Origin of the sequence: Pseudomonas sp. zfem004 (genome assembly GCF_032621715.1) — a bacterium.
GTDB classification, from domain to species: Bacteria; Pseudomonadota; Gammaproteobacteria; order Pseudomonadales; family Pseudomonadaceae; genus Aquipseudomonas; species Aquipseudomonas sichuanensis.
The window spans coordinates 55205-112875 of the sequence record NZ_JAVYJF010000015.1 but is presented as its reverse complement, the minus strand read 5'-3'; the positions used below and the strand labels follow the sequence as shown (position 1 = coordinate 112875).

Sequence of the window (57671 nt, the reverse complement as noted above, 5' to 3'; positions counted from 1 at the left end):
TCGGTGTCGTCGATCCACTGGAAGATGTCGACGATCTCCTCCCAGAAGGCGGCATTCATCGCGTTGATCTTGTCCGGGCGGTTGATTTGCACGTGGGCGATGTTGTCGGTCAGTTCAACCTTGAACGCGGTGTATTCGGTCACGGACGGCACTCCTGTGGGAAAAGGGTTCACGCGCAGGATCTTAGCGCACCCACAAGGCCGCACATGTGCCAAAAGCGGGACTGCACGCCTTGCACCTCGGGGCCCGATGCGGCACCGTGCGCCACTGTAGAATCAAAAGGATACAAATTCATGTCGCAATCCCTGCCCAGCGCCCTCGCCCACAGCTTCCTGGGCCAGTCGCCGCGCTGGTACAAGGCGGTCATCTGCCTGTTCCTGCTGCTCAACCCGCTGCTGCTGGCAACCCTCGGCCCGGTGGTCACGGGGTGGGCGCTGGTGCTGCAGTTCATCTTCACCCTGGGCATGGCGCTCAAGTGCTACCCGCTGATGCCCGGCGGCCTGCTGCTGGTCGAAGCGCTGCTGCTGCGCATGGCCACGCCCGAGGCGCTGTATGAAGAGCTGCAGCACAACTTTCCGGTGATCCTGCTGCTGATGTTCATGGTCGCCGGCATCCACTTCATGAAAGAGCTGCTGCTGTACCTGTTCTCCAGGATCCTGCTGGGGGTGCGCAGCAAGGCCGCGCTGGCCCTGCTGTTCTGCGTGCTGTCGGCGTTCCTCTCGGCGTTTCTCGACGCGCTGACCGTGACCGCGGTGATCATCAGTGCCGCCGTGGGTTTCTACGCGGTCTACCACCGGGTCGCCTCCGGCACCAACCCCCGCGAAGAGTCGTCACTGGACAGCGACCAGCAGGTCGAACAGCTGCACCGCGACGACCTCGACCAGTTCCGCGCCTTCCTGCGCAGCCTGCTGATGCATGGCGCGGTGGGCACCGCGCTGGGCGGCGTGTGCACCCTGGTGGGCGAGCCGCAGAACCTGTTGATCGGCCATGAGATGGGCTGGCACTTCGCCGACTTCTTCCTCAAGGTCGCGCCGGTGTCGATGCCGGTACTGGCCGCAGGCCTGGTCACCTGCGTGCTGCTGGAGAAGCTGCGCCTGTTCGGCTACGGCACGCTGATGCCCGAGCGCGTGCGCCAGGTACTGGCCGCCTACGCCGCCGAAGACGACGCCGCACGCACCCCGGCGCAACGCATCGCCCTGGTGGTGCAGGGGCTGGCGGCGCTGATCCTGATCGTCTGCCTGGGCCTGCACATCGCCGAGGTGGGGCTGATCGGCCTGCTGGTGATCGTGCTGATCACTGCGTTCACCGGCATCACCGACGAGCACCGCCTGGGCCGTGCGTTCCAGGACGCCATGCCGTTCACCGCGCTGCTGGTGGTGTTCTTCGCGGTGGTGGCGGTGATCCACCAGCAGCAGCTGTTCAGCCCGCTGATCGCCTGGGTGCTGGCGCTGCCGACCGAGCAGCAGCCGGGCATGCTGTACCTGGCCAACGGCCTGCTCTCGGCCATCAGCGACAACGTGTTCGTCGCCACCATCTACATCACCGAGGTCAAGCAGGCGTTCGTCAGCGGCGCCATGAGCCGCGAGCACTTCGAGACCCTGGCCGTGGCGATCAATACCGGCACCAACTTGCCCAGCGTGGCGACGCCCAATGGCCAGGCGGCGTTCCTGTTCCTGCTGACTTCAGCGATCGCGCCGCTGATTCGCCTGTCCTACGGGCGCATGGTGTGGATGGCGCTGCCCTACACCGTGGTCATGGGTGGGCTGGGGTGGTGGGCGGTGACGTACTGGTTGTAAACATCCCCGTCCACACCAGCTTCAATCGCCGGCTTGCCGGCGATTGAAGCCACCAACGCGTCGCCGATGTTCTATCGTTCCTGTCGATTTCAGCCCGCCCCGTTCGACTACCCCTCGAACAGCCACCTGAAGAGGAACACCCCATGCGCAAGCTTATCGTCGCCGCCTTCATCACCCTCGACGGCGTCATGCAGGCCCCCGGCGGCCCGCAGGAAGATACCAGCGGCGGCTTCACCCACGGCGGCTGGATCCCGCCGCTGGCCGACGAAGCCTTCGGCCAGGCCATGCAGACGCTGTTCAGCCAGCCGTTCGAGCTGCTGCTGGGGCGGCGCACCTACGACATCTTCGCCGGGTACTGGCCGCACGTTGAGCACCAATCGGACGATAGCTCGCTGGCCGACCTGTTCAATCGCGTGCCCAAGCACGTTGCCACCCACCATCCCGGCTCGCTCGACTGGCACAACAGCCATGGCTTGGGCGCGGATGTGGCCGGCGCGGTTCGCGCGCTCAAGCAACGGGACGGCGACGTACTCCTGACCCAGGGCAGCGGCGAACTGGTGCGCCAGCTGCTGGCCGCCGGCCTGGTGGATGAGCTGAGGCTGCTGATCCACCCGCTGCTGCTCGGTCGTGGCAAGCGACTGTTCGGTGATGACGCGCAAGCGGCCGCCTTCGAGCTGGTGGAATCGGCCACTACGCCCAAGGGCGTGCTGCTTGCCCACTACGTGCGCAGTGGCGAAGTCCGTACCGGCTCGTTCTGAGGGCGGTCGTCAGCCAAGCAGGCGGGCAATGGCACTGGCAAAGCCTTGTGGGTCTTCGAGCATCATCAGGTGGCCCACGCCCGCCAGCTCGGTATAGCTTGCCGCCGCCCGCTCGGCCCAGTGGGGTACGTCCCAGCCGGCGCGTGAGTGCCCGCCGGCCAGCAGGTGCACCGGCGTTGCGCTGAACACCGCCTGCAGCTGCTGCGGGTAGCGGGCCGCGCCAGTGACCGCGACCACCGAAGCGGCCATGGCCTGCAAGGTGGCTGCCGGCTGATGGGCCAGCCAGCGCTGTGCCAGGGCCAGCCGCCGTGGATCGGGCGCGACCCCGGCACGTGCCAGCCAAGCGCCAGGATCGGCCCGATAGCCTGCCAGCAGCTCTTCGACCGCCTCGCGCTCCATGCGCGCCACCGAGGCCGACCAGAACGCATCGTTCAAGGTGAAGTTGCCTTCGACACTGGTCACGCTGGCAACCTGATGCGGGTAGCGGTGAGCGAACATCAGCGCCACCACCCCGCCCACCGAATGTCCGACCAGGTGTGCCCGCGCCACGTTGCGCGCCTGCAACTGGCGGTGCAGGTGCTCGACCTGGGCGGGAATATCGATCAGTTTCGGCGCGGTGTCCTGCAACGTGCCATAGCCGAGCAGGTCGGGGGCGATCACCCGGGTAGGCAGGGTGTCGTGTAGTGCGGGATGATCCAGGCAGCCGATCAGGCCGTTGATCAGGACTACCGGCGTATCCTTTTGCATCGCATGCCTCGCGGCCAACCGTGGGGAGTCCGCAGCATGAGCCTGCCGCCCGGGGATCGCCAGCAGCGGCTGATTGCGCCGGCCCACTGCGTGGTTTGCCTGGGTGCTGTTGCAATTGCCGCGTATCGTCTACAGCCGTGCCTGCCTCCAGGCCTGGCTACTCCCACGTTCCCTGCGTGCCCATGCGCAAGGCCTTGGCGCCGGTATAAGATCGGGACCCCACTGTCGGAGACATACCCTCATGCTGCCCACCGCCTCTTCCCTGCACAGTGCTCGCCGCGCCAGGCTGCAGGTGCTGCGCGGCCGCGTTGGCCTGGGGCTGGTGGCCGGGCTGTCGGTGCTGGCGGGCATGACCGACGCCATCGGCCTGCTGGCGCTGGGTGATTTCGTTTCGTTCATGAGCGGCAATACCACGCGCCTGGCGGTGGCCATCAGCCAGGCCGACCTGGCGTTGGTGCTGCGCCTGGCCTTGGCGATCTTCAGTTTCGTGCTGGGCAATGCCCTGGGGGTGCTGCTGGCCCGGCACTTTCGCCGGCGGGCCTCACCCTTGTTGCTGGTGGTTGCCGCCCTGCTTGCCTTTGCCGCCGCCTGGCCGCTGGCAACGAGCTTCCCGGCGCTGGCCGCGGCGATCCTGGCCATGGGCATGCTCAATGCCGTGGTCGAGCAGGTGAATGGCCTGCCGATCGGTCTGACCTATGTCACCGGCGCGCTTTCGCGGTTTGGCCGCGGGCTGGGGCGCTGGTTGCTGGGCGAGCGGCGGCATGGCTGGCGGGTGCAGTTGGTGCCCTGGAGCGGGATGTTGCTGGGCGCAGCCATCGGCGCCTGGCTGGAGCAACGGCTGGGGTTGCTGGCGTTGTTCGCAAGCTGTGGCCTGGCCTGTGTGCTGGCCTTGGTGAGCCGGTTTATTCCACGGGCGTGGCAGTTGGGGTACATGCCGCGTTGAGGGGGTAGTCGGGGGTGACATGACTTGGGATTGCATGTGGGCTGCCAGGTGCATGAGAGGAGACTGGGTGAAGGCCACCAGGTGCATGGCGATAGATCTGCAGCGCCCTCAAGATCGAGCGCCGCCCGCGCGGCGCTCGATCTCATAGGCGCTGCAAAAACACCGCCCAGCACCTGGTGGCCATCACCCGATCTTTATTACCCAAATCCGATGAGGGGCCAGAAGCCTCTGCGCGAAACACAAATACACCCAAACGAATAGCCACCCACGAAATGAAATATTTTTCCGAATATTTCATCTTTACACTTGCTTTACATTTGCGAACCATTACCATTCGCCACCTCAAACAACAACGAGTCGTATTCCTATGGCGAAAAAGTCTGTTGCTCCAGTATCCCTGTCGATGCTGGGCCTGCTGGTCATCCCTGCTGTCCATGCGCAGACCAAGGACCCGCTGGCCCTGCCGGCCACCTCGGTGACCAGCGCCTACGAGCAGCAGAGCTACAAGGCCAGCGAGAGCAAGAGCGCGCTGAAGATCGACGCACCGCTGCGCGATATCCCGCAGACCGTCAACGTGGTGCCCGAAAGCGTGATCAAGGACCAGGGCGCCCAGTCCATGGAAGACGTGCTCAAGAACGTGCCCGGCGTCGGCCTGTCGAACGGCGACGGCCAGCGCGACCAGGTGACCATTCGCGGCTTCAGCGCCATCGGCGACATGTACGTCGACGGCATTCGCGACGATGCCCTGTACTTTCGCGACCTCTCCAACGTCGAGCGCGTCGAAGTGATCAAGGGCCCTGCCGCCGTGCTCTACGGCCGTGGCTCGTCCGGTGGTCTGATCAACAGCATCAGCAAGAAACCGGGCCTGGCGCCGAAGCAGGAAGTGGGCATGACCCTCGACACCGAGGGCAAACGCCGCACCCAGTTCGACAGCGGCTGGGCCGCCCCCGAGGGCAACCAGGCCTACCGCGTCACCGGTGCCTTCGAAGACAGCGACACTTTCCGCGACGACGGCTACATCGACCGCAAGGCCATCGCTCCATCGGCCTGGTTCAAGCTGTCCGACGACCTGGAGCTGAACCTCGGCGCCACCTACCTGTACGACAAGCGCCTGATCGACTTCGGCATCCCGGCCGTGGGTGACCGCCCGGCCAACGTCGACCGCGACAAGCGCTTCGGCTCGGGCAACGCCTCGCAGGACTATGCCCGCAGCGAGGTGTTCTCGTTCACCGCCAGCCTCGACTACCGCATCAACGACGACTTCACCCTGACCAACACCAGCCGTTACTACCGCTACGACCTGGACCGCAACAACACCCTGGCCGACAGCAGCCCAACCCGCTTCGTCACCGCGCCCAACGGTGAACTGCTGGTCAAGCTCAACCGCGGCAACGTGGCGCGCGATGAAAGCGGTGTGTTCAACCAGACCGAGCTCAAGCAGCAGGCGCAACTGGCCGGCATGCAGCACAACCTGCTGTACGGCGTGGAGGTCGGCTTCCAGGACAAGTACCAGCGCGTCTACAGCCAGAACAACGTGGCCCGCGTGCCTGTGTACCGCGACGCCTTGGTGGGCGTGCCGGACCACGCCGCCAACCTGTCGTCCAACGGCACCAACTACCAGCAGACCAGCGGTTTCTACGTGCAGGACCTGATCGAGCTGACCTCGCAGTGGAAAGCCCTGCTGGGTGTGCGCTACGACATCTTCGGCCAGGAGTACAACGACGCCCGTGTGCAGAACGTCGACCTCGACCGCACCGACAAGACCTGGAGCCCACGTGCGGGCCTGGTGTTCCAGCCTGACCAGATCCAGTCCTACTATGTGTCGGTCAGCCGCAGCTACCAGCCTTCGGGCGAAGTGTTCGCGGTCGCCCCGAGCAACGCGGGCCTGGAGCCGGAAGAGACCACCAACTATGAAGTGGGCGCCAAGTGGGACCTCCTCGACAGCCGCCTGTCGCTGACCGCTGCGGTGTTCCGCCTCGAACGCACCAACATGAAGACCGCCGACCCGGCCAACCCCAACCTGACCATCCTGGCCGGTGAACAGCGCACCGACGGCTTCGAGGCGACCCTCAGCGGCCAGCTCAGCGACAAATGGCAGGTGTATGCCGGCTACGCCTACCTGGACGCCGAGATCACCAAGTCCAACAGCAAGACCAACGGCGTGGCCAACGAAGGCCAGGTGCCCACCCTGACGCCACGCAACAGTGCCAATGTCTGGCTGGTGCGCACCCTCACCCCCGAGTGGCGCGTAGCCGCCGGCGCCAACTACGTCGACGACCGCTACACCGCGCTGGACAACAAGGTGGTGATGCCCGCCTACACCACCTTCGACGCCGCCTTGCTGTACAGCGTGCAGCACTGGGATGCGGCCTTGCGCCTGAAGAACGCCTTCGACCGCGACTACTATGCCTCGGCCCACGGCTCGGTCGACCTGGCCACCCCGGGCGCGCCGCGTACCCTCGAAGCCAGCGTGAACTACAAGTTCTGACCGCCTGTTTGCCGCCTCGATAGTCACTATCGAGCGCGGCAATTTCTCCTCATCGGGCGTGCGCCCTAAGCTCGCTCCATCGATCCACCGATCATGGAAAGCGCCCGATGAACACCCCTCGCCTATTACTCGCCGCCCTGGCCATCGCCGTACTGAGCGGTTGTGCCAACCACCCCGAACTGCGCCCATTCACCGCCGGCGAAGCGCGCCAACTGCAGCTCGAAGCGTTGCAGCGCCAAGGGCTTAGCCAGGAGCAATACGAACAACGCAGGCTGGCCGTGCTGCGTGCGGACCAGCAGCAAACGGTGACAGAAACGGCCACCCTCCCCACCTCGACACGCGGTTAACAACGCCGACCGATCCGGTTATCCTCGCAGCCCTCTGCCATTGCCAAGGACTGGACGATGCCACCACTCACCCCCGAGCGCGTGATCGCGCTGGCGCTGGAAAACCCGATCAACCGTATTCTGCTCGAGCGCCTGCCAGCACTCGAGCTGCCCGAAGCGATGCTCACCGCCGGCTGCCTGTTCCAGGCCCTGTGGAACCACCGCGCAGGCCGCGAGCCGGGCTGGGGCGTGAAGGACTACGACATCATCTACTTCGACCAGGACCTCTCCTGGGAGGCAGAGGACCGGGTGATCCAGGCCGTCCAGGCGCTGGGCGCCGACCTCGGCGTCACCCTGGAAGCGCGCAACCAGGCCCGGGTGCACCTGTGGTACCCCGAGCGGTTCGGCGTGCCCTATCCGCGCCTGACCAAGGTCACCGACGGCATCGACCGCTACCTGGTCAGCTCGACCTGCCTGGGCCTGGGCATCGCCAATGGCGAGCTGTACAGCACCCATGGTCTCGACGACCTGCAGCATGACCTGCTGCGCAGCAATCCGCTCAACCACCAGCCTGAATTGTTCCGCGCCAAGGCCGAGAGCTACCGGGCGCGCTGGCCGTGGCTACGCGTGGTGGGCTGAACCAGGGGCCGAGTGCGGCTAGTCGCCAGCCGCCGCCCGCGGCATCAGTTCATACGGGTGCTTCCACCCCGGCATCGCCATGATCCGCGCCTTCCACGCCTCGATATGCGCGAACTGCTTCAGGTCGATCCCGGTGTCCTCGGGCATGAATACATACCCCGCCAGCGACAGGTCTGCGATGGTCAGCCGGCCACCGACCATGAACGGCGTCTGCGCCAGGTGCGCATCGACGATGCGGTACGCCGCCGTGGCCCGCTCGCGCAGAAAGCGCGTGACATCGGTCTCAGCGGATTTTTTCAGGCAGAAGATGAACCGCAGCGACGCGTAGTAAGAAGTGAACTTGTGGTTGTCGAACAGCATCCAGCGCCAGATCTCGCGCCGCTCGGCCTCATCCCGCGGGCCGAACTGACCGGTGCGTTCGGCCAGGTATTCGAGGATCAGCGCCGACTGGGTGAGCGTTTCACCGGCATGCTCCAGCACCGGGACTTCGCCCTGTTCGTTGACCTGGTCGCGCCAGGCCTGGCCGCGGGTCTGGCCGTTGAAGAAGTCGACGAACACCGCCTGCCAGGGCTGGCCGGTGAGCTCGAGCATCAAGGCGACCTTGTAGGCGTTGCCGGACTCGGCGAAGCAGTGGAGCTTGTAGTCGGACATGGATCTTCAGCTTCCTTTGAAGGATCGGAGGGCCATTCGCGGGTAAACCCGCCACAGGCATCCCACACAGCCTGCAGGAGCGGGTTCACGTGCAAAGAAGCCCAGCAGACCACGCACAGCCATTCGGGGTCAATGGCGGTAAGGAACTGACAATTCTACTAGTTGCACCTTGAATCGATACCCCTCAACGTAACATCAAAAACAGTTGGAGGAGTCAATATCATGGCGCAACAAGAAAATAAATTATTCTATCAAGCCCAGAATCTCCATCACGTTATCTCCATAAATGAGAAGTACTCTCTCTTCGGATTCAATGGAAGTCCTTTGGCAGAACGTACCACAACCCAAACACTGCTACTGGGAATTGAGCGACAAGGCACCATCCTAAGTACAATCCCAGGCCACGCGCTAGCTTACACTCCTTATGGACGGCGAAATGTGTATTCAACAACGCAGCCAATATTGGGATTTAACGGTGAACTCATACAAAAAATTGGTGATTACTATCTACTAGGTCGCGGTTATCGAAGCTACAACCCGACACTCATGAGATTCCAATCACCTGACAGCCAGAGCCCATTCAAACGAGGCGGCATCAATAGTTATGCATACTGTGCCGGTGACTCGATCAACTTCATCGACCCGAGCGGGCATGGGAAAGTCAAAACCATCAGCATCAACCCTTCTACCCCTGTAAATCGGGTGACACTGGAACACAACAAACAAATAAAAAAAACCACCGGATCAATAAACAAACAAAGAAACTCATTAGTCACAAAGCTTTATAATCCTGACGACCACCTCGACTCCGACGTCCAGATGATAGCCCGCGAAATCAACGCGCATAAAAAAACAGTGTCAGAACTTTTAAAATATCCAGACACCGAAGATCGAAATGCCTTGATAGACATTACCAACGCGGGGACTGTCATCCTCGCAAAGGCCCGCGGTTTCCCACCAGCGGGAGCGATAGACACTCATGGGCACTCACATTATATGCAACACATACAATCCCTTATTGAGTTTCTCGAAAAAGCTGCCGAAGATCAGTCCCCTTCGTCGCCTGCTGAATCGAACTTGTCAATCCGCAATCCCGATAACAGCAGCCTTCCATAGTAAAATCACACCCTCATGACCGGGCAGAGCACCGCCCTGCCCGGTCAATCCAAACCTCACGCATGTAATCCGAAACGGCCAGCCGCACCACCTCGACACGTTGTTGACACCTTGGATGGCTCGCCTAGTCGGCACCAACCTCCACCGGCTTCCAACTACTGTCCGGATCAAAGCGTTTCATCGCCTTGGCCACTTGCTCGCCTTCCGGCCCCAGGTCCTTTTCGAACACCTCGCCGTCGTGGCTGATCATGAAACTCATCACCCCGCTGTCGTCGTAACGGGCCGGCCAGGCGACCAGGGCGAAGCCACGGCTCATGCGATCGCCGATCAGGTAGTCGTAGGCGCCGCCCGGCGCCGAGGGGCCCTGGGCTTCGAGGATGCGAAAGTGATAGCCGTACCAGTCCTCACCCGCCTGCTCCTGGCCGAACAACGGACCCAACGGGCTGATCTGGCCATCGCCGTCATCGGCCCAATACAGGCCATCGTGCTGGCCCGGGGTGCTGAAGATGCGCCGGGCGTACTCCAGTGCGCCGTTGCCGTTGCGGTCCAGGCTTGCGTACTCCATCTGCGCGTCGTGGTAGGCCAGCATCGACTGCAGCACCGCCAGTTCGTTGCGCCCGATTCGCCGGGCGCGGATCTCGGCACTGCCGGCCTTGAGGTCGAAATGCCAGCCGTTGGCGCTTTGCACCAAGGGGATGGGCAAGGTCCAGTGGGCGTCACCCACTGCCAGCAGCGCGCGGTGCTCGTCGGTTCGTTCTATACGGTGCGCTTTAGCGTATTGCGCAAGGAACGTGTCGACATCCCGGTGCTGCACACCGCCACGGGGTATGTAGGTGCGCCAGTCCTCGCCGAGCAATTGGCCGAAGCGCGCTTCGTCCGGTGGCTGGGTGCCCAGTGCACTGACGAAGGCTTCGACGGCCTGCTCCGGGGTGGCGAAGTGTTCCTGCGCTGCCGTAAGGCCTGGCCAGGCCAGGCAGGCCGCGAGCCATAACAACCTTGTGCTGGGCATGTTCATCGGCGGCCCCCTCCATGAAAACGCCCGCCCCCGCCGCTGGGGCGGGATACCTGTTGCCCTGCTGCCCGCTGGCCGCCGCCACGCTGGGCGAAGGCCTGGCTGGTACGCCCTCGGTCAGCCTGCTGGGTGCTGCGCGACGGTGAACGTACACCGTCGAAGGCATTGTTGCGGGCAGCACCAGCGCCCTGGCGTTGCGCCAATTGCTGGCGGGCCTGGCCTTGCCCTTGACGCTGCTGGGCAACCGGACTGGTCCTGGGCGCATCCTGGCGCCGCTCGGCCAGACGGCTGTCATTGCGCTGGGCCTGGGCTTCGCGCACCCGGTCGCGGGCCTGCACATTGCTGGTGGCGGGCCGCTCGATGCCGTGGCGGTCCAGCGAATTCAGCGCGTTCTGCCGTTCCCTGGCACGCTGCGCATCGTCGCCGCGGTAGGCGGCACGGTCGCGCGCGCCATCCAGCTGGCGGCCGTATTGCTCACGGTTGCGGGCATCGCGGTAAGGCACGCCGTCACGGTGCACCGGGTTGTGCTGCCACTTATTGTTGATGGTGTTGATCTGGTTGTTGACGTTGAGGCTGTTGTAGCGATTGACGTCGATATCGACGTCATGGTGATTCCAGTCGCAGTCGCCCCACAACGACGCCACGATCGCCACCCCGGTGCCGAACGCCAGCCCGGCAACCAGCGCCTGGCCCGGGTAGTAGGCCGGCGGCGGTGGATAGTAGGCCGGCGGCGAGGCTGGGTAGGCCCAGGTGCCGTAGGTGGTCGTCGGGTTGTAGCTAGGCACGTAGACCATCTGCGGGTCGGCGGGCTGGATGATGATGGTCTGGTTGCTGGCCGGGGCGCTCTGGCTGGCCGCAGGCGTGCTGGCCGGCGCGGCCTGCACGGTGACGTTCTGGTACTGGTTGCTCTGCAGGTTGCCGGCGGCCTTGGCCTGCTGGCGCAGGCGCTGTACGCCGTTCATCAGGTCGTCCGGCTGGGCCAGGAAGGCATCGCCCAGGCGCTGCACCCAGACCGGGTCCTGGCCCAGCGTGGCAAGCACCTGGGGGAAGGCCACCAGCGCCTGCACGCTGGGGTCCCAGGGCTGGCTGGCCACCTGCTTGACCGCGTCATCGCCCTTGGCGTCCGGGTGGGCTTTCGACCAGGTGACCGCTTCGGCCACCTCGCCTGGGTAGGTGCTGGCCATCAGCACCTGCGCCAACAACGGGTCGGGGTAAAGGGCAATGGGGGCCAGCATCTGGTCCAGCTGCTCCTGGGTGAACACCGCCTGCTTGGCGGCGGCGGGCTCGGGCACCGCCGGGCCAGGGGCCGCCGTCTCGGCGAACGAAGGGGCACCATGCAACGCCAGCATCACGGCCAGGACGCAGGATAATCGAGTGCGCATTCACACCTCCCAGGTGGGTCATACCGCTCGAAATGGGTAAGTCGAAGCCCGGGAGGTGAACGCTTGAACCGCCAGCGACTGCTTTCAGCTTCGGTGCTGAGTGGCAAGGGTAGCAGAGGGATGCGATGTTAAAAGGCGTGCTATTTGGCCTGGCGGGCTATCCGTGACCCTCGCCTTGCGCGCACCTGTTCGTCGCTACGTCCACTTCTTGATTCCACGGTAGTAGCGCATAGCCATATGACACCAGACGCATTAGCATGCTGCGCTCGTAGAACGACAAGCACAGCAGAGGGATCCGTGAGCATAAGGGTTGTGACAGAAAAGGAATTGCAGGGCCATATCGAGTCCATCCTCGCCAGCTCGATTCTGCACAAAGGTACTGACGGCTGGATGAAGGAACTCGAGGGGTTCCTCGCCCAGGTCCGCAAGCGAGACCCTGTTGATCTGCTCGATGCGAAATTCCTGCACAAGCTGTGGAATGACAACCCAGTGACCAGTACTGGCAACGGCCATGTACGAATCGAACCGGCGTTGCAGGATAAGTCATTCGTCCTGTGGTTCGCCGCCGCTGCGGCTGAAAGCTTGCCCGATGATCCCGTGCAAGTGGAATCTCAGTTGATCAAGCTTTATGAAGACTTGGTGAGCAGGCTGCGCAAGCTGTGCGACCGTATGCCCTGGTTGAAGCTCAACCGCGTACTTTGCGCGCTGCATCCTGAGCACTTCACCACGCTGTCCGACCTTGGGCGGCTCAAGACACTGCACCTCAAGCTCGGCGGCAACCGCCACGACCATCCCGTGCAAATGCACAGGGCCATTCGCGCCAAGACCGATCGAGCCTTGAACGCCTGCACGAACCAGGCATCGCTGGTGACGCAGGTATGCGTGCCTTGGCTGCTGTATGAACGCCTGGATACGAGCACCACCACCGAGGGCAACGTTGCGCAACCCGCCAACGACGACGGGCTTACCCCCCTGCCCGCTCTTGTGCGACGCAAAGGGCTGACGTCCCTCGCCGGCGGCCTGCAGACCCTGCTGGCCCTGCTACCGGAGCTCGATGAGGGCGTGACCCGGGAGGAGTTCGCCGATCTGCTCAGGCAGCACAATCCCAACTTGGCCGACAACAGCATCGGGACCATGATCAATGTGATCTCCCGAGAGTTCGACCTGTGCAAGCGCGACGGCGACAGCTACCAACTGACGGCACGCGGCAGGAACCTGCGGGAGAGCCAGGACCCGGACGAGTTTGCCGACCACTTGTTGACCCGCGTGCTGGGTACCGACCATCTGCTCAAAGCCTTGGCAGCCGGCCCAAAACGCAAGGTGCAACTGATCGACTTGCTGCAATCGGTGAATCCTGGCTGGACCACAAGTTTCACACCCTCGTCGATCATCGGTTGGTTCATTTCGCTGGGGCTGATTGCCCCGACCGCTGGCAAGCTTCTGCAGTTGACCGAGCGCGGCCAGCGCTGGGCAAGCATGATCGACTGGACACCGGAAAACCTGGCGGGGGAAACGCAGGAAGACGGCGATACGCCAGAATCGTTGCGTGACCGGGCAGAGCTACCTACTGCGGCGCACATGAAAGATCGTCTCGACCAGCTTTTCGGCGACCAGCTCGCGCTGGACGAAAAGTTGGTCAGCGAACTTCATGCAGGCTTGTGGAGCCACCCCGTGCGGCACTTCGCTGTGCTTTCGGGCATATCCGGATCTGGCAAGACGCAATTGGCGCTCAAGTACGCCCAGGCACTCTGTCAGGTTGAACCACACGAGACGCACAGGATACGGATGATCCCGGTTCAGCCAGGCTGGTACGACCCCAGCCCATTGCTGGGCTACGTGAGCCCGATTCAGGAATCCACCTACCTGAGCACCCCCTTCCTGGAACTGCTGTTGCAGGCCGCAGACAACCCGGATATCCCCTTCGTGGCCATCCTCGACGAGATGAACCTGTCCCATCCAGAGCAGTACATGGCGCCGATTCTCTCGGCGATGGAGACCCAGGGTCTAATCGAGCTCCATCAGCTCGGTGATACCGTCGACCAGATTCCGATGCAGGTTCGCTATCCCGCAAACCTGGCCATCATCGGAACCTTGAACATGGATGAAACCACCCACGGGCTGTCGGACAAGGTACTCGACCGGGCATACACCCTGGAGTTCTGGGACATCGATGTCGAACGTTTCCCTGGCTGGTCAACCGCCTCGCTGCCCGAAAGCGTGCGCCAACGGACCCGCACATTGCTGAGCCAGCTGGTTGAGGCGCTGGAACCGGTACGGCTGCATTTTGGCTGGCGCACGATCAACGATGTACTGAACTACCTGACGTTCCGCAACGTCAGCGATGCCGACCTCGGTGCACTGGATGACGTCATCTACGCCAGGGTGCTGCCCAAGCTGCGTGGCGAGCATTCGCCCCGGTTCGAGAAAGCGCTTGCACGGGTTCATGACGTGCTGCTCGATCATGGCCTCACGCGCTGTGGAGCAAAGGTCCGTGCCTTGCACGAAGACCTCGTGGAAACCGGCTCCGCACGCTTCTGGCGCTGAATCATGCTGACCATTCGCAGGCGCGTGAGAAATGCAGCGCAGACGCAGGTCGTCGCACAGATTGGCCAAGTACTGGGCGGGCTCGAGGAAGACGCCCGGTATGAGCTCAAACCAGACCAGGACGGTTGCCTTCTGTATGTGGATGACGAGGAGCTATTGTCGGCACGCGGCTGGTTCCGCTGGACACCCGAGCTTTACGCCGGGCGCGTGCGCGTGGAAGTCCTGCGACCGACGGGGTCGGTCGATGAATATTTCCTGCAGGTTGGTTCGGCGACATCCAAGGCCGACAACCTGCCATTCGAAGAAATGATCGCGCAGGTGCGGGCACTCTACCCTCGCCAACTGGGCGGTATCAGTGCGGCTACCTTGGCGTTCGGCAGCGATGGCCAACCGGGGCAGTTTGCGGACCTGGTGCTGCTGGCCCGCTTGCGTCAGCATGGCCATGCCTTCCTGGAAGCCGTCGAACAGGTCGCCCGCATCCCGCATGCCAAGCTGCAGGCCAAACGTGGCAAGCTGCCGCTCTCGCAAGTCCGTCGTCTGCACCCTGTGGCTCTGCGAGACCCCAAACTCTCGACACTCCTGCGAAATCCTGCGCTCGCCGCCAAACACACCAACATGCCGGTCACAGCCTGGACGTCTGGTGCGAGCGTCGACACGCAGGCCAATCGCGCATTGCTTGCCCTGCTCAAAAGGCTCAGGACCGCCATCAGCGCTCTTTGCGTCAAAGTGAGGGCAAATGCACTCCAAGGCACCAGGAAGCAACAGGAGCAACGCGCTCAGCGTCGACTCGCGCTTCTCGATGCTCTCGACGCCCGTGTGTCCCAAGTACTGCGTCAGCATCCGTTCCCTGCCGTTACATCGGGGGCCAGCAGCGCGTGCGGCGTTGCCCAGATCGCGGCCCAGCCGCTATATGGCAAGGCCCACCGCCTTGGAACACAAGCGTTGGCGCTTGGCGTCGAAGGCCATCAGCTATCGGACCAACTGCATGCGAACCACTCCTGGGGCATCTATGAGATGTGGTGCTTCGTCCAGGTACTGCACACCCTCCAGCGCTGTACCGGAAACAAACTCAAGCCCGCTGCCCCGATCACGGTGGAGGCAGATTTCTGCTGGCGTGCCGAGCTGGCCTCCGGCCACAGTCTTGAACTGCTCTATCAAGGGGTGTTCCCCAAAGCTCAACCGAGCCATGGGTACGAGGGTTTCAGTATCAGCCGGAAACGAATTCCCGATATTCTGATCGTCGAGCGCATGGGACAGACCGTGCGCTCACTGATCCTGGACGCGAAGTGGCGTAGCGGCGAGCATTGCGAGCTGGAGGCCATGGAGTCCGCACACCTCTACCATGACAGCCTGCGCATTGCCGGTGCTCCTCCGGACTGCTGTCTGCTGATGCTCCCTGGGCCACTTGCCAACCACAGCCTGGGGCAGGACGACTTCATTGCCCGCCACCGTGTCGGTGCGATGGCGCAAATGCATCCGCAGGGTGCAGGCATTGATGTCCTGCAGAAGAGAATCGAACACTGGCTATTGCGGCCACCTGAAAGTCCGGGCCCGTCGTCATCGGCAGAAGCGTAGCTCCACACTGACCGCTCACTCATACTTGCGGCGCGTAACGGCGCCACCTGAGCAAACCCGGCTAGGCGTGCCCCGGCCCACCTGCCGCATCCTGTGCCTGCCCGTGACCCCAGGAGCCCGCACCGATGTCTCGCCCCTCGCCCAACTGCCCCTACGATCAACGCTTCGCCGCCGTGCTCGCGCATATCGAGGGCAACCTCGACGGCGACCTGTCGCTGGAGCGCCTAAGCCAGGTGGCGAACTTCTCGGTGCATCACTTTCATCGCCAGTTCAGCGCCTATGTCGGTGTACCGGTGGCGCGCTACGTGCAACTGATGCGTCTGCGCCGTGCCGGCCATGCGCTGGCCGCCGACCCGGCGCTGGCGGTGCTGCAGGTGGCGCTGGATGCCGGTTTCGACAGCCCCGAGGCATTCGCCCGTGCCTTCCGGCGTGACTTCGCACTGTCGCCGAGCGCCTTTCGCCGGGCGCCGGACTGGCGCGCCTGGAACACGGCATTTCGCATTCCCCACTTTGCCAGGAGCATCAGCATGCAAGTCCGTATCGTCGATTTCACGCAAACCCGCGTGGCCGCCCTGGAACACCTTGGCCCACCCGCGCAACTGCCGGCCAATGTGGACCGCTTCATCCAATGGCGCACCCAAAGCAATGAGTCGCCGGTGGCCACCCGGCGCACCTTCGGCATTCCCTTCAACAATCCCGACACTACCGCACCAGAGGACTTCCGCTTCGCCATCTGCGGCGAGGTCGAAGCCGAAGTGGCCGCCAATCCATTCGGTGTGCGAACGCTGGTCATTCCCGGCGGGCGTTGCGCCGTGGTACGGCATGTGGGCTCACCGGACCACATCGGCGAGACCATCTACCCGCTCTACCGCGACTGGCTGCCGACCAGCGGCGAAGAGCTGCGCGACCACCCGCTGTTCTTCCACTACCTGAGCGTGTACCCGCAGACGCCGCAGGCGCAGTGGCAGACAGACATCTACCTGCCGTTGGTCTAGTGTCCTGTCTCGGAAATAAGCTGTTCACTTTTGGCGGCGTCTTGGGCGCCCGGCCGGCGTTGCCACTCCTCGCCATAGCCCTGCTATGACTCGTCGCGGCGCCTTGGCCGAACACCCAAGCCACTCGCCAAAAGAGAACGTATTTCCGAGACAGGACACTAGCGTCGGCTCAACGCCAGCCGTGCCGCGAACAGTACGAACACCAGGCCGGTGCAGCGGTCCATCCAGCGGATCACCCGTTCGCGGCGCAGCACCTCGGCCAGCGGCCGGGTGGCGGCGATCAGGCCGGTCGCCCAGAGCAGCCCCAGCAGCACATGGATACCGACCAGGCCGAAAGTCCAGGCCACCAATGGCTGGCCCTGGGGAATGAACTGGGGCAGGAAGGACACATAGAAGATGCCGACCTTGGGGTTGAGCAGGTTGCCCAGCATGCCCTTGACGAACCAGTTGCCGGTGGCCGGCGCCTGCTCGCCAGCCGGTGCCATCGACTGGCGCGGGCGCAGCAGCATGTTCACCCCCAGCCAGGCCAGGTAGGCGGCGCCGCAGTACTTGAGCAGGTTGTAGGCCAGCTCCGATACCGCAATCAGCGCGCCCAGGCCGAAGGCCACCGCCGCGCCCCACAGCAGACAGCCGGCATTGATGCCCAGCGCGGCGCGCAGTGACTGCTGGCGGCTTTCCACGGCGGCGGTACGCAGGATCAGCGCGGTGTCCAGGCCGGGCGTCAGGGTCAGCAAGGTGGCGGCCAGGGTGAAGGCGATCAGGTTGTCGGCGAAGGGCATGGCGCAAGACTCGGCGGGGCAATGCGAGCACGTTAGCAGATGGCCGCGACGCCTTCACCACACGCCTTGCAAAGCTGTTAGCCTTGCCCTGTTCAGGTCACCACGGACAGCCCATGGCCAACCACAAGATCGAGATCCGTCGGCGCAACATCGACAAGATCCTCCAGGCCGCCGAGCAGGTGTTCGCCGCCAAAGGCTACGGCGCCACTTCGATGGGCGACATCGCCGAGCAGGCGCAGCTGCCGCGCTCCAATCTGCACTACTACTTCAGCACCAAGGACGAGCTGTACCGCGCGGTACTGCAGGACCTGCTGGATGTGTGGAAGCAGGACGCGCTGTGTTTCGAGCGTTTCGACGACCCACGCGTGGTGCTGACCAGCTACATCCGCGCCAAGATGGGCCATTCGCGCTCACGGCCGCTGGGCTCGAAGATCTGGGCCGAAGAGATCCTGCACGGCGCGCCGGTGCTCGGCCCGACCCTGGACGACACCCTGGTGCCCTGGGCGCAGCTCAAGGAAGCCAAGATCCGTGGGTGGGTGGAAGACCGACGGATCCTGCCGGTAGAGCCGTCGGCGCTGCTGTACATGATCTGGGCGGCGACCCAGCACTATGCCGACTTCGGGTATCAGGTGACCTTGCTCAACGACGGTGTCCCGCTGACCGACCCGGCCTTCGAAAGCGCAGTACAGACCGTGACCAGCGTCATCCTGCGCGGTATCGGGCTGGAGCCCTGAGCACGGCGCTCAGCCACTGGCCGCCGGGCCTTGCAGGAATGCCAGCAGGTGTTCGTTGAACAAGGCCGGCGCCTCTTCCATCACGAAATGCCCGCACCCTGGCAGGATCACGCCACGCACCGTCTGCGCATGCCCCTGCAGGGTCTGCAACGGCGCATCGCCGGTGGCGTGCTCGGCACCGATCGCCAGCACCGGCATGCGCAACGGGCGGGCAGCACGCTCGCGGTTCTGCCGGATGGTTTCGGGAATCGCCCGATAGTAGGCAAACCCACCGCGCATCCCACCCGGTGACGAATAGGCGCGAATATAGACATCGGACGCCACGGCATGGCGCTGGATGGCCCAGCGATCGAACATGAAGTTCAAGTAACCCTCCTCACGCCCGGCAATCAGGAACTCCGGCAGGTCGCGGACCTGGTTGAACAGGAAATGCCAGAGGAAAATGTTGTCCTGCGGCTCGACGAAGATCGGCGGCGCCGCAGCCAGGCCTGGTATCACCGCTTCGGCCACCGCCAGCGAGCGCACCGCTTGCGGCTGATCGCTGGCCAGGGCGTAGGCCACCCACATGCCCACATCGTGGCCGACCAGGTGATAGCGCTCATGCCCCAGCTGCGCCATGAGCGCATGCAACAGGCGAGCGACGTTGCCGGTGTCGTAGCCCTGCTCGGGCCGGTCCGAGTCACCCAGACCGGGCGGGTCGACGGCAATGGCCTTGAAGCCTCGCGCGGCCAGCGCAGGGAGCACATGGCGCCAGGCATACCAGGTCTGTGGCCAGCCGGGCACCAGCAGCACGGGCTCGCCCTCCCCCGCCACGGCGCAATGGATGCGCAGCCCCTCCACCTGCACATAGACATGGGCGAACGCGTCGTCCCGGGTTGCGTTGACTGCGTTCATGCCCGTGCTACCGCTACGTTGCCGGCCGCGGCGATCCCCAGCATGCGCTGGATCTGCCCAGGGTCGACCGGTGCTCCGGCAAAGTCGTCGAAGACCTGCCCGGTGACCTGGATGATGTGCCGGTCGATGAACTCGACGCCCTCCCGGGCCCCGACCTCCTGGTCCTTGAGGCAGCACTCCCACTCAAGGGTGGCCCAGCCATCGAAGTCGTACTGCGCCAGCTTGGAAAAGATCGCCTTGAAGTCGACCTGCCCATCGCCCAGCGAGCGGAAGCGCCCGGCGCGCTCGGCCCAGTCGCTGTAGCCGCCATAGACACCTTGCCGACCGCTCGGATTGAACTCGGCATCCTTGACGTGAAACATGCGGATGAATGGGTGGTACAGGTCCAGATACGCCAGGTAGTCGAGCTGCTGGAGCACGAAATGGCTGGGGTCAAACAGGATACGGCAGCGCTCGTGCTCGCCCACCAGCCCAAAGAAGCGCTCGAAGCTGGTGCCGTCGTGCAGGTCCTCGGCCGGGTGGATCTCGAAGCACAGGTTCACGCCCTGCTCGTCGCACACATCGAGAATCGGCCGCCAGCGCCGCGCCAGCTCTTCGAAGGCAGCCTCCACCAGGCCCTTCGGGCGCTGCGGGAAGGGGAACAGATAAGGCCAGGCCAAGGCACCGGAAAACGTCCCCATGTCGGCCAGGCCCAGATTACGGCTGGCGCGGGCTGCCAGCTTCATGCGTTCGATGGCCCAGTCCGTGCGGGCCTCCGGGCGCCCGGCCAGCGAAGCAGGCGCGAACGCGTCGCACAGGGGGTCATAGGCCGGGTGTACCGCCACCAACTGGCCGAACATATGGGTGGTCAGTTCGCTGATCTGCAGGCCGTGTTCTGCCAGCTGCCCCTTGATCTCGTCGCAGTACCCCGTGCTCTGCGCGGCCAGGGCCACATCGAACAGGCGCGCATCCCAGGCCGGCACCTGGAGGGCCTTGAAACCCAGCTGCGCGGCCCAACCGGCGATGCTGTCCAGCGAATCGAACGGTGGCTTGTCGCTGCTGAACTGCGCCAGGTGCAGGCTTGGGCCTTTGAGCGTCTTCATGGATTCCTTCCTATTGTTTGTCGATCAGCAAACAATAGGCGCCATCGACGCTGTCCGTCAACCGCGAATTGGCTAGAATGCCCGTTTGACGCATTCGGACAGACAGGCAATGGCAGGACGACCTCGGGAATTCGACAAGCAACAGGCACTGCGCAAGGCGCTGCGGTTGTTCTGGGAACACGGTTACGAAGGCACCTCGATGGCGGCGCTGGTCGCCGGGCTGGGCATCGCCTCGGCGCGGATCTACGCGGCCTTCGGCAGCAAGCAGCAACTGTTCGAAGAGGCCGTGGCACTGTACGAATCGGCCGAAGGCGGTTTTGCCGACCGCGCCCTGGCCCTGGCGGATATCCACCAGGCGCTGGAGCAGATGCTCGAGGACGCCATCACTACCTATACCCGTGCCGACGAGCCCAAAGGCTGCCTGGTGGTCAGCGCGGCCAGCGGCGTTGGCCCGGACAACGTCGCGGTGCAGCAGTGGTTGGCGGATCACCGACGCCAGCGCAGCGAATCGATCATTGCCCGGCTAGACCGTGCCCGCGAGCAGGGCCAGTTGCCGCCCGACACTGATGTGCAGGCCCTGGGGCATTTCTACGCCACCTTTCTGCATGGCATCTCGGTGCAGGCACGCGATGGCGTACCCGAGGCGGCCCTGCGCGGTGCCTGCCACTGCGCCTTGGCATTGCTGCCGCGATAGCCTTGCTCAGCGGCCCAGATGCTCACAGAGGAAGTCGATGAACACCCGGGTCTTGTGCGGCAGGTAACTGCCGTTGGGGTACACCACGCTGATCGGCTGCGCAGGCAGGCTGTACTGCGGCAACACCCGCTGCAGATCACCACTGGCCAGGTCCTGCTCCACCAACCACGCCGGCAGCACGGCCACCCCCAACGATGCGCGGGCCATGGCGCGAATGGCATGGCTGGCGTTGGACTGGAAGGCGGCAGTGCCGGTGATGCTCAGGCTGTCGCCCTCCCCGGCCTGCAAGGTCCAGCTGGTCGGGTTGTGCAGGTTGCTGTTGGCGATCCAAGGCAGGTTGGCCAGATCCGCCGGCTGCTCGATGCCATGCCGGGCGATGAACGCAGGTGCTGCCACCAGCAGGATGTCGTAATCGGCCAGCTTGCGGCTGCGCAGGTTCGAATCCACCAAGGTGCCGAGGCGCACCACCAGATCGAGCCGTTGCGCAATCAGGTCACTCAATGACGAGTCGATGTCGTAGCTGATCGACAGCCCTGGGTAGCGCTCGGCGAACAGCGGGATCAACGGCAGGATGAAGCGCTCGCCATACTCGCCGGTGGTGCTGATGCGCAGTGTGCCGGCCACCCCGTTGTGCCGCTGCATGACGCTGTCGAAGGCGCTCTCGACATCACCGACGATCACCTTGAAGTCGTCGTAGAACGCCTGGCCGGTTTCAGTCGGCGCAATGGCGCGGGTGGTGCGTACCAGCAAGGTCACCGCCAGCGCCTGTTCCAGTGCCTTGACGTGCTGGCTGGCCATCGCCTTGCTGATCCCGAGAAAGTCCGCAGCCTTGGTGAACGAGCCGAAATCGACCACCGCCAAGAACGTCTGCACCCGGTTGAGCTGGGTGTGGAGGGCCGTGCGCAGCATTGTTCATTTCCATCAAACAGAGTTTCAAGGGTAACGGCATCGACCGGGTCAGTCCAAGCCGCTTAGGCTGCGCGCTGCAAAGGAGTGGCAATGACCTATCGATACCGCGTGGCGACTGTTTTCCTGTTGGGCTTCTTCATCGACTGCATCAACATCTTCATGCCGGCCGTGGCAATGCCACGGATCGCAGCCACCTTCGCCATCGACAACGCCAACAGCGCCTGGGTGGGCAACGCCTACATCCTCGGGCTGGCCCTGGTGATGCCGGTCAGTACCTGGCTGGCGGCGCAATGGGGCGCCAGGCAGCTGCTGAGCGCCAGCATGCTCGGGTTCGCCGTGGCGGCGTGGGGCTGCGGGCAGGCCGACGGCTTTGCCGGGCTGATCGCCGGGCGCTTGCTCCAGGGCATGGCTGGCGGGCTGCTGATCCCGGTAGGCCAGGCGCTGACCTTCAACCTGTTCCAGGGGCCGGAGCGCGCCCGGGTATCTACCCTGGTGATGGCCGTGGCACTGATTGCGCCTGCGCTGTCGCCGAGCCTGGGCGGGCTGATGGTTGACCGTGGCAGCTGGCCCTGGGTGTTTCACGCCAATATTCCGCTGGCGCTGTTGGCGGCCGGGCTGGCCTGGCTGTGGATCCGCGACGTACCCGGCACGGCGCAGGCACGGCCAGACTTCCTCGGCCTGCTGCTGATCAGCGCCGCCCTCGCCGCCCTGTTGCTGGGGATGTCGCTGTACGGCGCCGGCCATGGCCTGGCCTGGGCTTTGCCGTGCCTGGCCCTGGGCGCGCTGTGTGCCTTGCTGTATCGCCGGCATTACCGCCGCACGAACAGCGCCATCCTCGAACTGGATTTGCTCGACAGTGCCCGGCTGAAGGTTTCCATGTGGATCTACCAGGCCATCCCCGGGATCTTCACCGGGGTCAATCTGCTGAACATTTTCTATCTGCAAGACACCCTCGCGCTGAGCGCCCAGGCCACCGGGCTGTTCATGCTGGTGTACGCCGCCGGCGCCTTCGCCGCCATGCTGATGGTGGGCCGGGCCTACAACCGCGCCGGGGCAAGGCGCCTGTTCCTGCTGGGGATGCTGCTGCACAGCCTGGGCATCGCCATGCTGGTGCTGGTCGACAGCGCACGGGACGGCCACCTGCTGATCCTCGCCTACGCCTTGATGGGCATCGGTGGCGGCATCGGTGCCAACACCGCGCAGACCACGGCATTGCTCGATTTCACCGGCCAGCAGACCCAGCAGGCCAGCGTGCTGTGGAACCTCAATCGGCAGATGGCCTTCAGCCTTGGCGCGGCGCTGCTGTTGATGGTCTTCAACCTGCTGCTCGATCAATTGGGCAGCACCCTCGCCTACCACCTGAGCTTCGCCCTGGCGGCGCTGCTCGGGCTGACGCCGCTTGCGCGGCTGCACACATTACCCCAGGAGAACCCCCACCATGCCTGACACCGCGATTGCCCGTGCCGAGCACAGCATCCATCACGTACATGAGCTGATCCAGATGGTCTTCAGCCGCCCCGCCGCCGAAACCCAAGCGGCACTGGGCGGGTTGATGGCGGTGTTCGCCGAGGATTTCAGCATGGTCGGCATCGCGGGGACGCTGTTCCATCGCCAGCAGGTCGAGCAGTTGTTCAGGCGCATCGCCGGGACGCGGCCGGGGCTTGAGATCGAAATCGACGAGGTGCAGGTCGTGTGGCTAGCAGGAATGAACATGGCGGTGCGCTACAAGGAGGTCCAGCGTCTGCAGGGCGTGACGCAGGCCCGCTGGGCGCTGGCGATACTCGTATGCAGTGAGCTCGGGGTGGTGTGGAGGTGTTTGCAGGAGACGGTGGTGGGTGCGAGCTGAGGCCCACCAGGCATGGCTAATTATGCCTGTGAGGTTACCGCTGCCCGCCTTGGTGCATGCCTCAAGTCAGGTGAGGCGCCAGTGGTGCCCACCTCAATACCGCGTCGCACCAACAAGGCGGACAGCGATGAAACAACAGGAGTAATTGGCCCGAAACAGATGTGGGAGCTGCGGTTCGCCGCTGCGACTTGCCAGCTCCCACAGTTTGTTTCGGGCCAGTTACTCCTTCAAGGTCATCATTGCCCGCCTTGGTGCATGGCGTCAGACATGTGAGAGCCCCTGTTCAACCCACCTCACGATAGGGATTGCGCGGATCCTGGGTCCAGTTCATGTACGGCTTGCCGGTGTCCTGTGCCTGCATGTCGATGCAGTTTTCCACCGGGCAAGTGATCTGGCACAGGTTGCAGCCCACGCACTCTTCCTCGATCACGCTGTAGGCATGGGTGCCGTCAGCCTTGAGCGTGCTGGCGATGGCCTGGTGCGAGGTGTCTTCGCAGGCGATATGGCAGCGCCCGCAGCCGATGCAGGCAGCCTGGTCGATATGTGCCACCGACTTGTAGTTGATGTCCAGGTACTTCCAGTCGGTGGTATGCCCCACCGCCTGGCCACGGAAAGCGTCCAGGTTGCGGTGGCCATGCTGGTCCATCCAGCGTGCCAGGCCGTCCTGCATGTCCTCGACGATGCGAAAACCATGCAGCATCGCCGCCGTGCACACCTGCACCGCGCCACTGCCCAGGGCCATGAACTCGGCGGCATCGCGCCAGTTGCCGATGCCGCCGATACCGCAGATCGGCAGGCCCCGCGTCTCGGGGTCGCGGGCGATCTCGGCGACCATGTTCAGGGCGATGGGTTTGACCGCCGAACCGCAATAGCCACCGTGAGTACTCTGATCGCCCACGATCGGGTGGGCCACCATGCGGTCGAGGTCGACGCTGGTGATCGAGTTGATGGTGTTGATCAGCGACACCGCGTCCGCCCCGCCGCGATGGGCCGCCCGCGCTGCCTGGCGAATGTCGGTGATGTTGGGGGTGAGCTTGACGATCACCGGCAGCGAGCAATGGATCTTGCACCAACGGGTAACCTGCTCGACGTACTCGGGCACCTGGCCGACCGCAGCGCCCATGCCGCGTTCGGGCATGCCGTGGGGGCAGCCGAAATTGAGTTCGATGCCGTCGGCGCCGGTGGCCTCCACCAGCGGCAGGATGAATTTCCAGGACTCCTCGACGCACGGCACCATCAGCGACACCACCAGCGCCCGGTCGGGCCAGTCCTTCTTCACCTGGGTGATTTCACGCAGGTTGATCTCCAGCGAACGGTCGGTGATCAGCTCGATGTTGTTGATGCCCTGCACCACGCGGTTGGCGCCATAGTGCGCCGAGTAGCGCGACGACACGTTGACCGCTGCCGGGTCCTCACCCAAGGTTTTCCACACCACCCCGCCCCAGCCCGCCTCGAAGGCGCGGACCACGTTGTAGGCCTTGTCGGTGGGTGGCGCCGAGGCCAGCCAGAAGGGGTTGGGCGCCTTGATGCCGGCGAACACGATGGACAAGTCGGCCATTTATGCAGCCTCCACGTTGAGCATGAGTTGGGCATGGATGGCTTCGGCGGCCAGCTTGCCGTGCTGCACGGCCTGGACGGTGAGGTCCTGGCCCAGGGCGGTGCAGTCGCCGCCGGCATAGATGCCCGGCAGGCTGGTCTGCATGTGCTCATCGACGCGGATGCGCTCGCCGTCGCGGGCCAGTTGCGCGGCCAGCGGGTCGCTGAGGCTGGCGTCGTCGAAACCTTGGCCGATGGCCTTGAAGATCGCATCGGCGGCCAGTTCGAAGGTCTCGCCGGTGTCGGCGAGGCGGCCATCGACCAGCTGGGTACGCACGAAGCGCATGCCGCGCACTCGGCCTGAGTCATCGAGCAACACGGCATCCGGCCGTGCCCAGGTGTGCAGGCGCACCTGGTTGTGTTTGGCGATTTCCTGTTCGTGGTCGGTGGCGCTCATGTCGGCCTCGCCTCGGCGGTACACCAGGTTGACGTCGCGCGCGCCCAGGCGGCTCATCTGCACCGCCATGTCGATGGCGGTGTTGCCAGCGCCGATCACCAGGCAGCGGTCGGCCAGCGGCAGCTGGCTGAGGTCGTCGGCCTGGCGCAGTTCGCGGATGTATTCGGTGGCGGCCAGCAGGCCGGGGGCGTCTTCATCCGCCAGGCCCAGCTGACGCACGGCATCCAGCCCCAGGCCGAGGAACACGGCATGGTACTGGCCGTGCAGCTCGGTCAACGACAGGTTGCTGCCCAGCCGTTGGCCATGGCGGATCTCGATGCCACCGATGCCCAGCAGAAACTCCACTTCACGCTGGGCGTAGTCGTCCACCAGCTTGTAGCGGGCGATGCCGTATTCGTTGAGGCCGCCGGCTTTGTCCCGCGCTTCGAATATCACCACGTCGTGGCCGTGCATGGCCAGGCGATGGGCGCAGGACAGCCCGGCCGGGCCGCCACCCACCACGGCGATGCGCTTGCCGGTGGCCGGTGCGCGCTGGAACGGGTGAGCGCTGAAGTGCGCATTGTCCAGGGCATAGCGCTGCAGTTGGCCGATCAGCACCGGCGCACATTCCTGGGCGTTGTTGCGCACACAGGCCTGCTGGCAGAGGATCTCGGTGGGGCACACCCGGGCGCAACTGCCGCCGAGGATGTTGGCCGAGAGGATGCGCTCGGCAGCGCCTTGCAGGTTCTCGTCACTGATGCGGTGGATGAACGAGGGGATGTCGATTTCGCTGGGGCAGGCGTTGACGCACGGCGCGTCGTAGCAGTACAGGCAGCGTGCGCTTTCGACGGCGGCCTGGCGGGCGGTGAGCGGGGGCGCAAGGTCGCTGAAGGCCTCGGCCAGCTGGTCGGCGCCGGCCCGAGGGCGCGGCAAGTGGTTCAGGGCGTCGATCACGGTTGTAGCCTCTCTCGTTTTTATTGGAGGCGGCGGTGGTCAGGTGCCGCGTCCGTTTTGGGGATGGCAGTCAACAGGGGCTGACGTGGGAGCGGATTTTCATAGACCAGCGTGGGAGCGGGCTTGCCCCGCGATCACCGGCCAAGCCGGTGCCACACACTGCGATGCTCGCTTCGCGGGGCAAGCCCGCTCCCACGGGATCAGCGCTGAACTGGCGTCGGTTTGTGCCGCTCGGCACGCCGCTCCAGCACCTCGAACACCGACGGGTACGCCGGCCGTTCCACATAGCGCCCTGCCCCAGGCTCGGCACGCAGGTCGCCGTCGGCCCACAGCACGTTGCCCTGGCTGATGGTGTGGCTGGGGACGCCGCGCACGGTGCGGCCTTCGAAGATGTTGAAATCAACGCGCTGATGGTGGGTCTGGGCGCTGATGGTGCGCGTGCCCTGCGGGTCCCACAGCACCAGGTCGGCGTCGGCGCCGACGCGGATGGCGCCCTTGCGCGGGAACAGGTTGAAGATCTTCGCGGTGTTGGTGGAGGTCAGCGCGACGAACTCGTGCATCGACAGGCGCCCGCTGTTCACCCCGGCATCCCACAGCACCGCCATGCGGTCCTCGATGCCTGCGGTGCCATTGGGGATACGGCTGAAGTCGTCGCGGCCCATGGCTTTCTGCTCGGCGCAGAAGCAGCAGTGGTCGGTGGCGGTGGTGTGCAGGTTGCCCGACTGCAGGCCCCCCCACAGTGCGTCCTGGTGCTCGCGCGGGCGGAACGGCGGGCTCATCACGTAGCCGGCGGCGGTGGCCCAGTCCGGGTCGCGGTACACGCTGTCGTCCAGCAGCAGGTGGCCGGGCAGCACCTCGCCGTACACCGGCTGGCCCTTGGCCCGGGCATAGGTGATCTCATCCAGCGCCTCGCGGCTGGACACGTGCACCAGGTACAGCGGCGTGCCGAGGGTTTCGGCAATGCGGATGGCGCGGCTGGCAGCCTCCCCTTCAACCTGCGAGGGTCGCGACAGTGGGTGCGCCTCGGGCCCGCTCAGCCCTTGTGCCAACAGCTTGCGTTGCAGGTGATAGACCAACTCGCCGTTTTCGGCATGCACGGTGGGCACCGCCCCCAGTTGCAGACAGCGCTCGAAGCTGGCCACCAGGGTATCGTCGGCGGCCATGATCGCGTTCTTGTAGGCCATGAAGTGCTTGAAGCTGTTGACCCCATGTTGGGCCACCAGCTCGCCCATCTCTTCGGCGACTTGCTCGCTCCACCAGGTGATGGCGACGTGGAAGCCATAGTCGGACGCACTTTTCTGCGCCCAGCCACGCCAGGTGTGGAAGGCTTCGAGCAGCGACTGCTGCGGGTTGGGGATGACGAAATCGATGATCGAGGTGGTGCCGCCGGCCAGGCCCGCGGCGGTGCCGCTGAAAAAGTCCTCGCTGGCCACGGTGCCCATGAACGGCAATTGCATGTGGGTGTGCGGGTCGATGCCGCCGGGCATCAGGTACTGGCCGCTGCCGTCGAGCACCTGGCAATCGGTGGGCGCTTCGAGGTTTTCACCGATGGCGCGGATCACGCCGTCGGCACACAACACATCAGCGCGGTAGCTTTCTTCATGGGTAACCACGGTGGCGCCACGGATCAACAGGGACATGCCGTCTTCCTCGCAGGCTGACCGGTCTTTGTGGCCGGTTCTTGGAATTTTCATGGGCCAGTGCCTGCGGGTTTCGATCAATCCTGTCAGGCCTGACAAGAATCGAGGCTAGTTGCGGTTCTGACATTCATCAAGAAAAAATATATGCAAATACTAAAAATTTTATCTTGTTGATTTATATAAATTAATTGCACAAATCACCAAAACGGAACAGCCCTTCACCATTTTGACGCACTTGACAGGATGCAAATTTGGTCAAGATTTTCTACGCAAATTCAGCTGTTTAAAAACGGCTGGGCAGGCGCAGGCAGCGCAGCGCAAATACCGGGCCGCACCGCTTTGAATCACGGTGTATTGGCCGGTATCGACGTTGCAGTCATTCGCACGTTCCAGGCGCAATCAGGAATGCTTTTGCAAGTCAGTAAGTTACCTGCGGTCAGCAACAATCACCGGGAACGGCCAAGGCCAACCCGGCACGGTTGTTGTAACCCCGGCCACAACCGCCATGGCCGGATCGCAGGTGCAGTACTGGTGGTGTGTGTACTCCGGCCATCGCATTAGCCCGATGAGCAAACAACAAGAAGAACTCCCTGGAGAAGGCCCCATGCAACCAAGCAGATCACAAGTGGTCGAGCAGCATGGCCTGTTCGAGCTCGACGCCGGCAGCGACGTGCTCGACAGCCCCCGTTACAACCACGACATCGCCCCCACCAAAGTGCACCAACGCACCTGGAACAAGTGGCACATCACCGCGCTGTGGGTCGGCATGTCCATCTGCGTGCCCACCTACACCCTCGGCGGCGTGCTCACCGCCTACTTCGGCCTGAGCGTGGGCGAGGCGCTGCTGGCGATCCTGCTGGCCAACCTGATCGTGCTGATCCCGCTGACCCTCAACGCCTTCCCCGGCACCAAGTACGGCATCCCCTTCCCGGTGCTGCTGCGCTCGTCGTTCGGCATCTTCGGCTCCAACGTGCCCTGCCTGATCCGCGCAGTGGTGGCCTGTGGCTGGTTCGGTATCCAGACGATGTTCGGCGGGCTGGCCATCCACCTGTTCCTTGGCTCGCTGTCCCCCGAGTGGAAGGCGCTGGGCGGCACCGGCGAAGTGATCGGCTTCATGCTGTTCTGGGCGCTCAACCTGTGGGTGGTGCTGCGTGGCGCCGAGTCGATCAAGTGGCTGGAAACCCTGTCGGCGCCGCTGCTGGTGGCGGTGGGTATCGGCCTGCTGTTCTGGGCCATGCCGCACATGTCCATGACCGAGTTGCTGGCACAACCGCCCAAGCGCCCCGAAGGCGCCAGCGTGGTCGGCTATTTTTGCGCCGGGCTCACCGCCATGGTCGGCTTCTGGGCCACCCTGTCGCTGAACATCCCCGACTTCAGCCGCTACGCGAAAAGCCAGAAGGACCAGATCCTCGGGCAGATCTTCGGCCTGCCGCTGACCATGTTCCTGTTCGCCTCCCTGGGGGTGATCATGACCGCGGCCTCGGCCTCGCTGGTGGGCCAGACGGTGTCCGACCCGGTCAGCCTGATCGGCCATATCCAGAGCCCGGGCTGGGTGGCGCTGGCCATGGCGCTGATCATCATCGCCACGCTGTCGACCAACACGGCGGCCAATATAGTCTCGCCCACCAACGACTTCCAGAACATCGCCCCACGCCTGATCGGGCGCAACCGCGCGGTGTGGCTGACCGGTTTCATCGGCCTGGCGCTGATGGGCCACGAGCTGCTCAAGAAGCTCGGCTGGATCGTCTCCGACCTGAGCCTTGAAAGCGTGTATTCCAACTGGCTGCTGGGCTACTCCAGCCTGCTCGGGCCGATCGCCGGGATCATGGTGGTGGATTACTTCCTGGTGCGGCGCCAACAGCTGGACCTGGCCGGGCTGTACCGCGACGACGTGTACCCGGCGTGGAACTGGGCCGGTTTCGTCGCCTTCGGCGTGCCGGTGGCGCTGACCGTGATGGCCATCGGCAACAGCAGTTTCAGCTGGTTCTACGACTACGGCTGGTTCACCGGTTCGTTGCTCGGCGGCGGCTTGTACTACGCCCTCGGCGCCGTGGCCCTGCGCAGCCAGGCACGGCTGGCCAAGCCATTGCCATGAACGCCCCGCTCCCTGCGTGGGAGCGGGCTTGCCCCGCGATGGGGCCGCTACAGCCCGACCAAAAAAGCCTGAGGAGACACCCATGACTAGCCTCGCCAAGGACGTCCTGCAATCAAGCAAGCACCACATCGACAGCGCACGCCTGTGGCAATCGCTGATGGACCTCGCCCGTCTCGGCGCCACGCAAAAAGGTGGTGTGTGCCGCCTGGCACTGACCGACCTGGACCGCCAGGCCCGCGACCTGTTCGTGCAATGGTGCCAAGACGCCGGCTGCACGGTGACGGTCGACGGGGTCGGCAACATCTTCGCCCGCCGCCCGGGGCGCAACTCCAAGCTACCCCCGGTGATGACCGGCAGCCATATCGACACCCAACCCACCGGCGGCAAGTTCGACGGCTGCTTCGGGGTGATGGCCGGGCTGGAGGTAATCCGCACCCTCAACGACCTGGGCGTGGAAACCGAAGCGCCGCTGGAGGTGGTGGTGTGGACCAACGAGGAAGGCTCACGCTTCGCCCCGTGCATGATGGGCTCGGGGGTGTTCGCCGGTAAGTTCACCCTGGAAGAGACCCTGGCCAAGCGCGATGCCCAGGGCGTCAGCGTTGGCGAGGCGCTGAACGCCATCGGCTATGCCGGCCCGCGCGCAGTGCTCGGGCACCCGGTGGGGGCTTACTTCGAAGCGCATATCGAGCAGGGGCCGATCCTCGAGGACCAGGCCAAGACCATCGGCGTGGTGCTCGGCGCACTTGGGCAGAAATGGTTCGACCTTACCTTGCGCGGCGTCGAGGCCCATGCCGGCCCGACGCCGATGCACCTGCGCAAGGACGCCCTGGTCGGCGCCGTCGCGGTGGTCGAGGCGGTCAACCGCACTGCCCTCGCCCACCAGCCCCATGCCTGCGGCACGGTCGGCTGCCTGCAGGCCTACCCGGGCTCGCGCAACGTGATTCCGGGCGAGGTGCGCATGACCCTGGACTTCCGTCACCTGGAGGGCGAGCAGCTGGACGCGATGATCGCCGAGGTACGCGGGGTGATCGAGGCGACCACGGCGAAGCATGGGCTGAGCTACGAGCTGACCCCGACTGCCGACTTCCCGGCCCTGTATTTCGACCCTGTCTGCGTTGATGCCGTGCGTCATTCGGCGGCGGCGCTGGGGTTGGCGCACATGGATATTGTCAGTGGCGCCGGGCATGACGCGATTTTCCTGGCGGAGCTGGGGCCGGCGGGGATGATCTTCGTGCCGTGTGAGGGGGGGATCAGCCATAACGAGATCGAGAATGCTACGCCTGGGGATCTGGCGGCGGGGTGCGCGGTGTTGTTGCGGGCGATGCTGGCGGCTTCGGAGGCGATTGCGGGGGGGCGGTTGGCGGCTTGAGGGGTACGGTTTCGGCTCGGGCATCGGCAGCGCACGATGTTGCTTTCTCGGCCGATTATGAGATTCGTCTCATTCATCGCCCGCGACGGCACGCTTAGCATCCCAGGCAAGAACAGGCCCCTCATCCGAGCCTGACCTGCAACCGGAGGCGGTCGTGCCCAAGCCAACCTTGATCGACAATTTCTCGCGCCGCATCGACTACCTCAGGCTGTCGGTCACCGACCGCTGCAATCTACGCTGCACCTATTGCATGGCCGAGGACATGACTTTCCTGCCGCGCCATCAGATCCTGACCCTCGAAGAGCTCTATCGCGTTGCCGAGCGTTTCGTCGCACTCGGCACACGGAAAATCCGCATCACCGGTGGCGAGCCGCTGGTGCGCCCCGGTGTCGTTGGCCTGTGCGAACGCCTTGCCGCCCTGCCGGGCCTGCGCGAGCTGTGCATGACCACCAACGGCACCCGGCTGGAAGCACTGGCGGCGCCGTTGTTCGACGCAGGCGTGAATCGCCTGAACATCAGCCTCGACAGCCTGGACCCCGATCGCTTCAAGGCCCTGACCCGCAATGGCGACCTGAAGACCGTCATTGCCGGCATCGACGCCGCGAAGGCTGCCGGTTTCCGGCGCACCAAGCTCAATTGCGTATTGCTCAAGGGCCGCAACGATCACGAGATCAACGATCTGGTGGCCTTCGCCATTGATCGCGGGCTGGATATTTCCTTTATCGAGGAAATGCCGCTGGGCCTGATCAGCGAGCACAGCCGTGCCGAAACCTTCTATTCCAGTGCCCAGGTACGCGAGCGAATTGCCGAGCGTTATACCCTTATCAGCTGCGCCGAATCGACCCAGGGCCCGTCACGCTACTGGCGACTGGCAGAAGCGCCGCATATTCGCCTGGGCTTCATCTCGCCCCATAGCCAGAATTTCTGCGCCACCTGCAACCGCGTTCGGCTCACAGTGGACGGCCGGTTGCTGCTGTGCCTGGGCAATGACCACGCCGTGGGTCTGAAGCAGGTGCTTCGTCGCTACCCCGGCGATAACCGGCAACTGGAGCAGTCGATCGTCGATGCGATGAAGCTCAAGCCCTATCGCCACCACTTCTCGCTCGAGGACGGAACGCAACTCGTACGCTTCATGAACGTAACCGGCGGATGATCGATCCGCTTCACGAACAAAGGGACCATGGGTGTTTTTAGAACTGCTGTTTTCTGTGTTGTTCTCGGAAGCCTTCTGGGAATGGTGCTAGGCCTGTCTGTCGCCGCATGGGTGCTGCATGACTGTGCGGCGGCCAGGCTCCACACCAGTAAAAAATCTTCTGAATAAGGTATTTCATGAAAAACGTTCTGTTGGCATTGGTTGCCCCCGTACTTCTATCCGCGCCGTTGGCAATGGCGAGCACGCCTCCTTCCCCTGAAGCCGGGAAAAATTATCTGATCACGGAAGAACCCGCGAGCAAGTCGCCAAGTGTCATCGAGTTCTTTTCATATGCCTGCGCGCACTGCCGCAAACTCGATCCGTCGGTTGCGCAATGGGCGGCCCACGCAGGCAAGGACGTGGCGATCAGGCAAGTTCCCGTTTCTTTCGGAAACAGGCAATGGGCAGGCTACGCCAAGGCGTTCTATGTCAGTGAAGCACTGGACCTCAAGGCGATCTCGCACAGTGCGTTATTTGACCTGGCAAGCCGTGGCGTGAAGCTGGATAACGACGAGGCGATCATTGACTTTTTCGTAGGCCTTGGAGCGGACCGAGCACGGGTCGGCCAGATGGTGGACTCCTTTGTTGTCAGAAGCATGATCGCCGAAGGCGACCGGCTGGCAATGCGCTACAAAGTCCGGGAAGTACCGAGTTTCGTGGCGAACGGGAAGTACCTGACCAGCCCGAGCATGACAGACTCCAACGCTACGCTGCTGGGGTTGCTTTCAAGCCTGACGGGCATTTCGAAATAAAGACAGGGCATCTCGAGAAATATTCAGAAGGCACATTCAACGATGCCACTGGATAGTTGTTTGTTTGTTCTCTGCATCTCTTTTTCATTGAGCACGGATGCTTTCGCAACCTGCGCGCCGACGCCAGGCCGCACGGCAATAATCGTCACGCTGGAATACCTGTGACAGACATTCAAAGCCCCTGCGCCACCGTTTGAGAATCGTCTGGTATTTGCGCACCACGCCGCTCCCTAGAATCGGCCCATGCAATTACGTCGATACCTGCTGCACCTGAACCCGGTGTTATCCACCCCCGAAGCTGCCCGCCGGCTGCTTCGGCTATTTGCCGTCGTGCTGGCGATCGGCATCCTCAGTGGCGTGTACAACTTCCTGTTGTCGACCTTCAACAACGAACTCTCACAGCGGCGCGGCTACATGAGCAGCGCGATCGCCGAGGCCCATACCTTCTTCACCAATCGCCAGGCCCTGCTTGAAAGCATGAGCCTTGCCGCCGTTCGCACCCCTGTGCAAACCATGCCCCTTGCGTCGACGCCCAAGGACGAGGAAACCCAGTTGCTGCTGGGCAACGACCCCGCTCATACCTGGAACCTCTGGCTCACTCGCCGCCTGGGGGATTACTTGCAGGAAAAGAAAGTCAGCCTGCTTTACGTGAACACAAGCGCTACGCCGCCGATCAAACGGCTCTACAACGCCTCGTCGCAACCGCCCGCCCTCCCCGCCGGCATTCTCTATCAGCTCAAGGAACTCGATGCGCGCACCCCGCCGATCAACGAACTGTGGCTGAGCGGCCGGAGCGGGCAGCGTTCGCACCTGTACCTGTTTACCCGCCTCGATGAACACGACGCGCAAGCCGGATGGCTGGGCCTTGAGATGGACACCCGCGAAGTCTCTTCAGCCCTGAGCGACCAAAGTGCCGGCACCTTCATGATGCTGACCGCCGACGGCATGCTGGTGTTCAGCAATGCTCCGGCGCCCGCACCGGACACACAACTCTGTCGCGCCGAACAGGACAGTTTCTTCGGTTTCATTGGTAGCGGCCTGCTGCCCGAACGCTTGGTGATCCGCAAGAACCTGACCTCCTCGGACTGGCAGCTGGTCTATTCAATCGAACTGTCCTCGGTGCTGCAGGACCTGTGGAAGCAACTGCTCGGCGCATCGCTGTTCTGCCTGTTCAGCCTGACCCTGATCCTGCTGCTGACCCGACGCCTGGAACAGCGCCTGGTCCTTCCGGCCATCCAGCGCCTGCAGGCGCTGGTGGAAAGCGAGGCGTTCAGCCGCGACGTGATCCAGACCGCGCCACTGGCACTGTGCGTGCTGCGGCGCAGCGACGGCAAGGTGATGCTGGAAAACCCGCTGGCCCGACAATGGCTGGGAACAGGCCCTGCGCGTGACCGGCTCGGTGCAGCCTGGGTCCAGCGGGCATTCAGCACGCCCCACGACGAGCGCCACGACCCGGTCGAAACCGTCGAGGGTCGCCATCTGTGTCTCCACCGCGCAACCACTCGCTACAAGGGCGAGGACGTACTGCTCTGCGCCTTCAGCGACATCAGCGCGCGCAAACAGATCGAAGCCACACTGATAGAGGCCCGTCGTTCTGCCGATGCCGCCAACCAGGCCAAGACCCTGTTCCTGGCTACCATGAGCCACGAGATCCGCACACCGCTGCATGGCGTGCTGGGCACCCTCGAGCTGCTGTCGCGCACCCACCTGGACGCCCGGCAGACCGACTACCTGCTGGCACTCGAAGGCGCATCGTCCACCCTGCTGCAACTGATCTGCGATGTACTGGATGTGTCGAAGATCGAGGCCGACCAGCTGACCCTGGAGCTGAGCGAGTTTTCCCCCGTGGACTTGGCCCAGGAGGTCGTGCGCGCCTACAGCGCCGCCGCTCTCGCCAAAGGCCTGCAACTCTATGCCTGCCTCGACGCGCACCTGCCGCCGCGGCTGGTCGGCGATGTGAACCGGATCCGCCAGGTGCTGGGCAACCTGCTGAGCAACGCGCTGAAATTCACCGACGCCGGCCGCGTGGTGCTGCGCGCCCGGGTCCGGCACCAGGAAGGTGAGCGCTCAAGACTGATCTGGCAGGTCAGCGACACCGGCAAGGGCATTGCCAAGGAAGACCAGCGCCTGATCTTCCAGCCGTTCTATCAAGCCCGGGGCAACCAACAGGCAATGGCCGGCACCGGCCTGGGGCTTCCGATTTGCCAGCGCCTCACCCAGTTGATGCACGGCACGCTGCACCTGGTTAGCGAGCGTGGCCTAGGCACCAGTGTCAGCCTCGCTTTGCCCCTGCAGATCGCTGCCGGCGCAGGCCCTGCAGCGCTGCCGTGCAACCTGCTGGCCGAACCTGTCTACCTCGTTTCATCCGTCCGCGAGCTGGCGCTAACCTGGGCCGGCTGGCTGCATCGCTGGGGCGCCCGGCCCCATATCGGCCCACCTCCGGACACCGACACAGCCCACAGCTACCTGTTGCTGGAGCTGCACCCCGGCACCCTGCAACAACGATTGATGGAAAGCTGGAGCGGCCCGCAGGTCCTGGCCAGTGCGGACGGCCGCGGCGAACACCTGCCAGGCACGCAGGTGTGGCACGTCAACCTCAGCAACCTTGCCGCCCTGCATGAGGCCGTCAGCCAGGCCCAAGGGCTGCGGCCCCTTCGCGAGGAGCAGGGCAATCAAAGCAGCGAGACCCGCCGACTCAGCCTGCGGGTACTGGTTGCAGAGGACAACGCAATCAACCAGCGCACCCTCAAGGAACAGCTCGAAACTCTCGGTTGCAGCGTGGAAGTCGTGGCCGATGGAGAGCAGGCCTTGCGGCGCTGGCAACCAGGGCGCTTCGACCTGGTGCTGACCGACGTGAACATGCCCGGCCTGAATGGCTACGGACTGGCCAGGGCGCTGCGCCTACGCGACACGTCGGTGCCGATCATCGGCGCCACTGCCAACGCAATGCGTGGCGAACAGGCGCTGTGCCTGGCAGCCGGAATGAACCACTGCCTGGTCAAACCCTTCACCTTGCAGGCGCTCTACAACTGCCTCAAGCACTACCCAGGAACCCGCCGTGAAGCCCTATAGCATCCTGATCGTCGAAGACCACCCCTTCCAGCGCCAGTACCTGCACCACCTGTTCAGCGAGCTGGGTCACTTCCACCTGGACACCGCCAAGGATGGCAACGAAGCCATGGAGCGCCTGCACGACGGTGAATTCAACCTGGTGCTGACCGACCTGCTGATGCCCGCCATGGACGGCGTGCAATTCATCCAGCAACTGGCGACGCTTCACTACAAGCCGGACCTGGCGATCATGACCACCGCTTCTCGTCGCCTGCTGACGGCGGCGAGCCTGGTGGCGAAGAATCTCGGCATCCGAGTGGTCGGGCTGATCAGCAAACCGGTGACACCCTCCGCCCTGCGCGCCCTGACCGCACAGCTGCGCCCGGCCAGGCCCAACGAGCCTGCCCAACGCCCGACACAGACCGAGTTTGACCGGCCGTCATTCATTCGCGCGCTGGATGCACAAGCTTTGCAAGCCTGGTTCCAGCCCAGGATCTCGGTGCAGGACGGCCGCATCGTCGCCGCCGAAGCGCTTGTGCGCTGGGTGCATCCGGAGCAGGGCACGTTGTTGCCCGGTGCATTCCTTCCGGCGCTCGAAGCCTGCGGGCTGGAAGAGCGCCTGCTGTGGGAAATGCTCGAACAGGCCATGGCCGCCCAGGCGCGCTGGCGGGCCCAGGGCCACGACGTTCCGGTCTCGATCAACCTGCCCACCCACCTGCTCGACGACACCGACCTGGCCGACCGGCTGCTGCAGTTCGTGCTACACCACCGGGGAGAGCCCGGCGCGTTGTGCTTCGAACTGCTGGAGTCGTCCCGGCCGCTGAAGCCCGGCAACTACTACGCCGGCGCCTGCCGCTTGCGCATGAAGGGCTTTGCCCTGGCCCAGGACGACTTCGGCCAAGGCTACAGTTCCTACCTCAACCTGGTGTCGACGCCGTTCAGCGAACTGAAGATCGACCGCGCACTGGTGCAGGGCAGCCAGGACAACGAATACATGGCCTCGGCGCTGAACAGCCTGATCGCCTTGGGCCGCAGGCTGGGCCTTACCGTGGTGGCCGAAGGGGTGGAGACCACGGCCCAGCTGGAGGCACTGCACAAGGCCGGCTGCCAGCAAGCCCAGGGTTTCCTGATTTCCCGCGCCCTGCCGGTGGATCAGTTCGAACAGCTGCTGGCGCGAAACAGGCCGGCCAATCTCCCTTGAAACCGCCCACAGCGGTAGGATGGATGCCCGATTTCACTCCTTCAACGCGCGACGAGCCGTTCCCATGAAACCCAACAAAGACCACCTGGAAACGCTTGCACGCAGCTCTTCGCGCCTGAACAAGAGCTTGACGCTGCTGGTGGCGATGGCCGTGATGCTACTGGGCCTGAGCGCCTGGTCGTTGCAGCGGCTGGTCGAGGAGACCCAGGGCACCGTGCGCCTGCACTTCGCCCGCCTGATGGATAACCTCAAGGAACAGGAAGACTTCCTCCAGGCCCTGGCCCGTCACAGTGTCCAGGGCGACCTGCTTGGGGACGGAAGCCACCGGGTGCGGGTGATTACCCCCTTGCCTGAAGAGGGACCGAACATCTACCAAGGCAAGGCGTTTTCCTTCTCGATGCCGTTCAGCGCCAAGCTTGCGCCAAGCGCCATAGCCTCGGGCGAGTTACCGGCGGTACTTGGCCTGGGCGCCAACCTCGCCGACTTCTACAGCACCTTCTGGGCGGGTTCCTACTATCGCTCGCCGCAAGTGTTCGTGTTCAACGTCCAGGGCCACTACGACATCACCGTACCTTCGGCGGGGCGCGGGCGTGGCAAGGTGATGAGCACCCAGGAGCCCTTCATCGACGTGTTCAACACCGTGCTCGCTCGGCGGCCAAAAAGCGACGAACAGCCGGCCGGTAACGGTATCCACTGGAAGAGTTACCTCGAACAACCGCGAGCCGCGGGACCTGCGCGACTGCTGGCCTACGTCAATCTCGATCTCAAGCCGGAGCAATTGTCGATCAAGGGCGCTGGTCCCCAGGTCACCCTCGCCCTGCTGCTGGACCTGGCACAGCTCAACGAATTCGAACGGGTACTGGATTGGTCCATCTATGACCGTTTCAGCCTGGTGGCCCCCACCGGCGATGTGCTGATCGGTGCCCGCGACCCGGCGTCGCCCCTGCACAACGGTTTGAACCTGCGCAGCGCAGGCCTGGTATTCAAGTTGGAGAACGCCGCCGGTCAGGGGTGGGCCGCTATCTACACCATCGGCTACGCGCATTTCTTCCGCGCGGCGCTGTGGCCATTGAGCGGCCTTGCGGCGACCTTCCTGGCCCTGCTGGGCCTGAGCGGGTTGGCCAACCGCTGGTACCGCAAAAACGTCATCCAGCCGGCACGCCAGGCCCACGAAAACATCGCCGAGAGCATCGCCTTCAGCCGCGTGCTGATCGATACCGCGCCCACCGGCTTGTGTGTCGTCAACCCGGCAGACAACCAGGTGCTCATGGAGAACCAGCGCGCCCGGCAATGGCCTGGCACAGCGCAACTGGTCAGCGCACTGCAGACACGCGACCACGGCGCCACCGAACTGCCACTGAAGATCGACGGTCGCCACCTTGAAGTGAACCTCGTCACGACCCGCTACCAGGGCCAGGACGTGCGCCTGTATGCGTTCAACGACGTCACCCGTCATGTCGAGGATGCCCACGCCCTGGAGCGGGCCATGCGCGCCGCCGACGCCGCCAGCGAGGCCAAGACCCTGTTCCTGGCGACCATGAGCCACGAGATACGCACACCGTTGTACGGCGTGCTCGGCACCCTCGAACTGCTCGGGCTGACTCCGCTGGCGCCTCGCCAGCAGGCGTACCTGCAAACCATCCAGCGCTCTTCCGCCACGTTGTTCCAGCTGATCAGCGATGTGCTCGACGTGTCGAAGATCGAATCCGGCCAGTTGAACATCGAACCCGTGGCCTTCGCACCGCTGGAGATGATCGAGGACACCCTGCGCACTTACGCGGCCTTCGCCCAAGGCAAGGGGCTGCAGTTGTACGGGTGCACCGATGTCACTCTGCCCGGACTACTGATGGGCGACCCCCTGCGGATCCGCCAGATCCTCAACAACCTGGTGAGCAATGCCATCAAGTTCACCGATGCCGGGCGGGTGGTGCTGCGTACCCGGGTGCTGTCGGCCAGCGCCGATGAAGTCAGCCTGGAGTGGCAGGTGACCGATACCGGCATCGGCATCGGCCAAGCCGAACAGGCCAGGCTGTTCGAAGTGTTCTACCAGGCCCGCGAAGCCTCCAGCGCAGGGGGCGCGGGCCTGGGGCTGCCGATTTGCGGATGGCTCAGCGAAATGATGGGCGGGCGGGTCAGCGTCGTCAGCGAGACGGGCCTGGGCAGCAGCTTTTCCCTGCACCTGAGTTTGCCTGTACTGCCGTCGGACAGCACCGCCAGAAAGCCCGTCGACCCGTCCCTGGCGCCCATTCTGGTTCAGGCACCGGTGCCGGAACTGGCACACAGTCACTGCGACTGGCTCAACCGCCTGGGTATTCCGGCCAGCGTGGCGACGCTGCCGCTGGAGCAGCCACCGGCCGACGCCCTACTGGTGGACCTGTTGCCCGCCGAGGGCGCGGCGCACTGGCCTGGCCCCCTGGTCCGCTGCACCGGCGGCGGCCCGAGCCCGGCCCAGCCGGTGGAGGGCGGCTGGGAAGTCAATGCGCATGACCTGCGGGCCATCGCCCAGGCCATCCTGCTGGCACGCACAGCGCAACCCGAAACCACCCGCCCCCCCCAGCCCCCGCGCAGCCCGGTGCCGGGCCTGCACGTCCTGGTCGCCGAAGACAACCCGGTCAACCAGGCCATCCTCAAGGAGCAACTGGAGGCGCTGGGGTGCAGCGCGGTAGTCGCCGCCAACGGCGAACTGGCCTTGCACCTGTGGCAACCGGCGGAATTCGACCTGGTGCTGACCGACGTCAACATGCCGGTCATGGACGGCTATGAACTGGCCATGGCCCTGCGAGAACAGGACGCCGGGTTACCGATCATCGGCATCACCGCGAACGCCATGCGCGAGGAAGGCATACGCTGCATGGCCGCCGGGATGAATGCCTGGCTGGTAAAGCCCCTGAGCCTGCAAACCTTGCGCGAGCAACTGGCCAGGTTGTGCAATCTGTCGCAGCAGGACACAAACCCGCCACCTCTTCCAGACATCCCGAAAGCAACAGTGATGTCGGAACATGCCGACAGCATCAGCCTGTCACCGGTGATGAGGCCGCTGTTCATCAGCAGCCTGCAGGAGGACCTGCAGCGAGTCGACGATGCCCTCGCACAAGGCGACCCCAAGCTGCTCGGCGCGCGGTTGCACAGCGTGGCCGGCGCCCTGGGCGCCGTCCAGGCCATCGACTTGTCCGAACACTGCGCGTTGCTGGAGACCGAACTGTCTCGCGCCGGTCTGAACTCGGCGCTGGAACTCAAGGTACGCGGGGTGATGGAGAGGATGACGGCAATCCTCAAGGCCCTGGCTTAGAATCAGCATGCTCCCGCCCAACCCATCCCATGTGTCGGTATCACGGACTGTTCCCATGAAAAAACTCAAGGTCATCATTGCCGACGATCACCCCATCGTACTGCTGGGCGTACGCGAGCTCGTCGAGCGCGACCCCCGCTTTTGCGTGGTCGGAGAAGCCGTGTGTTCCAGCGGCCTGATCGATTTGCTGGACCAGCAGCCCGTCGACCTCGTCATCACCGACTACAACATGCCCACCGACTCGCCCTATGGCGACGGGCTCAAGCTGGTCGACTACCTCAAGCGACATTACCCCAGGGTCAAGGTGTTGATCCTGACGATGATCTCCAACCCGCTGATCCTGACGCACCTGCATGAGCTGGGTGTGGTGGGTGTAGTTCGCAAGAGCCAGGTGAAAACGGAAATTGAACGCGCCTTGAACACGGTTGTACAAGGCAAGGTCTACGAACATCCCAACCCGATTAAACATTCGGTGGTGAATACGAATACGGCGCTGGATGAACGCTTGCAAAGTTTGTCGCCAAAGGAATTTGAAATACTGCGGCTTTTCGTTTCCGGCGCCAGCGTCAGTGATATCGCGCAAAGCCAGAACAGAAGTGTTAAAACCATCAGCGGACAAAAAATATCCGCCATGCGCAAACTTGAAGTAACCAGCGACCAAGACTTGCTCAACTACTGTCGAGACCGCAGCATATTCAACTGATGCCACATCGGTATATCAGCCCTAACCAATAAGAATCGTCTGATTCAAACGCCACGCCCACCCCCTTATCTTGGCTTGGCATTTTGTCGGACTTCTTATGAACCAACATAGGGTAATACTGTGAAAAAAACTGCACTCGCAATGGCGCTGATTGTTTCGATCGGGCATGCATTCGCAGAAGAACCGCCACCCGCTCCAAAACCTGTTCAAGGTGGCAGTGGCAAGATCAGCTTCACCGGCACCATCAACAATGACGCCTGCACCATCGACGGTTCCGACAAGGATCGGATTATCGCCATGGACATGGGCGACATCGCAATCAAGGACATGGGCACTGCCGAAAACCCGACCTCGGGACGTGTCAGCGGCCAGGACTTCAACCTGAACGTCAACTGCAACACCGGCACCAAGGTCGCCATGGTCTTCGACGCCAACAGCGGTGGCTCCGGCCTGGTACCCGGCAAGAAAGTGCTGGCGCTCAATAGCGGCAACGGCACCGCCACCAACGTCGGTATCGCCCTGCTTGACGCCAACGGCGCGCTCATCGACCTGAGTTCCAAGTCCACCGCCAGGCTGGAAAGCGCCATGAAGAAAGTCGGCGACGGCGGCGAAACCACCCTCAGTTTCTCCGCCGCCTACGTCACCACCGGTGCCGAAGGCACCGCCACGGCCGGTCGCGGCGACGCCACCTTGCCGTTCATCCTCGAATACGAGTAAGTCTTCAGAGGGTCCATCCCGCGCAAGGCCTTCGGGCCTTGCCCTTCGCTTTCTTTCAAGGGCATTCGCATGTTGCGTCGTTCCATTCCCGCCTGCCTGGGGTTACTGGGCATGCTGCTGGCTGCCCAGGCCAGCGCCAGCATTTCCCTGAGTGCGACACGGGTCGTTTTCGACGGAACCCATAAGGAGGCCAACGTCACGGTGCGCAATGGCAGCCAGGACGTACTGGTGCAGTCGTGGATCGACAGTGGCGAGGGCACTACACAAGCCGCCCCGTTTGCCGTCACACCACCACTGGCCAAGGTCTTGCCCAAGGAGCAGCAACTATTGCGCATCCTGTACGAAGGCAAGGGCCTGCCCACGGACAGGGAGTCGGTGGTCTGGCTGAACGTCCAGGAGATCCCGCAGGCGAGTACTGCGGCCAATACCTTGCAACTGGCCGTGCGCCAGCGCATCAAGGTGTTCTTCCGCCCCGCGCAGCTGCAAGGCGACCCGTTGGCGGCGCCATCGCAATTGCAGTGGCGCTGGTCCCAGGAAGGCGCCGGGGGTGTATTGACAGTCCGCAACCCCAGCCTGTTTCACGTTTCGATGGGCGATGTAACGCTCAAGGCCGGTGGGCAGAAAACACTGGCAGCCGACTCGAGCATGATCGCACCGGGCGAAACCAAAGTGTTCAAGGTCAAGCAGTTCGACGGCACCTCTTCAGTGCAACTGACCTTCGACAGCATCAATGATTACGGCGCACAAAACCAGCACCAAGTAACAGTGGGCCGTTGACACAACAGCGAAACCCCGCCAAGACCGAACACGCACCTGACACTAACTAGCAGATTGATAACCATGGCACTTCCTGGCAAGTGTTCATGCTATAGGCCTTTACATGCCGTTCACTTTCAATAGCCCTGTAAAAGAGGCGCGCACGCGCCTGCCTGTTCGCTATACCGGCTTGTTGCAACTGAATGCACTGTACATGGCCATGCTCGCTGCGCCGGCAAGTTTATCCATGGCCGCGGAAAAACCAATACCGGTCGCCTTCAACACCCACTTTATGCAAGGTGTGCGCGGCGATGTGGATGTGCAACTTCTGCTCGCCGAAAACAGTGTCCTGCCCGGCACCTACCGGGTCGACCTGTACAGCAATGACGCGCTGATCGGCCGCCGTGACATTACCTTCAGCCAGAACCCGTCCACCGGGCGGGTCGACCCTTGCCTGAGCCTGGAGTTGCTCACGCAACTGGGCATCGACATGGGCAAGTTGCGCGCGCAGGGCAAGCTCGACCCCGAGGCGCCCCAGGCATGCTACGACCTCGGCGCCCTCATCGACCAGGCCAGCGTGCGCTACGACGCCGCGCGCCTGCGGCTGAAGGCGAGCGTGCCGCAAGTGGCGATGCAGCGCGGGATGCGTGGCTACGTGGACCCGCAACTCTGGGATGCGGGCGTGCCTGCGGCGTTCATCAACTACCAGCTCAACGACAGCCGCAACGCCAGCAATGGCTACACCCGCTACAACAACAACCTCGGTTTGCGCAACGGCATCAACCTGGGCGGCTGGCGGTTGCGCAACGAGTCCAACCTCAGCAACGGTACTGGCCGGCCGAGCACCTTCAAGAGCAACCGCAGCTTCCTGCAGCACGATGTCACCCCGCTCAAGGGGCAGTTCAGCGCCGGTGACATCTTCACCGACAGCGACCTGTTCGACAGCGTGCGCTATCGCGGCCTGAAACTGGCTTCCGACGAGGGTATGCGGGCGGACAGCGAGCGTGGCTACGCGCCCGTCATTCGCGGCGTGGCGCAATCCAATGCGACCGTGGAGGTGCGCCAGAACGACTACCTGCTCTACTCCACCACCGTGGCGCCAGGCCCGTTCGAGATCAGCGACATCTACCCCAGCGGCTCCAACGGTGACCTGCAGATCACCATCATCGAAGCCGATGGCCAGCGCCGGGTAAGCAGGCAGGCGTTCTCCAGCCTGCCGATCATGGTCCGCGAGGGCCAGTTGAAATACAGCCTCTCGGCGGGTCGCTACAGCAGCAACACCGAGGGCCTGGCCGAACCGCAGATGCTCAGCGCCACACTGGCCTACGGCCTGGGCAGCAATCTGACCGGCATTCTCGGCCTGCAGACCAGCGACGATTACAAGGCGATGGCCGTGGGCTTCGGTCGCAATACCCTGATTGGTGCGGTTTCGCTCGACGTCACCCATTCCTCCAGCCAGATCCAGGGCCAGACCACCCAGGGTGATAGCGTGCGCGCCCTGTATGCCAAGACCTTCAGCGGCACTGACACCAGCTTCACCCTGGCGGCCCACCGCTACTCCACCGAAGGCTACCGCACCCTGACCGATCACGTTCAGGACCAGAGCGAAGGCCTGACCCGGCGCACGGGCTACTCCAAGACCCGCACCGATCTCACCATTTACCAGAGCCTGGGCCGCGATCGCGGCTGGGGCAGCCTCTACCTCAACGCGAGCGACCAGCGTTACTGGCGCCAGGGCGGCAACCGCAGCTTTTCCGCCGGTTATGCCAACAGCTGGGGGGATGTCAGCTACAGCCTGGACGTTACCCGCAGCGAAGACTTCAACTACAGCGGCATGCCGAGCAAGGACACCCAGTTCAACCTGTCCGTGTCGTTCCCGCTCGGCAGCCAGGCACGGGCACCCCGTGCGTTTGTCACCACCAACACAAACAAGGACAGCGACAGCACGCAGGTGGGCATCAATGGCTACATTTCGCCCACCAGCGACACCTCGTATTCGATCCAGGCCGGCAACAGCAGCACCAGTGGCAGCTCGGGCTCGGCCAACCTCAGTTTCCGCACCGCTGTGGCGGACATCAACCTGGGCTACAGCCAGGGCCGCGACTACGACACGCAGAATCTGAACGTTGCAGGTTCGGTGGTGGCGCACGCAGGCGGGATCAACCTCGGCCAGCCCGTGGGCGAGACCTTTGCCCTGGCCGAGGTGCCGGGTGTCAGCGGCGCGCGGATCAGCAGCTACAGCGGCGTGGAGACCGGACGCAACGGTTTCGCGGTGATTCCCAACGCGCAGCCCTACCGCATCAACTGGATCAGCCTGGACACCCGCGAGCTGGGGGGCGATATCGAAATCGACAACGCCACCCAGCAACTGGTGCCCCGTCGCGGCGCCGTCGTACTGGCCCGCTACAGCGCCAAGAGCGGGCGCCGGGTGGAGTTCGAGCTGTTCGATGCACAGCACAACCCCATCCCCTTCGGCGCGGCCGTGGAAGACGCCAGCGGCAAGCAACTGGCCATTTCCGACCCCAATGGCAAAGCCCTGACGCTGCTCGAGAAAACCCAGGGCACCTTGTCAATCAAGTGGGGCAAGCAGCAGTGCTCGGCCACCTACTCCCTGCCCGAGGCCGACCCGGCCCTGAACTACGAGCGTTATCGATTGGTGTGCACGCCCGAGGCCAACCCCGCGGTCCAGCCCCTTGCGCAGCTCACAGAAAACCCACCACGAGGTGATGAAAAATGAACGGTAATGACAACTTCTGGAAGCTGAACCGTCGCCGGCTGCTGGGGCTGACGTCCACGGTGAGCCTGGCAAGCCTGTTGCCGCGTACTTCGTTCGCCGGCAGCGACCTGATCGCTGCCTCGCTGAGCGAAACGACGTCGACCGACCGGCGCCTGGTGCGCCTGCCGGAAAAAGCCAGCCTCATCCAGCTGGCCGACCGCCCGCCGCAACTGGAAACCCCGCTGCACTACTTCCGCCAAGACCTCACGCCCAACGAAGCGTTCTTCGTGCGCTGGCACTTGTCCGGTTACCCGACCTACGTCGATACCCGCACCTTCCGCCTGCGCCTCGATGGCCAGGTTGCACGCCCCCAGGCCTTTTCCCTGCAGGACCTGGTCAATGAGTTCGAGCCGGTGACCCTGGTCGCCATGAACCAGTGCTCGGGCAATGGCCGCAGCTTTTTCACCGGCCCCACCCCTGCCGGCTTGCAATGGCAATTCGGCGGCATGGGCAACGCCCAGTGGACGGGCGTTCGCCTGAAGGACCTGCTTGACCGCGCCGGGGCCAAGGCCGGTGCGGTGGAAGTGGCCTTCTCGGGCCTGGACGAATCGCCGATGCCGGGCCTGCCGAAGATCGTCAAGTCGCTGAAGTTCGACCACGCCAATGCCGGCGACGTCATGGTCGCCTATGCGATGAACGGGGCGGCGTTGCCCATGCTCAACGGCTTCCCGCTGCGCCTTGTGGTGCCGGGCTGGTACGCCACCTACTGGATCAAGTCCCTGGCGCACATCGAGGTGCTGGACACGCGCCTGAGCAACATCTGGATGGACGAGGCCTACCGCATTCCCGACAACCCCGAGATCACCGAGGAGCCCGGCAAGCTTGCGCCAAGGACAGTGCCGATCAACCGCTTCGCCACCCACTCGATCTTCGTTCGGCCAGAGCCCGAGGAGGCCCTGCTAGCCAACCACCCCTACATGCTCGAAGGCCTGGCCAACGACGGCGGCGACGGAATCGCGCGGGTCGAGGTGTCCGTGGACGGTGGCCGCAGTTGGACCGACGCGCAACTCGACCCGGAAATCGGCCGGTTCTCGTGGAGGCGCTGGCGCTTGCCCTGGACCCCCACCCAGAAGGGTCGCTACACACTCAAGGTACGCGCCACCAACCGTGCCGGCGAAGGGCAGCTGACCAGCCAGTGGAACCGCGGCGGGCTGGCCCGCCGGGTGATCGAGCACACCACGGGCATGGTGATCTGACATGAACAGCACTTCGCGTTTCTCACTTCTGCTCTGCGCCCTTGCACTCACCACCACGGCGGCCTGGGGGAAAGACGGCGCACCCATCGATTTCGGCCCACCCGTGCACACGGTCACGGTACCCGCCGATGAGCCCTACCTGCCCGAGGGCCCTGGCCGCAACCAGTTCATGGGCTTCTGCACCATGTGCCACTCACCCCGTTTCATCACCCACCAGCCGCCGTTCACCCGGGCGACCTGGGCGGCCGAGGTGGCCAAGATGCGCGGCGAGTACGGTGCGCCGATTCCGGAGGCCGCCGTGGAGCCAATCATCGATTACCTGATGTTCTTCAATGGCAAGGAAACACCATGAGCGACCCCACTCCCGATACCTCGAACCATGGTGTCTCCCGCGCCGCGCTCGGCATGACGATCGGCGTGCTGGCACTGGGCACGCTGATCAGCTGGACGGTCATCCGCACCCAGGCCACGGCGGACATCATCCGCCGTGGCGACACGCCGCCCGCGCAAATCACTGCCGTGGTCGACACCGCGCAGGCTGCGGCGCTGATCGATACCGGCGCCGTGGTGATCCAGCAGCAGTGCGCGGGTTGCCACGACCTGACCCAGCGCCTCGTCGCTCCGTCGTGGACCGCCATAGCCGAGCGTTACAAGTCGGTCATCGGCACCCAGCCGCTGAATGCCGATGCGCTGGCGGTGCTGATCGCCGCCCTCGCCCACCCCAACCCCGGCTGGGACGGCTACGCCCCGGGCCCGACGAACATTCGGCTCAGTGAAGAGGAAGCCGCCGGAGCTGCGGCCTGGGTACTCGAACGCTCCCTCCCGCCTGCAACCAAGGAATCGAACAATGAATAACCCGGCTGCGGGTACAACCCCCTCCGCTCCACTTGCGCCCCTTGTACGCATCGACTACGACCTGATCAGGGCCCATGCCCTGGCTGCGGTCATCACTCTGTTCCTGTCCGGTGTGGCGGGGCTGCTGGTGGCGTTGAAACTGAACCTGCCCGACCTGCTGGGCAGCCAGGCAGCGCTGACCTGGGGCCGCCTGCGCTACGACCACACCCAGGGCATCTTCTTCGGCTGGCTGGGCAACGCCTTTCTCGCCTGTTGCTACCACATGGTGCCGCGCCTGGCCGATCGCCCGGTGCTCAGCCGAAAACTGGGCTGGGCGATCTTCTACCTGTGGAACCTGGGCGTGCTGCTGCCCGGCTGGGTGCTGGTGTCCCTGGGCCTGGACCACCCGTGGCTGGCCATCCAGTCGATCGAGTGGGCCGAGTTCCCGATGGCCATCGACCTGCTGGTGTTGGTCGGCCTGCTGCTGGTTTGTGCCCAGTTCGCCGGGCCGTTCCTGCTCAAGCGCCAACAGGGCGGCTTGTACATTTCCGCCTGGTACCTGATTGGCGGCGCGGTGTTCAGCCTGCTGGCCTACCCGGTGGGCAACTTCGTCCCGGTGTTTTTGCCGGGGGCACAAGGCGCGGCCTTTAGCGGCTTGTGGATTCACGATGCCGTCGGGTTGTTCGTCACCCCCTTCGTGCTGGCGATCGCCTACTACATCATCCCGGCCGCCACCAACCGGCCCATCTACAGCCACTTCCTGTCGATGATCGGCTTCTGGTTCCTGTTCTTCTTCTATCCCCTCAACGGCACCCACCACTACGTGTACTCGGCCATTCCGATGGACGCGCAGAAGGCCGCGATCATCGCCTCGGTGTACCTGGGCATGGACGTGATCCTGGTGGTGTTCAACCAGCTGATGTCGTTGCGTGGGCAGTCGGCGACCGTTGCCAGCGACGTGCCGCTGCGGTTCGTCTGGACCGGCATCGTGATGTACCTGATCGTCAGCCTGCAAGGCGCGTTGCAGTCGCTGATGCCGGTGAACAAGCTCACTCACTTCAGTGACTGGGTGATCGCCCACTCCCACCTGGCCATGCTCGGCTTCGCCACCTTTGTCGCCGCCGGCGGCATCGCCCATGCCTGGCAACGCATGCCGAATGCCCGCTACAACGCTGCGGCCGTGAACTGGGCCTATTGGCTGATCACCACAGGCCTGCTGCTGATGTTCATCACCCTGACCGCCGGTGGCCTGGTGCAGGCACACCTCTGGCAAAGCCCGGCGCCGTGGATGGATTCGGTGCGCGCTTCGCTGACCTACTGGTGGATCCGCGACCTGAGCGGCGTGCCACTGCTGCTGGGCTTCATCGCGTTCTACCTGGGCCTGACCACTGGCCCGCTCAATAAAGTGCCGGCAGCCCAGGCGGCGGCCGTCACCCAACCTGCCTTCGCTGGAGCCTAACGATGCAAACGATCGTCAAACATCGTCTGTTCAACAGCGCGTACCTCATCATCTTCGTCGCCGGCATCGGTTTCTTCCTGCTGTCGTTCATGTTGCTGGGCATCCTGCCGGGCAAGGAACTGCAGAAGAACATCGATGCCCGCGCCCCGGCCAACATGCCCGACTACACCGCCCAGGAAGAGCGCGGCCGTGCGGTATACGGCCGCGAGGGCTGTGGCTACTGCCATACCCAGCAGGTGCGCTTCATCGACCAGGACGTCGCGCGCTGGGGTATGCCCACCGAGGCCTGGGAGACCAAGTTCGATTACCCGCAACTCTGGGGTACCCGCCGTATCGGCCCGGACCTGGCCCGTGAAACCGGCGTGCGCACCAACGACTGGCAACTGACCCATCTGTACAACCCGCGCTACACGGTGAGTGACTCGGTGATGCCGGGGTATCCGTGGCTGTTCGAGGGCGCTGCCGACAAGCCGACGTCGGAGGGCATGGACCTGGTGGCCTACCTGCAAACGCTCGGCAGGGCACGCAAGGTGTCGGGGTACGATGATCAAGGCGGCGTCGAGCAGCCCGCAAGTGGCAGCACGATGCCCGAAGGCACGGATGCCGCGCTCGATCCCCGCCAGAGCCCGATCGCCGCGACGCCTCAGCTGGACGGTCCGGTGCCCGGGCTGGTCATGCCGCAAAACAGCCGTGACCTGGCGCTTGCCCTGCGCCGGGGCCCCGCCGCGTATGCCCTGAACTGCGCGAGCTGCCACGGCGCACAGGGGGCCGGTGATGGCCCGGCGGCGGCGTCGCTGCTGCCACGTCCGGCCAACCTGCGCGACGCGGCCTTCACCACGGAGCGGCTGGCGGATGTGCTGTGGAACGGCCGGCCCGCGACCTCCATGCCCGCCTGGCGTGACCTGGACAGTTCGACCCTGGCCGCACTGGCCGTCTACGTGCAAAGCCTGCACGTGCCGAAGATCGCACCGGCCGCACCAGCCGAGGTGGCATTGGGCAAGTCGCTGTTCGAGAGCAACTGCGCCAGTTGCCATGGCATTGGCGGCAAAGGCGATGGCCCGGCTGCCCGGGGCCTGTCACCGCGCCCCACCAACTTCCAGGCCAAGCAAGGCAACCCGGACTACCTGCTGAACATCCTGCGCAACGGCGTCCCAGGCACGGCCATGCCGCCCTGGAAGCTGATGTTTTCCGATGAGCAGCAAAGTGCCGTGGTGGCCTACCTGCGCTCCCTCTACCAACCTTCGGAAAAGGAATAACCCATGTTCGCCGCAATGGTTATCGCCATGACCCTCATGGTGTCCGCATTCATCCTTGCCTGGTGGTTCAGCCCCGAGCTGCAACGCTGGAGCGAAGCGCCGAAGTACACCATGCTCGAGCGTGAGCAGCGCTACAGCGCTGCTGCGAAGGCAGCGGAGCACCCGTGAGCAACTTCGCCGCCCTGGTGATCCCGGAACTGGGCCAGCTGTCGATGACCCTGGCCATCTGCTTCGCCTGTGCGCAGGCCAGCGTGCCGCTGCTCGGCGCCTGGCGCGGCGACAGCTTGTGGATGAGCCTGGCGCGCCCGGCGGCCTGGGGGCAGTTTGCCTTCCTCGCCTTTGCCTTCGCCTGCCTGACCCACGCCTTCATGACCGACAACTTTTCGGTCGCCTATGTGGCCAGCAACTCCAACAGCGCCTTGCCCTGGTACTACAAGTTCAGCGCCGTGTGGGGAGGGCATGAAGGCTCGCTGCTGCTGTGGGCATTGATCCTCGGTGGCTGGACCTTCGCCGTGTCGATCTTCTCGCGCCAACTGCCGCAGGTGATGCTGGCCCGGGTGCTGGCGGTGATGGGCATGATCAGCGTCGGCTTCCTGAGCTTTTTGATCATCACTTCCAACCCGTTCTCGCGCCTGYTGCCGCARGTGCCRGGYGACGGYCGCGACCTCAACCCGCTGCTGCAGGACTTCGGCCTGATCGTCCACCCGCCGATGCTGTACATGGGCTACGTGGGCTTCTCGGTGGCTTTCGCCTTCGCCATTGCCGCGCTGCTCGGCGGGCGCCTCGACGCTGCCTGGGCGCGCTGGTCGCGGCCCTGGACCATCGTCGCCTGGGCCTTCCTYGGGGTGGGCATCACCCTCGGCTCGTGGTGGGCCTACTACGAACTGGGCTGGGGYGGCTGGTGGTTCTGGGACCCGGTGGAAAACGCCTCGTTCATGCCCTGGCTGGTGGGCACGGCGCTGATCCAYTCSCTGGCSGTCACCGARAARCGYGGCGTGTTCAAGAGCTGGACCGTGCTGCTGGCCATCGCCGCGTTCTCGCTGAGCCTGCTGGGCACCTTCCTGGTCCGTTCCGGCGTACTGACGTCGGTGCACGCGTTTGCCGCCGACCCGTCGCGCGGCATCTTCATCCTGATCTTCCTGCTGTTCGTGGTCGGTGGCTCGCTCACCTTGTTCGCCCTGCGCGCACCGGTGGTCAAGAGCCAGGTCGGCTTTGCCCTGTGGTCGCGGGAAACCCTGCTGCTGGCCAACAACCTGGTGCTGGTGGTGGCGGCCTCGATGATCCTGCTCGGCACCCTGTACCCGCTGGTGCTCGATGCCCTGACCGGGGCCAAGCTGTCGGTCGGCCCGCCTTACTTCGATGCCTTGTTCCTGCCGCTGATGGCGCTGCTGATGCTGGTGCTGGGCGTGGGTGTGGTGGTGCGCTGGAAGGACACCCCCGGCAAATGGCTGGCAGGCATGATGACCCCGGTGCTGATCGGCAGCGCCGTGCTGGCGCCGCTCGCCGGGTTGCTGGTCGATGATTTCGACTGGCCGGCCCTGAGCGTATTCGCCCTGGCTGCCTGGGTGGTGCTGAGCGGCGTGCGCGACATCCTCGACAAGACCCGCCACAAGGGCCTGTTCAAAGGCCTGGGCGGCCTCGGCCGCAGCTACTGGGGCATGCAGCTGGCCCACTTCGGGCTGGTGGTGTGCGCCCTGGGCGTGGTGCTGTCGAGCAACAACAGCGCCGAGCGCGACCTGCGCATGGCGCCGGGCGAGACGGTCGAGCTGGGCGGCTACCACTTCCTGTTCGAAGGCGCCAAGCACTTYGAGGGCCCGAACTTCATCTCCGACAAAGGCACCGTGCGGGTTTCCCGCGAGGGCCGGGAAGTCTCGGTGCTGCACCCGGAAAAACGCCTGTACACCGTGCAGCAGTCGATGATGACCGAGGCCGGCATCGATGCTGGCTTCACTCGCGACCTGTACGTCGCCCTGGGCGAGCCGCTGGACAACGGCGCCTGGGCGGTACGGATGCATATCAAACCCTATGTCCGCTGGATCTGGCTGGGCGGTCTGCTGACTGGCCTGGGTGGCTTGCTGGCGGCGCTGGACCGGCATTACCGGGTCAAGGTGAAAGCCGGGATACATGAATCGAATGAAGGAGTGACGGCATGAAACGCTGGCTTGTAGCCGCGCTGCTCGGCCTGGCAGGAATGGCCAGCGCTGCCATCGATACCTACCAGTTCAAGGACGATGCACAGCGGGTCCGCTATCGCGAACTGACCAAGGCACTGCGTTGCCCCATGTGCCAGAACCAGGACATCGCCGATTCCGACGCGCCGATCGCCGCGGACCTGCGCAAGGAAGTATTTCGCCTGCTCGGCGAAGGCAAGAATAACCAACAGATCATCGACTACATGGTGGCTCGTTATGGTGAGTTCGTCCGTTACAAACCCGGCCTCAATGCGAGGACGGTGCTGCTCTGGTTCGGCCCTTTCGGCCTGCTGCTCGGGGGTGGTGTGATCATCGCAACGATTGTCCGACGCGGCAGCAGACGACTTGCAGACTCACTTCGCCCCGAGGAGCGCGAACGCCTTGAGCACTTGCTGGATGAACACCAGCCATGACGGGTTTCTGGATCGTTGCAAGCCTGTTGCTACTGGTTGCCTTCGGCTCTCTGCTAGCTCCCGTCTTGCGTCAGCGGGAAGCCCAGCCCTTGCTGTTGTTGGTAAGCCTGCTGGTGCCGTTGATAGGGCTGGGGCTGTACCTGCATTTCGGCGCCCGCGACAACGTGCAACTGGCCTGGGAGCTGTCCCAGGGACCGAGGTCGATGGACGAGATGACTCACCTGCTGGAACGCGCCGTGGCGGCCCAGCCAGATGCCGTCGAAAGTTTATATTTCCTCGGGCGTACCTACATGGCCCAGGCGCGGCCTGCCGAAGCTGCGAAGGTATTCGAGCGCACCACGGCCTTGGCCGGACGGCGGCCGGAACTGCTCGGGCTATGGGCGCAGGCCCGCTATTTTGCCGACGGTAAAAAGTGGTCTAAGACGGCTCAGGATCTGACGGATGACGCGCTGAAAGCAGACCCGACGGAAGTGACCAGCCTGGGTCTGCTGGGTATCGAGTCGTTCGAAACCCGGCGGTATCAAGAGGCGATTGAGTATTGGAATCGCCTGCTGGAGCAGTTGCCATCAGATGACAAATCCCGCAGCGCATTGCTGGACGGCATTGAATTGGCGAAGAGCAGGCTTCATGAGCGGTGACAGAGTTTCTCAACTTCTGTGTTGGTTTTCACTGATTTACTCTCGAAAGTCGCTCAGCCACTCATATCCGAGAAGGTTCGCCACGACGACCGGGCGAAGATACAGGCTTTCGTGCAGGGCGTTGTGATCAATACAGTCGATGAGGCCGTTAATAAATGCTATGGGCGTTTCCTCGTGCATGAACCTGACGGCATGAAGAACTGCGCTAATAAATTATGAGAAATCAACGGCTTAATATTATTTATGACTGTATTTCCTTGATCCTCACCTTATGACTCTGTGTAAAAAATTAATGTCTAAAACCACAGACACACATCTGACTTATGCTGAACACCCTTCTCCCCGAGCCCCACCCCATGCTCTACCGCCTGACCGCCGACGCCCTGGTCCTATTCCACCTGAGCTTCATCCTCCTGGTCCTGCTCGGCGGCTTGCTGGTGCTCTGGCGCCGCAAAGCCCTGATCCTCCACCTCCCCGCCCTCGCCTGGGGCCTGGCCGTGGAGGGCCTGCACCTGGAATGCCCACTGACCGACTGGGAAAACCACCTGCGAGCCGCCGCCGGCAGCGCCGGTTACCAAGGCGGTTTCGTCGAACATTACATCTGGCCCCTGATCTACCCCGCCGGGCTGACTCCACAGATCCAACTGTGGCTGGGCTCCATCGTGCTAGTCCTCAACCTCGGCATCTACGGCTACGTGCTCTGGCGCCTAACGCGTCGCCACCACGAATAGCCGCGGGAACGGCAACAGCACCTTGCCGTCAGTGGCCGGCGGGTAATCGCGCTGCATCGCCTGCAGGTACAGTTGCAGGAAATCCGCCTGCTCCCCGTCGTCCAGCCGCGCCAGATAGGGGCGTAGCGCCGAACCCTTGAACCACTCCACCACCGCCTCGGCGCCACCGGGCAGCGGGTGATGATAGGTGGTGCGCCACACATCCACCCGCGCACACAACGGGCTGAGCAAGTCGTAATAGAACGCCGCGCTGTGCCGTGGCGGCAAGCTGAAGTCGGCGAACTTGTCAGCCCACGGCCCTTGGCTGGCAATGTCCCGCAACTGCCGGTGCGCGGGTTCATCGAGGTTGTCCGGAGTCTGCACCGCCAGGCTGCCACCCTCGCTGAGCTGGCGTACCAAGTGCGGGTACAGGCTGGCGTGGTCGGGCACCCACTGCAGCGAGGCATTGGCGAGGATCAGGTCCTGGGGTTCGGGGGCCGTCCACTGGCCGATATCGGCGATCTCGCAACGCACCCGGGGAATGCTCAGGCGTGGCCGCTGCCTGGCCTTGTCGACCATGTCGGCGTCGCTGTCCAACGCGGTCACCTGCGCATCGGGGTGGCGCTGCAACAGCACTTCGGTAGAGTTGCCCGGGCCGCAGCCCAGGTCGGTGGCATGGCGGACCGGGCGTGGCGGTACGGCAGCGAGCAGGTCGCGCACGGCGCGGGTGCGTTCGGCTTCGAACAGCGAGTACTGGGTGGCGGACCAGGCCATTGTATGGCTCCTTGCGTGGCGGATGTGTGCAGCATAAGCCATTCGCCGGGTGGAGCGCCGGAACCGAGTGACTATGCTGCAAGTCTGTCCCTGTATGCGCACACCGATGAAAACCACCCTGCCCCTGATCTTGCTCGCCCTGGTCGCCGCCTCTGCCCTGCTTGGCTCGCCGTGGATGAGCCAGCGCTTCGACCTGGCCGACCTGCGCACCACCGCCAGCCAGCAACTGACCCGCCACCTCGAGGACGGCAGCCTGCTGGTGCTGCAGCCCGACAGCGCGGTGGACGTGGAGTACGACACCCGCCAACGGCGCCTGACGCTGCTGCAAGGCGGGCTCTACGTCGAAGTGGCCGATGACGACCCACGGCCCTTCCTGCTGGTCACTGATCACGGCACCCTGGCCACCCATGATGGGCAATTGGCGTTGGTACGCAAGGCCGGGCAATCCGACGTCGAACTGCAGGCAGGCAGCGCCGAGCTCGACAGCGGCGGGCAGCATGTGCGCCTTGGCCCCAACCAGGCGCTGCGCTTCGACCAGGCCGGTCCCGTGCGCTGAACGAAAACGGCCGGGCCCCGCAAAGGGCCCGGCCGTCTAGTGCAACGCTCGGCGCTTACGCGCGCTTGGCGCTACGGATCTGGTGCACCACGCCCATGGCCACCACCACGGCGGCAGCGATGCCGGTGGAGATCACCAGGATCTGGTAGTCAGGCATGAAGGCCATGGTCACCAGGGCGGCAATGATGAAGGCGATGACCAGGTAGGTCAGCCATGGGAACAGCCACATCTTCAGGCGCACTTCCTTGCCTTCGGCAATCAGCTTGCGGCGCATGCGCAGCTGCGAGAAGGCGATCACCAGGTACACCAGCAAGGCGATCATGCCGGTGGTGTTCATCAGGGTTTCCAGCACGTCTTTCGGGCGCAGGGTGTCGCTGAAGTTGATCAGTGCGCAGAACACCGCCACCAGGCACGAACCGATGATCGCGTTCACCGGTACACCGGTGCCGGTGCGGGTGAACTTGAACAGGCGCGGCGCGTCGCCACGCTGGGCCAGGGAGAACAGCATGCGCGAAGCGGTGTAGTGGCCGGAGATCAGGCAGCTGCTCACCGAGGTCAGCACCACGAAGTTCATCAGCAGTTCAGCGTACGGCACCCCCAGCAGTTCCAGGGTGCGACGGTAAGCGCCATAGCCGGAAACGCCCAGCTGCGGATCGTTCCACGGCACCAGGCAGACGATCAGGAAGATCGAGCCAACGTAGAACAGGCACACACGCCACACCACCGAGTTGGTGGCCTTGACGATCTGGGTGGCCGGATCCTTCGCCTCGGAGGCGGCGATGGTGACGATCTCGGCGCCCAGGAAGGCGAACATCACCCCCAGCAACGCACCGATCACCGTGGTGATGCCGTTGGGCATGAAGCCTTCGGCGGTCAGGTGGCTGATGCCACGCACTTCACCGAACTGCCAGACGTTCATCACCGCCGCGGTGCACACCACCAGGAAGCAGACGATCGCCACCACCTTGATCAGCGCGAACCAGAACTCGAACTCGCCGTAGTGCTTGACGTTGAAGAAGTTGACGGTGATCAGCAGCAAGGTCGTGGCCAGCACGAACACGTTGACGCTCACGTCGGGGAAGAAGCCGTGCAGGATCTTGCCCGCCACGTAGGCTTCCCAGGCCATCAGGATCACCCAGTACCACCAGTACAGCCAGCCGATGGTGAAGCCGGCCCAGCGGCCGATGGCGCGGTCGGCGTAGGTGGAGAACGAGCCGGTGTCGGGCGAGGAAGTCGCCATTTCGCCGAGCATGCGCATGATCAGCA

General features: G+C 64.0%; 50 protein-coding genes and 1 pseudogene (2 of these 51 running past the window's edge). 36 read left to right on the top strand and 15 right to left on the bottom strand.

Annotated elements, in window-relative coordinates:
- Positions 1–143 carry the beginning of a crotonase/enoyl-CoA hydratase family protein gene (locus tag RTH46_RS17200; protein WP_153788858.1) on the bottom strand. Its footprint begins 670 nt before the window's first position, so 143 of the gene's 813 nt are visible here — the first part of the coding sequence; it begins with the start codon at positions 141–143; its stop codon lies beyond the left edge, outside the window.
- Positions 144–293: 150 nt separating this feature from the next.
- Between RTH46_RS17200 and nhaB the strand changes: the two genes are divergently transcribed.
- The gene (gene nhaB, locus RTH46_RS17195; RefSeq protein ID WP_153788859.1) at positions 294–1796 is read left to right on the top strand and encodes a sodium/proton antiporter NhaB; all 1503 of its coding nucleotides are present in this window, start codon (positions 294–296) and stop codon (positions 1794–1796) included.
- Between the two features lie 143 nt (positions 1797–1939).
- The gene (locus RTH46_RS17190; RefSeq protein ID WP_316906197.1) at positions 1940–2554 is read left to right on the top strand and encodes a dihydrofolate reductase family protein; all 615 of its coding nucleotides are present in this window, start codon (positions 1940–1942) and stop codon (positions 2552–2554) included.
- A gap of 9 nt (positions 2555–2563) precedes the next feature.
- On the opposite strand, the gene RTH46_RS17185 is transcribed toward RTH46_RS17190, so the two are convergent.
- Complete coding sequence (locus RTH46_RS17185; protein WP_316906196.1) at positions 2564–3301, bottom strand: alpha/beta hydrolase; 738 nt, start codon at positions 3299–3301, stop codon at positions 2564–2566.
- Positions 3302–3542: 241 nt separating this feature from the next.
- On the opposite strand from RTH46_RS17185, the gene RTH46_RS17180 reads away from it, so the two are divergent.
- The 4 genes from RTH46_RS17180 to RTH46_RS17165 all read left to right on the top strand — a co-directional run bounded on the left by RTH46_RS17180 (position 3543) and on the right by RTH46_RS17165 (position 7697).
- Positions 3543–4244, top strand: coding sequence for a YoaK family protein (locus tag RTH46_RS17180; RefSeq protein ID WP_316906195.1), 702 nt, complete (start codon positions 3543–3545; stop codon positions 4242–4244).
- Between the two features lie 367 nt (positions 4245–4611).
- Positions 4612–6732: a TonB-dependent siderophore receptor gene (locus tag RTH46_RS17175; protein ID WP_316906194.1), complete on the top strand. Its 2121-nt coding sequence runs from the start codon at positions 4612–4614 to the stop codon at positions 6730–6732.
- A gap of 107 nt (positions 6733–6839) precedes the next feature.
- Positions 6840–7079: a hypothetical protein gene (locus tag RTH46_RS17170; protein ID WP_316906193.1), complete on the top strand. Its 240-nt coding sequence runs from the start codon at positions 6840–6842 to the stop codon at positions 7077–7079.
- A gap of 57 nt (positions 7080–7136) precedes the next feature.
- On the top strand, positions 7137–7697 hold the full coding sequence (locus tag RTH46_RS17165) for a nucleotidyltransferase family protein (protein ID WP_316906192.1): 561 nt from the start codon (positions 7137–7139) through the stop codon (positions 7695–7697).
- Positions 7698–7715: 18 nt separating this feature from the next.
- Here the strand turns inward: RTH46_RS17165 and RTH46_RS17160 are convergent, their stop codons facing one another.
- Entirely contained in the window at positions 7716–8348 is a 633-nt protein-coding gene (locus tag RTH46_RS17160) for a glutathione S-transferase (protein ID WP_316906191.1), read from the bottom strand.
- 222 nt (positions 8349–8570) lie between these two features.
- Between RTH46_RS17160 and RTH46_RS17155 the strand changes: the two genes are divergently transcribed.
- Positions 8571–9464 (top strand): RHS repeat-associated core domain-containing protein, encoded by an 894-nt coding sequence (locus tag RTH46_RS17155; RefSeq protein ID WP_316906190.1) that lies wholly within the window; start codon positions 8571–8573, stop codon positions 9462–9464.
- A gap of 124 nt (positions 9465–9588) precedes the next feature.
- Here RTH46_RS17155 and RTH46_RS17150 read toward each other — a convergent pair whose 3' ends face one another.
- A complete protein-coding gene (locus RTH46_RS17150; protein WP_316906189.1) occupies positions 9589–10479 on the bottom strand; it encodes a DUF2950 domain-containing protein in 891 nt (296 codons plus the stop codon).
- Positions 10476–11858, bottom strand: a complete 1383-nt coding sequence (locus RTH46_RS17145) for a DUF3300 domain-containing protein (RefSeq protein WP_316906188.1) — start codon at positions 11856–11858, stop codon at positions 10476–10478. The genes RTH46_RS17150 and RTH46_RS17145 overlap by 4 nt, the downstream gene beginning before the upstream one ends.
- Before the next feature lie 297 nt (positions 11859–12155).
- Here RTH46_RS17145 and RTH46_RS17140 point away from each other — a divergent pair, with 297 nt between their 5' ends.
- From RTH46_RS17140 to RTH46_RS17130, 3 genes are all read left to right on the top strand, one after another.
- Complete coding sequence (locus RTH46_RS17140) at positions 12156–14402, top strand: hypothetical protein (protein WP_316906187.1); 2247 nt, start codon at positions 12156–12158, stop codon at positions 14400–14402.
- Positions 14403–14405: 3 nt separating this feature from the next.
- Positions 14406–15977: a DUF2357 domain-containing protein gene (locus RTH46_RS17135; RefSeq protein WP_316906186.1), complete on the top strand. Its 1572-nt coding sequence runs from the start codon at positions 14406–14408 to the stop codon at positions 15975–15977.
- 125 nt (positions 15978–16102) lie between these two features.
- The gene (locus RTH46_RS17130; protein ID WP_316906185.1) at positions 16103–16972 is read left to right on the top strand and encodes an AraC family transcriptional regulator; all 870 of its coding nucleotides are present in this window, start codon (positions 16103–16105) and stop codon (positions 16970–16972) included.
- A gap of 158 nt (positions 16973–17130) precedes the next feature.
- Here the strand turns inward: RTH46_RS17130 and RTH46_RS17125 are convergent, their stop codons facing one another.
- Positions 17131–17751, bottom strand: coding sequence for a LysE family translocator (locus tag RTH46_RS17125; RefSeq protein WP_316906184.1), 621 nt, complete (start codon positions 17749–17751; stop codon positions 17131–17133).
- Positions 17752–17864: 113 nt separating this feature from the next.
- Here RTH46_RS17125 and RTH46_RS17120 point away from each other — a divergent pair, with 113 nt between their 5' ends.
- Positions 17865–18485, top strand: a complete 621-nt coding sequence (locus tag RTH46_RS17120) for a TetR/AcrR family transcriptional regulator (protein ID WP_153788873.1) — start codon at positions 17865–17867, stop codon at positions 18483–18485.
- Positions 18486–18494: 9 nt separating this feature from the next.
- Here the strand turns inward: RTH46_RS17120 and RTH46_RS17115 are convergent, their stop codons facing one another.
- Both RTH46_RS17115 and RTH46_RS17110 read right to left on the bottom strand, forming a co-directional pair.
- On the bottom strand, positions 18495–19379 hold the full coding sequence (locus RTH46_RS17115) for an alpha/beta hydrolase (RefSeq protein WP_316906183.1): 885 nt from the start codon (positions 19377–19379) through the stop codon (positions 18495–18497).
- Positions 19376–20461: a sugar phosphate isomerase/epimerase family protein gene (locus RTH46_RS17110; RefSeq protein WP_316906182.1), complete on the bottom strand. Its 1086-nt coding sequence runs from the start codon at positions 20459–20461 to the stop codon at positions 19376–19378. Before RTH46_RS17110 ends, RTH46_RS17115 begins: the two co-directional genes overlap by 4 nt.
- Before the next feature lie 109 nt (positions 20462–20570).
- Here RTH46_RS17110 and RTH46_RS17105 point away from each other — a divergent pair, with 109 nt between their 5' ends.
- The gene (locus tag RTH46_RS17105; RefSeq protein ID WP_316906181.1) at positions 20571–21155 is read left to right on the top strand and encodes a TetR/AcrR family transcriptional regulator; all 585 of its coding nucleotides are present in this window, start codon (positions 20571–20573) and stop codon (positions 21153–21155) included.
- Positions 21156–21161: 6 nt separating this feature from the next.
- Here RTH46_RS17105 and RTH46_RS17100 read toward each other — a convergent pair whose 3' ends face one another.
- Positions 21162–22064 (bottom strand): LysR family transcriptional regulator, encoded by a 903-nt coding sequence (locus tag RTH46_RS17100; protein WP_153788877.1) that lies wholly within the window; start codon positions 22062–22064, stop codon positions 21162–21164.
- Between the two features lie 90 nt (positions 22065–22154).
- On the opposite strand from RTH46_RS17100, the gene RTH46_RS17095 reads away from it, so the two are divergent.
- Both RTH46_RS17095 and RTH46_RS17090 read left to right on the top strand, forming a co-directional pair.
- Positions 22155–23510 carry an MFS transporter gene (locus tag RTH46_RS17095; protein ID WP_316906180.1) on the top strand — a complete coding sequence of 452 codons (1356 nt, stop codon included), beginning with the start codon at positions 22155–22157 and terminating at the stop codon, positions 23508–23510.
- Complete coding sequence (locus tag RTH46_RS17090; RefSeq protein ID WP_316906179.1) at positions 23503–23910, top strand: DUF4440 domain-containing protein; 408 nt, start codon at positions 23503–23505, stop codon at positions 23908–23910. The genes RTH46_RS17095 and RTH46_RS17090 overlap by 8 nt, the downstream gene beginning before the upstream one ends.
- Positions 23911–24193: 283 nt before the next feature.
- On the opposite strand, the gene preA is transcribed toward RTH46_RS17090, so the two are convergent.
- The 3 genes from preA to hydA form a co-directional block, all read right to left on the bottom strand.
- Positions 24194–25468 carry an NAD-dependent dihydropyrimidine dehydrogenase subunit PreA gene (preA, locus tag RTH46_RS17085; RefSeq protein ID WP_153788880.1) on the bottom strand — a complete coding sequence of 425 codons (1275 nt, stop codon included), beginning with the start codon at positions 25466–25468 and terminating at the stop codon, positions 24194–24196.
- A complete protein-coding gene (locus RTH46_RS17080; RefSeq protein WP_153788881.1) occupies positions 25469–26836 on the bottom strand; it encodes an NAD(P)-dependent oxidoreductase in 1368 nt (455 codons plus the stop codon).
- A 200-nt stretch (positions 26837–27036) separates the two neighbouring features.
- Complete coding sequence (hydA, locus tag RTH46_RS17075; RefSeq protein ID WP_153788882.1) at positions 27037–28476, bottom strand: dihydropyrimidinase; 1440 nt, start codon at positions 28474–28476, stop codon at positions 27037–27039.
- Positions 28477–29080: 604 nt separating this feature from the next.
- Here hydA and RTH46_RS17070 point away from each other — a divergent pair.
- From RTH46_RS17070 to RTH46_RS17055, 4 genes are all read left to right on the top strand, one after another.
- Complete coding sequence (locus RTH46_RS17070; RefSeq protein WP_153788883.1) at positions 29081–30571, top strand: NCS1 family nucleobase:cation symporter-1; 1491 nt, start codon at positions 29081–29083, stop codon at positions 30569–30571.
- 82 nt (positions 30572–30653) lie between these two features.
- Positions 30654–31940, top strand: a complete 1287-nt coding sequence (locus RTH46_RS17065) for a Zn-dependent hydrolase (protein WP_153788884.1) — start codon at positions 30654–30656, stop codon at positions 31938–31940.
- A gap of 154 nt (positions 31941–32094) precedes the next feature.
- On the top strand, positions 32095–33093 hold the full coding sequence (moaA, locus tag RTH46_RS17060; RefSeq protein WP_153788885.1) for a GTP 3',8-cyclase MoaA: 999 nt from the start codon (positions 32095–32097) through the stop codon (positions 33091–33093).
- Positions 33094–33269: 176 nt separating this feature from the next.
- The gene (locus RTH46_RS17055) at positions 33270–33884 is read left to right on the top strand and encodes a thiol:disulfide interchange protein DsbA/DsbL (RefSeq protein ID WP_316906178.1); all 615 of its coding nucleotides are present in this window, start codon (positions 33270–33272) and stop codon (positions 33882–33884) included.
- A gap of 23 nt (positions 33885–33907) precedes the next feature.
- Here the strand turns inward: RTH46_RS17055 and RTH46_RS17050 are convergent, their stop codons facing one another.
- Complete coding sequence (locus tag RTH46_RS17050; RefSeq protein WP_316906177.1) at positions 33908–34033, bottom strand: hypothetical protein; 126 nt, start codon at positions 34031–34033, stop codon at positions 33908–33910.
- Positions 34034–34127: 94 nt separating this feature from the next.
- On the opposite strand from RTH46_RS17050, the gene RTH46_RS17045 reads away from it, so the two are divergent.
- From RTH46_RS17045 to RTH46_RS16965, 17 genes and pseudogenes are all read left to right on the top strand, one after another.
- Complete coding sequence (locus RTH46_RS17045; protein WP_316906176.1) at positions 34128–36956, top strand: ATP-binding protein; 2829 nt, start codon at positions 34128–34130, stop codon at positions 36954–36956.
- A complete protein-coding gene (locus RTH46_RS17040; protein ID WP_316906175.1) occupies positions 36943–38136 on the top strand; it encodes an EAL domain-containing response regulator in 1194 nt (397 codons plus the stop codon). The genes RTH46_RS17045 and RTH46_RS17040 overlap by 14 nt, the downstream gene beginning before the upstream one ends.
- A gap of 64 nt (positions 38137–38200) precedes the next feature.
- Positions 38201–41425, top strand: coding sequence for a hybrid sensor histidine kinase/response regulator (locus RTH46_RS17035; RefSeq protein ID WP_316906174.1), 3225 nt, complete (start codon positions 38201–38203; stop codon positions 41423–41425).
- A 55-nt stretch (positions 41426–41480) separates the two neighbouring features.
- Positions 41481–42128: a response regulator gene (locus tag RTH46_RS17030; protein ID WP_153788890.1), complete on the top strand. Its 648-nt coding sequence runs from the start codon at positions 41481–41483 to the stop codon at positions 42126–42128.
- Between the two features lie 141 nt (positions 42129–42269).
- On the top strand, positions 42270–42845 hold the full coding sequence (locus tag RTH46_RS17025; RefSeq protein WP_153788891.1) for a fimbrial protein: 576 nt from the start codon (positions 42270–42272) through the stop codon (positions 42843–42845).
- Between the two features lie 69 nt (positions 42846–42914).
- Entirely contained in the window at positions 42915–43622 is a 708-nt protein-coding gene (locus RTH46_RS17020; RefSeq protein WP_316906173.1) for a molecular chaperone, read from the top strand.
- A 199-nt stretch (positions 43623–43821) separates the two neighbouring features.
- Positions 43822–46338, top strand: a complete 2517-nt coding sequence (locus RTH46_RS17015; protein ID WP_316906224.1) for a fimbria/pilus outer membrane usher protein — start codon at positions 43822–43824, stop codon at positions 46336–46338.
- Positions 46335–47573, top strand: a complete 1239-nt coding sequence (locus RTH46_RS17010) for a molybdopterin-dependent oxidoreductase (protein WP_153788894.1) — start codon at positions 46335–46337, stop codon at positions 47571–47573. Before RTH46_RS17015 ends, RTH46_RS17010 begins: the two co-directional genes overlap by 4 nt.
- A gap of 1 nt (position 47574) precedes the next feature.
- Positions 47575–47925, top strand: a complete 351-nt coding sequence (locus RTH46_RS17005) for a hypothetical protein (RefSeq protein WP_316906172.1) — start codon at positions 47575–47577, stop codon at positions 47923–47925.
- A complete protein-coding gene (locus RTH46_RS17000; protein ID WP_316906171.1) occupies positions 47922–48428 on the top strand; it encodes a hypothetical protein in 507 nt (168 codons plus the stop codon). Before RTH46_RS17005 ends, RTH46_RS17000 begins: the two co-directional genes overlap by 4 nt.
- Positions 48421–49866 carry a cbb3-type cytochrome c oxidase subunit I gene (locus RTH46_RS16995; RefSeq protein ID WP_316906170.1) on the top strand — a complete coding sequence of 482 codons (1446 nt, stop codon included), beginning with the start codon at positions 48421–48423 and terminating at the stop codon, positions 49864–49866. The genes RTH46_RS17000 and RTH46_RS16995 overlap by 8 nt, the downstream gene beginning before the upstream one ends.
- A 2-nt stretch (positions 49867–49868) precedes the next feature.
- The gene (locus RTH46_RS16990) at positions 49869–51122 is read left to right on the top strand and encodes a cbb3-type cytochrome c oxidase subunit II (protein ID WP_153788898.1); all 1254 of its coding nucleotides are present in this window, start codon (positions 49869–49871) and stop codon (positions 51120–51122) included.
- Positions 51123–51125: 3 nt separating this feature from the next.
- Positions 51126–51290: a hypothetical protein gene (locus RTH46_RS16985; protein ID WP_153788899.1), complete on the top strand. Its 165-nt coding sequence runs from the start codon at positions 51126–51128 to the stop codon at positions 51288–51290.
- Between the two features lie 17 nt (positions 51291–51307).
- The gene (locus RTH46_RS16980) at positions 51308–53275 is read left to right on the top strand and encodes a heme lyase CcmF/NrfE family subunit (RefSeq protein ID WP_316906223.1); all 1968 of its coding nucleotides are present in this window, start codon (positions 51308–51310) and stop codon (positions 53273–53275) included.
- The gene (locus RTH46_RS16975) at positions 53272–53727 is read left to right on the top strand and encodes a cytochrome c-type biogenesis protein (RefSeq protein WP_316906169.1); all 456 of its coding nucleotides are present in this window, start codon (positions 53272–53274) and stop codon (positions 53725–53727) included. Before RTH46_RS16980 ends, RTH46_RS16975 begins: the two co-directional genes overlap by 4 nt.
- Positions 53724–54353, top strand: a pseudogene (locus RTH46_RS16970) (tetratricopeptide repeat protein); the annotation flags it as partial. The gene RTH46_RS16975 and the pseudogene RTH46_RS16970, both read left to right, overlap by 4 nt.
- A 368-nt stretch (positions 54354–54721) precedes the next feature.
- Positions 54722–55096: a DUF2784 domain-containing protein gene (locus RTH46_RS16965; RefSeq protein ID WP_316906168.1), complete on the top strand. Its 375-nt coding sequence runs from the start codon at positions 54722–54724 to the stop codon at positions 55094–55096.
- Here RTH46_RS16965 and tam read toward each other — a convergent pair.
- Entirely contained in the window at positions 55073–55849 is a 777-nt protein-coding gene (gene tam / locus RTH46_RS16960; protein WP_316906167.1) for a trans-aconitate 2-methyltransferase, read from the bottom strand. The genes RTH46_RS16965 and tam overlap by 24 nt on opposite strands.
- A 106-nt stretch (positions 55850–55955) precedes the next feature.
- On the opposite strand from tam, the gene RTH46_RS16955 reads away from it, so the two are divergent.
- Positions 55956–56405: a FecR domain-containing protein gene (locus RTH46_RS16955; protein ID WP_316906166.1), complete on the top strand. Its 450-nt coding sequence runs from the start codon at positions 55956–55958 to the stop codon at positions 56403–56405.
- Positions 56406–56460: 55 nt separating this feature from the next.
- Here RTH46_RS16955 and RTH46_RS16950 read toward each other — a convergent pair whose 3' ends face one another.
- On the bottom strand, positions 56461–57671 hold the 3' portion of the coding sequence (locus RTH46_RS16950; RefSeq protein WP_125464526.1) for an amino acid permease. 199 nt of this gene lie beyond the right edge of the window; only the last 1211 of its 1410 coding nucleotides appear in the window; its start codon lies off the right edge, out of view; it ends in the stop codon at positions 56461–56463.

Excerpts from the sequence above, each read along its gene's own strand:
- nhaB (WP_153788859.1), top strand. The coding sequence starts at position 294 with ATGTCGCAATCCCTGCCCAGCGCCCTCGCCCACAGCTTCCTGGGCCAG.
- RTH46_RS17190 (WP_316906197.1), top strand. The coding sequence starts at position 1,940 with ATGCGCAAGCTTATCGTCGCCGCCTTCATCACCCTCGACGGCGTCATG.
- RTH46_RS17185 (WP_316906196.1), bottom strand. The coding sequence starts at position 3,301 with ATGCAAAAGGATACGCCGGTAGTCCTGATCAACGGCCTGATCGGCTGC.
- RTH46_RS17180 (WP_316906195.1), top strand. The coding sequence starts at position 3,543 with ATGCTGCCCACCGCCTCTTCCCTGCACAGTGCTCGCCGCGCCAGGCTG.
- RTH46_RS17175 (WP_316906194.1), top strand. The coding sequence starts at position 4,612 with ATGGCGAAAAAGTCTGTTGCTCCAGTATCCCTGTCGATGCTGGGCCTG.
- RTH46_RS17170 (WP_316906193.1), top strand. The coding sequence starts at position 6,840 with ATGAACACCCCTCGCCTATTACTCGCCGCCCTGGCCATCGCCGTACTG.
- RTH46_RS17165 (WP_316906192.1), top strand. The coding sequence starts at position 7,137 with ATGCCACCACTCACCCCCGAGCGCGTGATCGCGCTGGCGCTGGAAAAC.
- RTH46_RS17160 (WP_316906191.1), bottom strand. The coding sequence starts at position 8,348 with ATGTCCGACTACAAGCTCCACTGCTTCGCCGAGTCCGGCAACGCCTAC.
- RTH46_RS17155 (WP_316906190.1), top strand. The coding sequence starts at position 8,571 with ATGGCGCAACAAGAAAATAAATTATTCTATCAAGCCCAGAATCTCCAT.
- RTH46_RS17150 (WP_316906189.1), bottom strand. The coding sequence starts at position 10,479 with ATGAACATGCCCAGCACAAGGTTGTTATGGCTCGCGGCCTGCCTGGCC.
- RTH46_RS17145 (WP_316906188.1), bottom strand. The coding sequence starts at position 11,858 with ATGCGCACTCGATTATCCTGCGTCCTGGCCGTGATGCTGGCGTTGCAT.
- RTH46_RS17135 (WP_316906186.1), top strand. The coding sequence starts at position 14,406 with ATGCTGACCATTCGCAGGCGCGTGAGAAATGCAGCGCAGACGCAGGTC.
- RTH46_RS17130 (WP_316906185.1), top strand. The coding sequence starts at position 16,103 with ATGTCTCGCCCCTCGCCCAACTGCCCCTACGATCAACGCTTCGCCGCC.
- RTH46_RS17125 (WP_316906184.1), bottom strand. The coding sequence starts at position 17,751 with ATGCCCTTCGCCGACAACCTGATCGCCTTCACCCTGGCCGCCACCTTG.
- RTH46_RS17120 (WP_153788873.1), top strand. The coding sequence starts at position 17,865 with ATGGCCAACCACAAGATCGAGATCCGTCGGCGCAACATCGACAAGATC.
- RTH46_RS17115 (WP_316906183.1), bottom strand. The coding sequence starts at position 19,379 with ATGAACGCAGTCAACGCAACCCGGGACGACGCGTTCGCCCATGTCTAT.
- RTH46_RS17110 (WP_316906182.1), bottom strand. The coding sequence starts at position 20,461 with ATGAAGACGCTCAAAGGCCCAAGCCTGCACCTGGCGCAGTTCAGCAGC.
- RTH46_RS17105 (WP_316906181.1), top strand. The coding sequence starts at position 20,571 with ATGGCAGGACGACCTCGGGAATTCGACAAGCAACAGGCACTGCGCAAG.
- RTH46_RS17100 (WP_153788877.1), bottom strand. The coding sequence starts at position 22,064 with ATGCTGCGCACGGCCCTCCACACCCAGCTCAACCGGGTGCAGACGTTC.
- RTH46_RS17095 (WP_316906180.1), top strand. The coding sequence starts at position 22,155 with ATGACCTATCGATACCGCGTGGCGACTGTTTTCCTGTTGGGCTTCTTC.
- RTH46_RS17090 (WP_316906179.1), top strand. The coding sequence starts at position 23,503 with ATGCCTGACACCGCGATTGCCCGTGCCGAGCACAGCATCCATCACGTA.
- preA (WP_153788880.1), bottom strand. The coding sequence starts at position 25,468 with ATGGCCGACTTGTCCATCGTGTTCGCCGGCATCAAGGCGCCCAACCCC.
- hydA (WP_153788882.1), bottom strand. The coding sequence starts at position 28,476 with ATGTCCCTGTTGATCCGTGGCGCCACCGTGGTTACCCATGAAGAAAGC.
- RTH46_RS17070 (WP_153788883.1), top strand. The coding sequence starts at position 29,081 with ATGCAACCAAGCAGATCACAAGTGGTCGAGCAGCATGGCCTGTTCGAG.
- RTH46_RS17065 (WP_153788884.1), top strand. The coding sequence starts at position 30,654 with ATGACTAGCCTCGCCAAGGACGTCCTGCAATCAAGCAAGCACCACATC.
- RTH46_RS17055 (WP_316906178.1), top strand. The coding sequence starts at position 33,270 with ATGAAAAACGTTCTGTTGGCATTGGTTGCCCCCGTACTTCTATCCGCG.
- RTH46_RS17045 (WP_316906176.1), top strand. The coding sequence starts at position 34,128 with ATGCAATTACGTCGATACCTGCTGCACCTGAACCCGGTGTTATCCACC.
- RTH46_RS17035 (WP_316906174.1), top strand. The coding sequence starts at position 38,201 with ATGAAACCCAACAAAGACCACCTGGAAACGCTTGCACGCAGCTCTTCG.
- RTH46_RS17030 (WP_153788890.1), top strand. The coding sequence starts at position 41,481 with ATGAAAAAACTCAAGGTCATCATTGCCGACGATCACCCCATCGTACTG.
- RTH46_RS17025 (WP_153788891.1), top strand. The coding sequence starts at position 42,270 with ATGGCGCTGATTGTTTCGATCGGGCATGCATTCGCAGAAGAACCGCCA.
- RTH46_RS17020 (WP_316906173.1), top strand. The coding sequence starts at position 42,915 with ATGTTGCGTCGTTCCATTCCCGCCTGCCTGGGGTTACTGGGCATGCTG.
- RTH46_RS17015 (WP_316906224.1), top strand. The coding sequence starts at position 43,822 with ATGCTCGCTGCGCCGGCAAGTTTATCCATGGCCGCGGAAAAACCAATA.
- RTH46_RS17010 (WP_153788894.1), top strand. The coding sequence starts at position 46,335 with ATGAACGGTAATGACAACTTCTGGAAGCTGAACCGTCGCCGGCTGCTG.
- RTH46_RS17005 (WP_316906172.1), top strand. The coding sequence starts at position 47,575 with ATGAACAGCACTTCGCGTTTCTCACTTCTGCTCTGCGCCCTTGCACTC.
- RTH46_RS17000 (WP_316906171.1), top strand. The coding sequence starts at position 47,922 with ATGAGCGACCCCACTCCCGATACCTCGAACCATGGTGTCTCCCGCGCC.
- RTH46_RS16995 (WP_316906170.1), top strand. The coding sequence starts at position 48,421 with ATGAATAACCCGGCTGCGGGTACAACCCCCTCCGCTCCACTTGCGCCC.
- RTH46_RS16990 (WP_153788898.1), top strand. The coding sequence starts at position 49,869 with ATGCAAACGATCGTCAAACATCGTCTGTTCAACAGCGCGTACCTCATC.
- RTH46_RS16985 (WP_153788899.1), top strand. The coding sequence starts at position 51,126 with ATGTTCGCCGCAATGGTTATCGCCATGACCCTCATGGTGTCCGCATTC.
- RTH46_RS16975 (WP_316906169.1), top strand. The coding sequence starts at position 53,272 with ATGAAACGCTGGCTTGTAGCCGCGCTGCTCGGCCTGGCAGGAATGGCC.
- RTH46_RS16965 (WP_316906168.1), top strand. The coding sequence starts at position 54,722 with ATGCTCTACCGCCTGACCGCCGACGCCCTGGTCCTATTCCACCTGAGC.
- tam (WP_316906167.1), bottom strand. The coding sequence starts at position 55,849 with ATGGCCTGGTCCGCCACCCAGTACTCGCTGTTCGAAGCCGAACGCACC.
- RTH46_RS16955 (WP_316906166.1), top strand. The coding sequence starts at position 55,956 with ATGAAAACCACCCTGCCCCTGATCTTGCTCGCCCTGGTCGCCGCCTCT.